The following is a 45114-nucleotide window of genomic DNA, read 5'->3' on the forward strand; positions in this document are numbered from 1 at the left end:
AGGAGTTGTGGCCTATTATTTTTTTGATCTTCATACCAAAAACGAAGAAGGAAGACGCCGTTATTTATTAAACAAGGAAGCACAAAAAAATGCTTTGCCCTTACGCTTACAAGCTTTTGAGCGCATGACGTTGTACATGGAACGCATCAATCCTACAAAATTATTGATTCGAATTACTCCTCTTTCACAGGATAAAAATGATTATGAAAATCTCATAATTGAACAAATCGAGCAGGAATTTGAACACAATTTGACACAACAAATTTATATGTCTGATGAATGTTGGACCATTATTGTGACAGCTAAAAATGCTACTATTCAAATGATTCGTAAAGCAAATAGGAACGACCGTGTCGATAGCGCAGATAAATTGCGTGAAGTGCTTTTGAATGATTTAATGGAAAAACAATCTCCAAGTAATGCTGCTTTGGCGTATATCAAAAACGAAGTAGGACAATTATGGTAAACTATTAATTTGTTTTACTCAAACAAAACTCAATAATAAAACCATTTTTTAAATGAACTTATATTCCTTATATGGTTTGTATTTATCACCATATAAGGAATATAAGTTCATTTAAGTTAAAAAATAGCGCACAAAATTCTCTGTTTAATTGCTATTCTTTCAATAACCGATTTAATTGAAATTGTTCGCTTTCATTTAAATTCGGCAGAATTCTTTCGAAAGAAACTCTCATTGTCGCATTCTTTAATAATCTTCTAATGTTATCTCTTCCAAATTTCGAAAATTGCCACATGTGATGTGTTGTTGCTTTTACTAAATTTTTCAATACTTCATCATTGATTATATTAAAAGCAAGTAGTTTCTCTAAAGCATCTTGACGAATGGTTGCTTCATAATTAGACGATGAATAATTAATTAATTCATCTATCAATTGTTCTTTATTTATTGAATAATTAGGTGTCGATAATGCTAACGACAACCATAAAGTTCGCAGATTAAAGTCACTAAAACCGATCCATTCTTTTGATTTATCCAAATATCGAGTGCGTTGTTCCGGAAAATTATTCCATAAATTATATAATACTATTTCTTGTGTTTGATCGGATTTGTCATCGAGTAAAGTTTCATATTGCAATCTAAAACTTTCCGGAATTTCATTTAGTGATGCTGCAACCGCTTGACGTACTTTTATGTTTTTAGTTTCCAAAGCCAAGCTTAAAAGTTTGGATTTATCTTCAACTTTTTCTGGTTTCAATTGATTGACAATTGCTTCTTTAACAGTAAAATAAACATCAGATTGTAGTATTTTAGCGAAAAAAACTTCTTTCTCCGACAAGGATTTATTTTTTAATTTTTCTACTTCAAACAATACCTGAATTGATTTATTTTTATTCAATAAAGCATTAGCCTGTTGTGTATTAAAACTAGTTGTCTCAAGCCATACTTCACTAAAATTATTCAAATCATAATGTGATACTTTTTTTATTTCAGCAAAAAAATTTTGTGTATTTACCGTTTGAAACGAATGTTTTTTCAAATAACATTTTACTGCTTTTTTAAATGCTTTGTCGCCTATCGCTTCGTGTAAAACATACAATGCCCAAGCGCCTTTTTGATAGAATGTCAACGAACTGGCTTTGGCGTTCAAAACTGGAATTGTATCGGTTCTGGAGGCAAACTTCAATTGTTGCGCTGATTCATATAATTTGGAATAAAAATAATCTTCCCCGTAAATTTCCTTTTCGGCTAATAACGCATAATAGGTTGCAAAACCTTCTTGAAGCCAATGGTGCTTGCTACTTTCGGCAGTGACTAAATTACCAAACCATTGGTGCGCCAATTCATGTGCATTCACATTCGTATAGCTTCGGTCTTCAAAACCTATTGAATCTACCACATATCGCGTTGAGAATAAAGTTGCCGACGTATTTTCCATTCCGGCATACAAAAAATCACGAACTGGAGCTTGTTTATAAATTTCCCAGGGATACTTCACCCCTATTTCCTTTTCCAAAAAATCAAATAATTGCTTTGAATACCGATAGGTTGATTCAAATTTAGATTTGTCTTTTTGTTCATAATACATTTCTAAAGGAATTCCTGAATTTGATTTCTGTTTCTGTTTTTCAAATTTCCCTATAGTAAGCATTAATAAATAAGAACTCATTGGTTTTTGCATTTGGTATTGCCAAACCGAGAGCCCATTGAGTTCCGACTTAAATTTCAAAACTCCATTTGAAAGTACTTGATAGTCTTTATTACATACAATATTCAAATTGAAAACCACTTTTTCATTCACATCATCAAAACTTGGAAACCAATGACTGGTATATTTTCCTTGTCCTTGCGTCCAAATTTGTAAATTATCATTTGTCTCAGATCCTATGAAATACATGGTTTGTTTTGGCTTAGCCAAATAATGAAAGGTCAGGCTATTTTTTCCTTTTTTAAATGGAAAAATAATTTGCAATTGTTTTTGTGTGTTGCGAAAATTGATAGGTTTCCCGTTCAGTTTCAAATCAGAAAATTCCATGTTTTGCGCATCAATTTTAATGGCATCAATGGATTTCAAAATTTCAAAATCATAATCAACATCCCCTGAAACTGTTTTTTCAATTGGATTAACAGCAATTTTTCCTGAAACCGATTTAAAATCAACAAATTGCGTTTGTTGGGCGAATGTTATTGTTGATAGTAAGAGGAAAAGGTATTTCATTGATTGCAAAGATTAAAACTTAGATTTTCAAAGTTACAAAGGTTTACCAAACTAATAGTACAAATTTTGTAAGTTTACCCACAGAAAACCTCAAGAAAACCCATTGAAAAAGAAAGCCCTATTTAATTGGAGCAGCGGAAAAGATTCTGCGCTTGCCTTATACAAAACATTCCAAAATTCAGAATTCGAAATTACCTGTTTGCTTACTAGCGTAAACCAACAATTCCAACGTATTTCCATGCATGGCGTTCGGGTAGAATTATTGGAACAACAAGCCCAAAGTATTGGATTTCCACTTGAAATCATGCAAATTCCAGAAATGCCCACGATGGAAGTCTATGAAAAAGTTATGCAGGAAACATTGGAAAAACTAAAAGACCAAGGCGTTACACATTCTATTTTTGGAGATATATTTCTGGAAGATTTACGTAAATACCGGGAAGACAAATTAGCCGAAATAGGTTTCGAAGGCATTTTCCCGCTTTGGAAAATTCCAACACAAGATTTGATTCAAGAATTTATAAGTCTGGGTTTCAAAACGATTGTTGTTTGTGTAAACGAACGCTTTTTGGATAAAAGCTTTGTAGGTCGCGTTATCGATCAGGATTTCATCAACGATTTACCAGAAAACGTAGATGTTTGTGGTGAAAATGGTGAGTTTCATACGTTCACTTTTGACGGCCCGATTTTCTCTAAACCCATAGATTTCGAAATTGGCGAAGTAGTTTATAGAAAATACGAAAAGCCAAAAGAACAAGATTCCTCAAATACCGCTTGTGACACGAGTGCTTCCGATGCATTTGATTTCGGGTTTTGGTATTGTGATTTAATCCCTAAATAATTTTCAATAAAAAACTCCGAAGTCATGAGACAACGGAGTTTTTATTGAAAATTATAAAGAAGTTTTTAATCCAATTTTGGTAAAGAAAAGCTATCAAAAATACTTTTTTCTTTCATAAGCGCTTCAATTTCATTTGATTTCCTAGGTGCTTCTGAAGATAAATTAACAGGACCATTAGCTGTAATTAAAATATCATCTTCGATTCGTACGGCAATTCCCCACCATTTTTTATCACAATCGCTTCCGTTAGGGATATAAATTCCCGGTTCTACCGTGAGTACCATATTTTCTTCAAAATTATTATACAAACCTGGATCATGCACATCTAATCCAATGTGATGGGAAGTCCCATGCGGGAAATACTTTCTAGATTCATCTGCTGTTTTAATAATTCCTAATTTAACTAAACCATCACTGATTATTTTACGTGCCGCCACATCTGGAGCACTAAAGCTATTTCCTGTTTTTGCGGTAGCAATACCTGCTTCTTGGGCATCATAGACTAAATCATAAATTAGCTTTTGCTCAGTAGAAAATTTTCCGTTGGCAGGAATAGTTCGGGTAACATCGGCGGTGTAACCATGATATTCAGCACCTAAATCCATTAGAACCAAATCATTTTCTACTTTCATTTTACTGTTTTCAATATAATGCAATACACAACCATTATTGCCGGCTCCCACGATTGACGGATAGCCTTCAAACTCACTACCATACTTTTTATACACAAACTCATGGACACCTTGTATTTCGGTTTCAGACATTCCGGGATGCATAGCTTTCATGATTTCACGTTGTCCCATTGCCGAAATCCGAACCGCTTTGGTAAGCAAAACCATTTCTTCTTTGGATTTTTTCTCCCGCAAACTCGCCATGTAAGTTGTAATCGATTTGGTATCTGTATTTGCTTTTTGTGCAGTAATACTTTTTTTAGCATTAATTTCCTTTTGCAAATTAGAATCTATTTGCTTTTCTGCTTTTACATCATATCCAATTTGGGTTTTAAAAGCTTCAATTAATTTGTATAAATCGGCTTTGTCACGTTTTGAATTTCTGGTGTCATTTTCAAATTCCTTAAACAGCACATTGTTAAAACTCATGTAATCAATTCCGGAATTCAGAAACTCTTTTCCATTTAAGGCTATCTCAAAACCTAAATCCTTTTTTGCTCCTTCTGTTCCCAGACGTATTCCAGTCCACTGCTCTGCTTTTGGATTTTTTTCCTGCACATAAAGTATTTCGTTATAGGTTTTTCCGTCTTTATCCGTTTGATTATTCGAAAAAATAACCAAAACAGAATTGGGTTCTTTATATCCTGTTAAGTAATAAAAATCAGGATCTTGATGGTACACATAATCAACATCATTAGCTCGGTTGCGAACAGGATTTCCAAAAAATACTGCCACGCTATTATTAGGCATTTTTTTACGCAAAGCCTCTCTTCGTTCTTTGTGAAATTGAGCTGACAAGTAATCGTTTGGGGCTCCATTTTGCGCTATCGAAGTACAAACAAATAGTACAGTGAGGATAAAAGAAAGGCTAAAAGTCATCTATTTAAAGGTTAGGGTTTTAAATGCTACAGAAAACATTTATACATTGTTAATTAAGAGTAAATATAAATAATTTCATGTTTAATATATAACTTTTCTACTCAGAATTGTTTGAAATTTTAGTCTAAACATTGAAAAAGAGCAAACAAAAGTTAAAAAATTTCAAGTACTCTTTTCAGAAGTGCCACATAATTCTAGAATTAACCCTAACCAAATGGTATGAAAAATGTTGTAAAATGTACTTAATAATTTATTTTTTGTATTCTAATCCAGGACCATCACAGCTATTCCAGGTATTTGACAAGTTGTTGTTATCCCTAAAATAAAGTATCTCTTTTTGATTTCCATAACAGCTGCCTATAAGCTCACTGTCATTGGGATATGTCAATTCTAAATATAATCCGTCTGAATGAGTTGTAGTAACGTAAGTTCCAGAAATGGTTGTTTTAATCATATTTCTTTCTCGGGATTTTGTAAATGTTCCATTAGAGTTGAACAAATAAAATTCTTGCCATTCCATTGCCGAACCTGTAGTTTCTGAATTAACAATAGAACCCGACATTTTAACCAAAGTCCATTTCCCGTAATAACCAGTATTATCAGTTACAACAGCATCTTTTGAACAGGAATTAAAAACAGAAAGAAAAGCAACAAGAATAGTAAAATGTTTCATATATCAGTTTTTACAGCTACTACATAGATGATGCCAATTATAAAAGGTTGCGTCAAATTATAATTATTTATTTTTTTTAAAGCTAAATAAATCAGTCCTAATTAGTGTCATTCCGGCTAACTTTTTTTAATGTCCTTTGATTTTTCTTCATACATTTTTAGCAACTGCGTCACCGTATTCCAATTTCGGATTGTGGCAATAACATTCAGTTTTTTCTCGATGTATTTTTGATCAAAACGTGTTTTTCCAGCACCAACGGCGTATTTTATAAAAATTCTACTGTCATCAATACTAGCTTCATCGGGTTTAAACTGACTAATTTTCAAATCATTGATGCTTGTACTTTGTAATGCTGTAGAAATAAAAGCCACGTATAATTTTTTAATATCGATATCTTTTTCTTTCAAAAATGGATTGTTCTTGAAACACGCTTCTAAATCTGCAGAACCAATCACTACAACAGGCACTTCATGACCAAAAGCCTTGAAAATTTCCTGCTTTATTTTGAAACCAACGGCAGCAGCATTTTGTTCTTCTGTATCGACAAAAACATTTCCTGATTGAATATACGTTTGCACATTTTGAAAACCAATGCCTTCCAAAGTGGTTTTCAGTGCCTCCATTTTTATCATACTGTGACCAGAAACATTGATACCACGAAGTAATGCGAGATGAGTTGTCATTTTTAATACTTTTTAAGTGTTCAAAGATATTGCGTTTGAAATGGAATTCACAATTTAATTAATTTGAATCATTGCATAAAAATTCTGAAATGGGAAATAAGAAGAAATATTTTGATTGATTAGAAAACTTCTATTAATGACCATTTTATAAAAAAACAACCCCGCTAAAGAAGACTCAAACGAGGCATTTTATAATTCTTTTTTTAATCTTTAGAAAGGTAACACTATGTTCCAATCGATAGTATTATCAAATTCGCACCTTTACAACAACTTTTTTTACTTTAGAAATTTGTTCCGCTTTTACACAAGGTCGATGAAGATCATCCGGGAAAAATAGGGTAAACATTCCTTCTTCTACTCTAATTAAAGAGGTTTCTCCTTCAAAAAAAGAATAATCTTTTTCTTCATCGGTAAATATCATTTTTTGATTGTTTTTAGTTGTAATCCCCATTAATTCAATACCTTTTATGATATATTGAATATCGATATGCTGAATATGTCCTTCTAATTTACAATCTCCTACTTCCTTTGTATCATATTCCTGCACTATTGCAAAAACATCGTCATTCTCAATTTGATATTTCCCAGACTCTATTTGAGCTAAATCAGTGTTTCTAATAAATTCAAATCCTTTAGCGATTCTTTCGCTCAGGTTCAAATAAAGTTTATAATTTTCAATTTTATCTAATATCATTTTATATTTTTAATTGATAAGTAAGTCGTCGTCATGATAGACTTTTTTATTTTGCGAAGATATTGTGTTTGAAGGGAGTTTTTGAATTTTAATTTATGAGCTTAAATAGTAAAACTAAAATCAAAATGAAAAAAATCAATAAAATTGCAGGTAAAAGCAAGTTTAAAATAGATTTACCTATAGATAATTTCTGTACTTCTGAAATTCCAATTACACACAATACAAATGACCAAATCCCTAATATAAGTTCGATAATAAAAAAGCCATAATAAATAACACTCTCCACTAATCCTGAGCTATAAAAATCATTTTCCGATTTAAACATTGTGTCGCCATAAATCGCAATTTGAGGAATCAGTATAATTAAACTAAGCACAGAAGGAAACAAAGCATAAGCAAGAATTCTTAATATGGATTCTGTATTTCCCTGTCCATTCAACCAACTGCCGGACCAACTTATCAATGCTGAATAAACATAATAAGTAATCCATCCAAATAGACCTCCAAAAATAATACTAATTAAGATTATTGCCCAAATGGAATAATTATCTCCCATGTTTTTAGTTGATGCTCTATCAAAAGATCGAAGCATACCAGCTAGAAATAATAATATATATAAATGTTTTTCGTAATTGTAATTATTTATAAACTTGAAAGCTTCTCTTGGAGATGTCAATATTTTTATAAAAATATCACTTTCAGAGATTTTAGCTTTTTCAGGTAAATCTTCTAAATCATTCATTTTTTAGTTTTTCTTTTGATTTGATTTATGATTTTAATTTTTGAGGTAAATCAATTGTAACAAAGACTTTGAGTACGGATTCAACAGCTGTAATTAGTCTTTTTCCACAAACCCTTTTTCCTTTAGATTATTATAAACTTTTTCTCCAATCTCTTTTCCCCAGGTTTGTCCAGCTTGCATTGATTCTTGCAAAACTAAGGGCATTGTCGATATTACTTTCTTCCCTAAAGAGGACTGATAAAATTCGGTTAGTTGCATTATTTCCGATTCAGTATAATATTTATCATAAATTGGAATAATCAAATTTATTAGAGTATCAGAATTCATCTCTTTTAAAAAATTATCCCAAAATTCTACTGGCACATTCGGATAATTTTTTTTAAAACTATTAATCATACTTTCTCCAACTTGAACACCTAATTTTCCCGAACCTGTTAACTCAAGAAGGTTTTTAATATTATCAGTTTTTGATATAGTTTGTGAAAATCCGCTTGTTAGAAGCCCACATAAAAAGAATGTAATTGAAAATCGTTTCATTTAATTATTATAGTTAATGGATAAATACTATGTTTAAATAAAAAACATGTTCAAATGAATAACATTATTCATTTTCCAAATATACCAATTTTCTTACACCAATTTCAATTTTTCCTATTTCCAAATTTCCAAACAAAAAACTATCTTCGCTTTTTAAAAGAGAAAAAAACATAGTCCTGTTAAAAAATCTATTTCTGCATTCTGTATTCCATTTTCTAAACGATCTAAAAGCCCAGCTATATAAATGTACAATAATCTCCTACTAACTCCCATAGAATACCTCAAAGGCGTTGGTCCCAATCGGGGCGAATTACTTCGTAAGGAATTGGGCATTTATAAGTATGTGGATTTGGTTAATTTTTTTCCAAATAGATACATTGACAGAACACGGTATTACAAGATTAACGAACTGCAAAACAATGTAGCCGAAGTTCAGATTATTGGTAAAATAATAAACATCAAAACCGTTGAATTTGGCAGAAACCAAAAACGTCTGGTAGCGACTTTTGTGGATGATACGGGACAAATGGAACTTGTTTGGTTTCAAGGTCACAAATGGATTCGGGAGAGTTTAAAGCTCAATGAAATATGCGTAATTTTCGGGAAATGCACGTCTTTTGGGAATGCGTTCAATATGGCGCATCCGGAAATCGAGTTGATGAGCGAACACGAACAAAGTCTGCGTTCGGCGATGCAACCCGTGTATCCTTCGACAGAAACCTTGACGAATCGCGGGATTTCAAACCGGGTGATTAATAAATTGATGCAACAATTGTTTTTGGAAACACAAGCGTTGTTCACGGAAACCTTGCCGGATTATTTAATCAACGAACTGAAACTGATTCCTAAAAAAGCAGCTTTATTCAACATTCATTTTCCAAAAAGCACCGAAGTTTTGGCGAAAGCTAAATTCCGATTAATATTCGAAGAATTGTTCTTTATTCAGTTGCAATTAATCACGAAAAATCTCATTCGGAAACATAAAATAAAAGGGCATCCGTTTAACACTGTGGGCGACTATTTCAATGATTTTTATCAAAATTATTTGCCTTTTCAATTGACCAATGCCCAAAAAAGAGTAATCAAAGAAATACGAACTGACATGGGCAGCAACGCCCAAATGAACCGATTGCTGCAAGGCGATGTGGGTTCCGGTAAAACAATTGTGGCTTTTATGAGCATGCTTTTGGCACTTGATAATGGCTTTCAAGCGTGTTTGATGGCACCCACGGAAATCCTCGCCAATCAGCATTTTATTGGTTTATCCGAATTAGCCGAAACTTTAAATATCAATATCAGAATATTGACGGGTTCCACTAAAATAGCGCAACGTAGAATTATACATGAAGAACTGGAAAACGGTACGTTACACATTCTTATCGGAACACACGCTTTACTGGAAGACAAAGTGGAATTTAAGAATTTAGGACTTGCCGTGATTGATGAACAACACCGTTTTGGCGTAGAACAACGTTCTAAATTGTGGAAGAAAAATGTGATTCCACCACACGTTTTGGTGATGACCGCTACGCCTATTCCCAGAACTTTGGCGATGAGCTTGTATGGCGATTTAGATATTTCAGTAATTGATGAATTGCCACCGGGAAGAAAACCAATTCAAACGGTACACCGGTTTGACAGCAACCGATTAAAAGTTTGGAAATTCCTGCGGGACGAAATCGCTTTGGGCCGACAAATATATATTGTATATCCGTTAATCCAAGAATCGGAGAAAATGGATTTTAAGGATTTAATGGACGGTTACGAAAGTATTTCGAGAGATTTTCCGTTGCCACACTATTCGATTTCAATCCTGCATGGAAAAATGAAACCTGCCGATAAAGATGCCGAAATGAAACGCTTTTCGGAAGGAAAAACCAATATTATGGTAGCAACGACGGTAATTGAAGTCGGCGTGAATGTTCCTAACGCCAGTGTAATGATTATCGAAAGTGCGGAACGTTTTGGATTATCGCAACTGCATCAGCTAAGAGGTAGAGTTGGTCGTGGCGCCGAGCAAAGTTATTGTATCCTGATGACGAGCCATAAATTGAGTTCCGACAGTAAAACCCGAATGGAAACGATGGTGCAAACCAATGATGGTTTCGAAATTGCTGAAGTAGATTTGAAACTACGTGGTCCGGGCGATTTAATGGGAACCCAACAAAGTGGTGTCCTCAACCTTCAAATTGCCGATTTAGTTAGAGACAGGGATACTTTGGCATTGGCCAGAAACTATGCATTGAAATTGCTAAAGGAAGATGCTGGAATGCAAAAACCGGAACATACCGCTTTAAGAGCTGTTTTCATAGAAATGACAAAAAAGAAAAACATTTGGAATTATATTAGTTAAATAAAATATGTGACATTCATTTTTTAAACCATTTAAGAAATGTAAGTTCATTTAAGAAATTTGTTAGTTATAATTTTAACACCTATTTATCACTTTAAATTCACATTAAGACTTTATTAATCAATACTTTGTTTCTGTTTAACTATAAAAATATAATTCTCTTTTAATAGTAGTAAAAACTTAGATGAACTTATTTTTTTTATGGTTAAAACCATTAATTAATTCTACTTTATTGAATTAATTCTTCGAAAATGTTTCTTTTTTCAATTACTGATTAAACCATTTCATCTTTTAAACGTCCTATAATTTATAACAAAAAGGATTTGTTGTTTTAAAATTTGTAAATTCCAGATTTCTTGGCTATTAATATTTGTATGTACAAACGTTAAATAAAAATTAACAAATCCACTAATCCCAATTCTATATCCTAAATTTGTATTTTAACAATAATTATTAAGACTTAATCCTACTTTATACCCAGAAATATGAAAATAAAATACCTTGTTTATACCTTATTACTTGTCGGAATTGGTGGTTTTATTGCCTATCGAATTTCAACAAACATGTCCAAAAATGGTGATTCAAAAGATAAAAATGGGAAAGACAAACCCATGAACGTAAGTGGGATTGTTGTTAAGACTCAAACTTTCGATAATAATTTATCGCTTTCAGGATCTATTGAAGCGAATGAACAAGTGGAGATTCGAAGCGAAGTTTCTGGTATTGTTGAAGGTATTTATTTTCAGGAAGGCAGTAATGTCAGCAAAGGACAAGTACTTTTTAAAGTAAATGATATTGAGCTTAGAGCGCAATTGAGACAAATGACTACCAAAGAAGGTTTAGCATCCGAAAACGAAAGAAGAGCCAAATTATTATTGCAAAAAGAGGCCATCAGCCAAGAAGAATATGATGTTGCCAGAGCAGATTTAAAATCGGCACAATCTCAAAGCCAACTGATAAAAGCTCAAATATCAAAAACATCCGTAAGGGCACCATTTTCAGGAAAAATAGGACTGCGTTCTATTTCGCCTGGAACGTATATCACACCAACTATTCTAGTAGCAAAATTGGTAAATATTGGTAAACTAAAAATTACTTTTTCGATTCCTGAAAAATATGCAACTCAAGTAAAAACAAATACGCAATTAACTTTTACTGTTTCAGGTTCACCTGAAAAATATACTGCTAAAGTTTATGCCATCGAGCCAGGAGTTGAAGTAACAACAAGAACATTACAAGTTCGAGCAATTGCAGAAAACAGAAACGGCAAATTATTACCAGGAACATTTGCGAATGTTGAATTGCCTTTGGATATCATTAAAGACGCTATTGTAGTTCCTTCAGAAGCCATTATTCCGGTACAAAATGGGAAAAAAGTTTTCATCTCAAGTAATGGAAAAGCTAAAGAAGTAATGATCGAAACCGCAACAAGAACCGATGCTTCTATTCTAGTTCTTTCAGGCTTGAAAGCTGGAGATACTGTTTTGACAAGTGCTGTAATGTCATTAAAAGATGAAATTCCTGTTAAGGTGAAAGTTAAGTTATGAGTTAATAAATTATGATTTATAATTTTTGTTACTAAAATATAAATCATAATTAAGAAGCAACAATTCCTAATTCATAATTACTAATATATAATTCAAAAAATGAGTTTATCTACTACAAGTATAAGAAGGCCCGTATTTACCATTGTCATTAATTTAGCAATTGTATTATTTGGTCTTATTGGATATAGTTTTCTGGGAGTTCGTGAATTTCCTTCGATTGATCCGGCCCAAATTTCGATTCGGACAAACTATGCCGGAGCTAATTCAGATATCATTGAATCCCAAATTACTGAACCACTCGAGAAAGCCATTAACTCAATTGACGGAATCCGAAACGTTACTTCTTCGAGTGCTCAGGGAAGCAGTAATATCACAATCGAATTTAATTTAGATAAAAATCTGGAAGAAGCTGCCAATGATGTGCGTGATAAAGTGTCACAAGCCGTGAGAAGCTTACCACAAGATATTGACGCTCCTCCAGTTGTTTCTAAGGCTGATGCCAATGGAGATGCCATTATTTCGATGACGGTACAAAGTGATACCCGAAATGCATTGGAACTTAGTGATTATGCCGAAAATGTAATTTCCCAACGATTAGAAACAATTCCCGGCGTAAGTGGTGTTCAAATTTGGGGACAAAAACGATACGCGATGCGTTTGTGGATTGACCCTGTGAAATTAGCGTCTTATGGCTGTACGATTTCGGATGTTCGAGATGCGTTGAATAAACAAAATGTGGAACTCCCTTCAGGAAAACTGACAGGAAAAAACACGGAACTTACCGTTAAAACTGTTGGAAATCTATCCAAGCCTGAAGAATTCAACAACATCATTATACGTTCAGTTGGTGAAAAAGTAATTCGCTTAAGCGATATAGGAACAGCAAGTTTAGGTCCTGAAAATACCGAAACTCAAATGACACAATCAGGCACGCCTTTAGTTGGTGTGGCTATTGTGCCACTTCCCGGAGCTAATTATTTAGATATTTCAGCCGCTTTTTATAAAGAATTCGAAAAATTAAAAAAAGACTTACCTAAAGATATTAAGTTAAATATCGCCATCGACAATACCATATTTGTAAAAAAATCAGTTATTGAAGTTGCTGAAACCTTAGGGATTTCTATCATTTTGGTAATTTTAATTATCTATTTATTCTTTAGAGATTGGGCTATTGCTTTCAGGCCTTTAATTGATATTCCCGTTTCGTTGATTGCAACATTCTTTATTATGTGGCTTTTTGGATTTTCGATAAATGTATTGACTTTATTGGCGATTGTTCTTGCTACTGGTCTTGTGGTCGATGATGGAATTGTAGTAACCGAAAATATTTTCAAGAAAGTAGAAGAAGGCATGACGCCTATTGAAGCAGCAATAAAAGGATCCAATGAAATATTTTTTGCAGTAATTTCGATTTCGATAACCTTAGCCGCTGTATTTTTACCTGTAATTTTCCTCGAAGGATTTGTTGGGCGGTTGTTTAGGGAATTCGGTGTGGTTATTGGTGCTGCAGTACTAATTTCAGCATTTGTCTCATTGACCTTAACCCCTATGTTGAATGCTTATTTGATGAAAGGTGGCGAACAAAAAAAATCAAAATTCTATATTCGTACAGAACCATATTTTGAAAAACTAAACAGTAGTTACGCTAGCGCTTTACAGCGTTTCATGAAAAGGAAATGGTTGAGTTTTCCTATTTTGATTGCTTGTTTTGGACTGATTTATTTGTTTTTTAATATTTTGCAAAAAGAAACTGCCCCATATGATGACCGTAGTGGATTTGTAATGCGAATGTCAACTCCTGAAGGATCTACTTATGAATATACCGATCGTTTCATGCAGGAAATGTCAAAATTAGTAGATGATTCCATTCCTGGAAAAAAAGTGAGTTTAGTGATTACTTCTCCTGGATTTGGATCTTCATCTGTGAATAGTGGATTTATTCGGGTTTCTTTGGTAGAACCTAACGGAAGAAAGGATTCTCAGAAAGAGATAGCAGAAAAATTGACTAAATGGTCCAAACGATATCCTGATGCAAAAACCTCGGTAATTGAGCAACCTACAATCGCTGTAAACAGACGTGGAGGTTTACCGATTCAATACATTATACAAGCTCCCAACTTTGAGAAATTAAGAGAAAAAATTCCAGTATTTATGGATGAAGTGGGTAAGAATCCAACTTTTGCAGTAAGTGATGTAAATTTAAAATTCAACAAACCAGAAGTCAATGTAAGCATTGACAGAGAAAAAGCAGAGAGTTTAGGAATATCTGTGATTGATATTGCACAAACCCTGCAGCTTTCCTTAAGTGGTCAACGTTTTGGTTACTTCATGAGAAATGGAAAGCAATATCAAGTCATTGGACAGTTTAATCAAGAAGACCGTTCAAAACCATTGGATTTAACCTCAATGTATGTCAAAAACAATAAAGGGGAATTGATTCAAATGGACAATGTGGTAACCATTGAAGAGAAAAGTAATCCTCCACAATTGTATCATAATAACCGATATATGTCGGCTACGGTTTCTGCTGGTCTTGCTCCAGGCAAAAGTATCAGCGATGGAATCGATGCGATGAATGAGATAAAAGCCAAAGTTTTAGACGATACTTTTACAACGGATTTGGGTGGAGAATCCAGAGATTTTGTCGAAAGTAGCTCGAATACTTCTTTCGCATTTGGATTGGCTTTGCTATTGATATTTTTAATTTTGGCGGCACAATTTGAAAGTTTCATTGATCCGTTTATTATCATTTTAACAGTACCAATGGCCGTTGCCGGAGCATTATTCTCTTTGTGGTTATTCAATCAAACCTGGAATATTTTCAGCCAAATTGGAACGGTAATGCTAATTGGTTTGGTAACCAAAAACGGAATTCTGATTGTCGAGTTTGCGAATCAGCTAAGAGAACAAGGGAAATCTAAAATTGATGCTATTTTGGAAGCTTCAGAAGCTAGGCTTCGTCCGATTTTAATGACCAGTTTAGCCATTTCATTAGGGGCTTTACCTATTGCAATGTCGCTTGGAGCTGCTTCAACAAGTAGAATCGGAATGGGAGTTGTAATCGTTGGCGGAACAATTTTCTCTTTGGTTTTAACCTTATTTGTTATTCCAGCTATGTATTTAATGTGGTCGAAAGCCAGAAAACATTACCCTGAATTTGATCACATCGAAGAATATGAAAAAGAAAGTAAGTAACATGATGAATTCAAAAAATATATTTAGAAGCCTGATTTTATTTTTCTTTTGCATCATAAAAATGAATGCTCAAGAAGTTTTAACTGTTGAAGATGCTGTGAAAATTGCATTAGAAAACAATTATGAAATCAAAATTGCGTCAAATAATTTATTAATAGACAAAACCAACGTGAGTTCTGGAAATGCCGGAATGTTGCCAAAAGCTACAGCTACAATTGTGGACAATAATAGTGTCCAGAACAGTTCGCAAACCCGCCAGGACGGAACGGTAACAGAGTTAGACAATGCCAAAAACAACAGTTTGAGTTATGGAATTGGATTGGATTGGACTATTTTTGACGGACTGCGTATGTTTGCCAGACTAGACCAGCTCAAAGAATTACAAAAATTAGGTGAAGCCCAGTTAAAACTAACCATAATCACAAAAATCAGTGATGTAAATGCGACTTATTTTGATTTGGTACAACAACAGCAGCAATTAGTTGCTTTAGACTCAACAATCGTTATTTCAAATCAGCGATTGACTTTGGCACAAAACCGATTTACTATTGGAAAAGCATCAAAACTGGAAGTTTTAAACGCACAAGTGGATTTAAATACAGATAAAGTTACACTGTTAAGACAAAAAGAATTATTTGTAAATACTAAAATTCTATTGAATCAAATACTTGCCAGAGATGCCAAAATTGATTTTAAAGTGGTTAATAAAATTGTTGTTGACAACAAATTATTGCTTCCGGAATTAAGCGCTTTAGCAGAGAAACAAAACCCGCAATTAGAAACCCAAATTATTAGCAAAAGAGTTTCTGAATTACAGTTGAAACAAATAAAAGCGGGACGCTATCCTAACATAAAAATAAATACTGGCTACAATTTTTCTGAAAGTCAATCCAGTCTTGGATTTGTATCACAATCAGCATCCAAAGGATTGAATTACGGTTTTAGTGCTTCCTTGAATTTATTTGATGGATTTGCACAAAACAGAAACGAGAAAATCGCTAAAATTCAGATTGAGAATTCTAAAATAACAATCGAACAGCAAAATTTGGCCTTGCATTCCCAATTAGCCGTTTCTTATCAAACCTATTTAACCAATTTGGAATTGATTGCTTTAGAAGAAAAAAATGAAGCAATTGCAAAACAAAATCTAAATATTACACTGGACAAATTTAGAATCGGAACCATAACTACTTTAGAATTTAGAACAGCACAATTGAATTATGTGAATGCAAAAGTACGTTACAGCAATGCTCAATTTCAAGCAAAATTATCAGAAATAGCATTAAAGGAATTAGCTGGTAATCTCAGTTTTTAATTTAAATTTGCCTAAAATTTTAGCCTAGAATGATTTCATACAATACAAAAGACTGGTTTACTTTTATCTTTCGTTTCCATAAAGCGGATACCTTTAGAACCTTATTTCCAATAATGATGGCCATTGGCGCTTATTCGGGAATTATAGGATATTTAGAAGTCGAATATTGGCAATTAGCAGACAATAGCTATGTGAAGAATATTACCATCATGCACGGAATGTTGGGTTTTGTGATTTCATTATTATTAGTTTTCAGAACCAATACTGCCTATGACCGTTGGTGGGAAGGACGTAAAATGTGGGGAAGTTTAGTCAATAATAGCCGAAATTTTGCTATCAAATTATCGGTGATCTTGCAGGATGAAAAAGACCGTAATTATTTTCGAAAAATGATTCCAAGTTATGCATCTATTTTACACAAACATTTGAATGATGCTGATACCAGTAAGCAATTATTTGATGATGTTGATTTAGAAATTGACCATCACAAACACAAACCCAATCAGGTAGCCAAAATGCTATTCCAAAAAATCAATGATTTATATACTTCAAAGAAAATAACAGGTGACCAATTGATTATTTTAAATGCCGAAGTATTATCCTTTACTGAAATTTGTGGTGCTTGCGAAAGAATTAAAAACACGCCTATTCCCTATTCTTACAGTGCTTTTATTAAAAAATTTATTTTCTTTTATGTGATGACTTTACCTTTTGGCTATTCTTTCAGCCTAGGTTATTATGTGGCGCCGGTTGTGGTTTTTATCTTTTATGTATTGGCTAGTTTAGAATTAATTGCAGAGGAAATCGAAGATCCTTTTGGAACTGATGAAAATGATTTACCAACTCATAAAATTGCCCTAAACATAAAAAAACATGTGGAGGAATTAATTTAAAATGTGTTAAACTGTGTTCCTGTTCTAATTATTTTCATTAAATTTAAACTTTGCCTTCCTTAAGTTTAAAACTATGAATAACAATCGTGCTTTTATAAATCCACCGCATTTATCGAACGAAAAATCATTAAAAACATTAGTAGAAAATAGAACAGTTTACTCGCTAAATCATTGTGAACTGAATCTTTTTGAAACCTATGAATCTTCTGCGTTAGTCCCTTTGAAATTCAATGATTTGGTCGTAACAAGCATGCTAAGAGGCAAAAAAGTAATGCATATTTTTGATGACCCAAGCTTTGATTATTTGCCAGGTGAAACAGTTGTTATTCCTTCGAATGTGGAAATGAAAATCGATTTTCCTGAGGCTACAAAAAGTAATCCTACGCAGTGTTTGGCTTTGGCGATAGACCAAACTAAAATTACCGATACCTTGCAATTCTTAAACGAACGGTATCCAAAAGAAGGCAATTCCCAATTCTGGCAATTGAATTACCAAAATTATTTCTTCTATAACAATGTAGAACTGGCGACAACCATAAACAAATTAATAAAAGAATGCATGGGCACTTCCATCACCAAGGATGCTTTGGCCGATTTGACTTTACAGGAATTATTAATCCGAATTATTCAAACGCAAACTGCAAAAGCAATTGATGACGGTTTGTTTACAGACCCAAAAAATCCTATTACCCAAGTAGTAGAATTTATTCGATTGAATTTGAAGGAAAATATCAGCATGAAACATTTGAGTGAAAAAGCATGTATGAGCACCGCTTCTTTTTACAGGCTTTTCAAAAGAGAATTAGGAATGAGTCCGATAGAATTTGTAATCAGCGAGAAAATAAGATGCGCCAAACAATTGCTCAAAAATCCAACAATACAAATCAATGAAGTTTGTTACTTATCTGGATTTGAAGATTCCAATTACTTTATTCGTTTGTTTAAAAAATACGAAGGAATTACTCCTAAACAATATCAATTGCTATATGTAATAAACTAGCTTTATTCAATATATTTCAAAGGTTCAAGTGCTAGTTCTTCGTCTGGTGTAAAAATCCGGTATTCAATTCGGAATGTTTTTTTTAACGGAGTTTCCAAAGAAAATCCGCCTACTCCAAAAGCATCAATTACATCCAAAGTAAAATGAGCATGTTTCCAATATTCGAATAAATCCTTATCCACCCAGAATTCAGTATTTTCGATTATTCCGATACAAACGTCACCCATTCTTTGGTAAAATCCACCTTTTTCAAAACATTGTGGTTGTGTTCCTTCACAACATCCTCCCGCTTGATAAAACATCAAATCTCCATGTTTTTCCTGCAATATTTGAATTAATTCTATTGTTTTTTCTGTGGCGTCAATTCTTTTTATCATCTTTTTTCTTTTAAAATAAAACCTGACAAATTATACAATCTGTCAGGTTTATCATTAACCAAAAATCTGTAATTACTAAAAGAAACCTAATTTCTTTTTATCGTAAGAAATCAACATATTTTTTGTCTGACGATAATGTCCAAGCATCATTTTATGATTTTCACGACCAATCCCAGATTGTTTATAACCTCCAAAAGGAGCTCCAGCTGGATAGGAATGGTATTGATTGATCCAAACACGACCAGATTGAATCGCTCTTGGAACCTGATAAATTTCGTGTGCATCACGCGTCCAAACTCCAGCTCCTAAACCATACATCGAATCATTTGCAATTGCAATCGCTTCTTCCGTTGTTTTGAAAGTGGTAACAGCCAAAACTGGTCCGAAGATTTCTTCCTGAAAAATACGCATTTTATTATGCCCTTTGAAAAGAGTTGGTTTGATATAATAACCTCCGGCTAAATTTCCTTCCAAATGATTCTCGTCACCGCCAATTAACAATTCGGCACCTTCTTCTTTTCCTAATTTAATATAACTAAGAATTTTTTCTTTTTGAACTAATGAAGTCTGAGCTCCCATCATAGTGGTTCTGTCCAATGGATTTCCTAATTTAATTGCTGCTGTTCTTTCAATTACTCTGGCAATAAATTTTTCGTATATATCTTCATGAACCAATAATCGTGAAGGACACGTGCAAATTTCCCCTTGATTTAAGGCAAACATTACTGCGCCTTCAACTGCTTTGTCAAAAAAATCATCGTCAGCATCTCCAACAGATTTCATGAAAATATTTGGAGATTTTCCACCTAGTTCCAGTGTTACAGGAATAATATTTTCTGTAGCATATTGCATAACTAAACGACCGGTTGGCGTAGAACCAGTAAATGCGGCTTTTGATACTTTTTTGTTAGTTACCAAAGCTCTTCCAAGCTCAGCTCCAAAACCATTAACAATATTTATAACTCCCGGAGGAAGAATATCACCTATCAATTCCATTAAAACTAGAATAGAAATTGGTGTACTTTCTGCAGGTTTTAAAACTACTGTATTTCCTGCAGCCAATGCTGGCGCTAATTTCCAAACTGCCATTAAAATTGGGAAATTCCAAGGAATAATTTGTGCAATTACACCTAAAGGTTCACTTAAAGCAATAGAAACTGTTTGTGAATCCAGCTCAGCAATAGAACTTTCCTCTGCACGAATTACACCAGCAAAATATCTGAAATGGTCTATCGCCAAAGGAATATCTGCAGCTAAAGTCTCTCGGATTGCTTTTCCATTATCTATAGTTTCAACAGTGGCAATATATTCTAGATTATCTTCAATAACTTGTGCAATTTTATTCAATAAATTACTGCGTTCTGTAACTGATGTTTTCCCCCATGTTTGAAAAGCTTCATGTGCTTTATCAACAGCCAAATCAATATCAACTTTAGTAGAATGTGCTGCCCTTGTAAATACTTTTCCATCAATTGGAGAAACAACATCAAAATATTGTCCACCTATTGGCGCGACAAATTTTCCTCCTATATAATTATCATACGTTGCCTTGAATTCAGGTCTTTTTACTATGTTGTCCATGTCGTTATATATTTTATTTTATCAAAAATAGTCTCCTATTCATCATTAGAATAGCACAATTCATTCAACTAGTAGCATTAAATTTTCAAATGTGTTTTTTTAACGTTATTTTATTATTTTATTCTTATACATTTATATCTAATATTATTAAATTACTATTTTGGATACTCCTAAAATGTGACAAATAAGTCATAAAAAACCAAAAAAATTGTTTCTTACTCCAACCTGCAATCCTTATATTTGCACCCGAGACCGTAGGTCGAACTGACGAAGTAATCTCATTAAAATTGACAGATGAAAATATCTTACAACTGGTTAAAACAATTCATTAAAATTGACTGGAAATCCGAAGAAACAGCAGCATTGCTAACAGATTTAGGTCTGGAAGTAGAAATTGTTGAAAAATACCAATCGGTAAAAGGCGGATTAGAAGGCATTGTTGTGGGACATGTTCTTACTTGCATTCCCCATCCTGATGCTGACAGACTAAAAATAACCACTGTAGATTTAGGTAACGGTATTCCTGTGCAAATTGTTTGTGGTGCCAGTAATGTCGCTGCGGGACAAAAAGTTCCAGTTGCTACAATAGGTACTACATTATACGATAAAGAAGGCGTTGCTTTTTCAATAAAAAAAGGAAAAATACGCGGACAGGAAAGTCACGGAATGATTTGCGCTGAAGATGAATTAGGACTTGGCGAAAGCCATGATGGAATCATGATATTGGACGATACTTTATTACCGGGAACTTCAGCTGCAACTGTTTTTAAAATTGAAAATGACGAAGTTTTCGAAATTGGATTGACTCCTAATCGTGCGGATGCTATGAGCCATCTTGGAACTGCCCGTGATTTGAGAGCGGGAATGTTACAAAGTGGTATTAATGTAGAATTAATTACACCTTCAGTTAGTAATTTTAGAGTAGATAAAAGAATACTAAAGATTGATATTGATGTAAAAGAAGCTAAACTTGCTCCTAGATATTGTGGAGTAACTATTTCTGGAATTACTGTAAAAGCTTCGCCAGCTTGGTTGCAAAACCGATTGAAAGCGATTGGAATAAATCCAAAAAACAATATTGTTGATGTAACCAATTATGTTTTACATGAATTAGGTCAGCCACTTCATGCTTTTGATGCTTCAAAAATCAATGGAAAAATAATTGTAAAAACACTTGCTGCGGGAACGAAATTCACAACCCTTGATGACGTTGAAAGAACGTTGCACGAGGAAGATTTAATGATTTGTGATGAAAAAGGACCATTATGTATTGCAGGAGTTTTTGGTGGAAAAAAATCGGGAGTTTCAGAAAATACAAATTCGATTTTCTTAGAAAGTGCTTACTTTAATCCTGTAAGTATTCGTAAAACTGCCAAAAGACATCAATTGAACACTGATGCTTCTTTCCGATTTGAAAGAGGAATTGATCCAACTATTACTGAATACGCATTGAAGCGAGCTGCTTTATTGATTCAAGAAGTGGCAGGTGGGGAAATAACTTCGGATGTAATTAACGTATATCCAAAGAAAATTGAAGATTTTACTGTGTTTTTAAATTTTAGTAAAGTAGCCAAAATAATTGGTCAGGAATTACCAAAAGACACCATTAAGAAAATATTAGTTTCATTAGATATAAAAGTAAACAGCGTTTCTGATGCTGGATTGGGATTAACAATTCCTGCATATAGAGTTGATGTACAAAGAGAAATTGATGTTATAGAAGAAATTCTTAGAGTTTATGGATACAACAACATTAATTTTTCGAAAAAACTAAATGCAACGGTTTCCAATTCTCCAAGAAACGAAGATTACAAAATCCAAAATATGATTGCCACACAATTAAATTCTCAAGGATTTAATGAAATGATGGCGAATTCATTGACTACGGCATCTTACGTTCAACTATCTGACATGCTAAATTCAGAGCATAATGTAACAATGCTAAATCCTTTGAGCAATGATTTGGCAACAATGCGTCAATCTTTATTGTTCTCCGGACTAGAAGCGATTTCCTACAATATTAATCGTAAAAATGCCGACTTAAAATTATTCGAATTTGGAAAAACCTACCATAATTTTCCTTCAGGTTATGAGGAACATAAACATTTGACTTTATTCCTTTCTGGAAACAGAAACCAGGAAAATTGGACTAGTACTCAAAAACCATCTGATTTCTTTTTATTCAAAGGATATGTAAACGCTATACTTTCTAGATTAGGCATCCAAAAAACGCAAAATTCACCAGTAACTTCTGATGTATTTTCTGAAGGAATTGCAATTGGATTTGGCCAAGACATTCTAGTTGAGTTAGGAGTAGTTAAAAAATCAATAGTAAAACATTTTGGAATAAAACAAGAAGTGTTTTTTGCAGATTTTAACTGGGCTTTAATTTTAAAATTGATTGCTACAAAAATAAAATATACTGAAATTCCTAAATATCCTGAAGTTCGCAGAGATTTGGCTTTACTAATTGACCAAAACGTAACCTACGATCGTATTTACAATATTGCACGTCAAACAGAGAAATCACTATTGAAAGATATTAATTTATTCGATGTTTACGAAGGAAAAAATCTTCCAGAAGGTAAAAAATCGTATGCGTTAAGTTTTACGATTCAAGATAATTCAAAAACATTGACGGATGCTCAAATTGATAAAATCATGAGTAAATTGCAAAATAATTTCGAAACTGAACTTGGAGCAAGTTTGAGATAGTACAGTTTTTATAAAATTAAAATCCCAATTCTGAATTTAGAATTGGGATTCTTTTTACAAAAAAGTCCTGTAAATTTACAGGACTTTTTCAATTAACAACTTTCAACCTCTAATCAAAAAAAATATTTTTTTGGTAGTACTACAGTATCAATCACATGGATCACACCATTTGATTGATTCACATCTGCAATTGTAACTTTAGCTTTGTTCATGTTTTCATCTGAAATGTACAACTCTTTTCCTTTCATCCACGCTGTCAAAGTTCCACCACTTACTGTTTTCAGTGTTGCTTTTCCATTTCCCATTTTAATTGCTTTAGCAATATCTGAAGCATTCATTTTTCCCGCTACTACATGATACGTAAGAATTGTTTGTAACATTTTTAAATTTTCAGGTTTTAATAATGTTTCAACAGTGCCTTTTGGTAATTTATCAAACGCAGCATTTGTTGGGGCAAAAACGGTGAATGGTCCTTTACTTTGCAAAGTTTCAACTAAACCCGCTGCTTTTACAGCGGCAACTAATGTAGTATGATCTTTAGAGTTTATTGCATTTTCAATAATATTTTTAGTTGGATACATTGCAGCGCCACCAACCATAACACTTTTTTGAGCGAATGAAGTTGCTCCAAATACTAATGCAAAAAATGCAATCGATAAAAATTTTCTAGTTTTCATAAAATCTATTTTATTAAGTTATATAAATGCATTTACGCTATTGGTTTACTTTTGGTTTTAAAAAAATGAAACTATTTTTAAAATTTAATTTTTTTGAATGAGGTGAAATAGATATTAGCTCTAATTAGCCCCGATGGCAGCAAGTATCCTTTATATTGTGTTATGAAAAGTTAATTTTTAATAGGTCTTCTGTACAATAAAAAGATACTGCAAACAGCGGGAAGATTGTGGATAGTAAATTGAAATGTTCTGCTCCTAAAAAAATAAAGCACAAAAAAAAAGCTCCGCAAATTGCGGAGCTTTCTATATTCAAAAAGTTTCAAGAAATTATTTTTTCTCTGACTTTTCCATTTTAGCTTTCAATGCTGCTAATACATCATTGTTATCACCTAAAGTTGCAGCTGGTGCATTTGTAGATGTTGAAGCTGATGAAGTATTTTCAGTAGCTGTTTTCACATTTTTCTCTTCTTCTTCACGGAAGATAGCAGTGTGAGATGCAACAACTCTTTTGAATTCTTTGTTGAATTCAATTACTTTGAAATCAGCTGATTCTCCTTTTTTCAATTTCTTACCGTCTTCTTTTTCAAGGTGACGTGTAGGAATGAAAGCAACGATATCATCTCCGAATTCTACAGTAGCTCCTTTGTCAACGATTTCAGAAATTTCACCTGTGTGGATAGTTCCAACTGCGAAAGAATCTTCATATTGATCCCAAGGATTAGCAGTAGTTTGTTTGTGACCTAAAGATAATTTACGTCCTTCAACATCTAATTCTAATACTACTACGTCTAATTTTTCACCAACATTTACAAATTCAGATGGGTGTTTGATTTTCTTAGTCCAAGATAAGTCAGAGATGTAAATTAATCCATCAATTCCTTCTTCTAATTCTACGAAAATTCCAAAGTTTGTAAAGTTTCTAACGATACCTGTATGTTTAGAACCTACTGGGTATTTAGCAGTGATATCAGTCCAAGGATCTTGAGACAATTGTTTGATACCTAATGACATTTTACGGTCATCTCTGTCTAATGTTAAGATAACAGCTTCAACAACATCACCTACTTTTACGAAATCTTGAGCAGAACGTAAATGAGTAGACCAAGACATTTCAGAAACGTGGATTAAACCTTCAACACCTTCAGCAACTTCGATGAAAGCACCGTAATCAGCGATTACAACTACTTTACCTTTTACTTTGTCTCCAATTGCTAATTTAGCATCTAGAGCATCCCAAGGGTGCGCGTTCAATTGTTTCAATCCTAATTGAATTCTTGTTTTCTCATCATCGAAATCAAGGATTACAACATTTAATTTTTGGTCTAATTCCAATACTTCAGATGGGTGGTTGATTCTTGACCAAGAAAGGTCAGTAATGTGAATCAATCCATCAACTCCACCTAAATCAATAAAGACACCATAAGAAGTAATGTTTTTAACAACACCTTCTAATACTTGTCCTTTTTGTAATTGACCGATGATTTCTTTTTTCTGGATTTCAATATCTGCTTCAATAAGCGCTTTATGAGAAACAACAACATTTTTGAATTCGTGGTTAATTTTTACCACTTTGAATTCCATCATTTTGTTTACATATACATCGTAGTCTCTAATTGGTTTAACATCAATTTGAGATCCTGGTAAAAACGCTTCAATTCCGAAAACGTCAACGATCATACCACCTTTAGTTCTGCATTTTACAAAACCATTAACGATTTCTCCTGTTTCGTTAGCCGAAATAACTCTATCCCATGATTTGATAGTACGTGCTTTTCTGTGAGATAACACTAATTGACCAGTTTTGTCCTCACGGATGTCAATTAATACTTCAACAGTATCACCTACTTTTAAGCTTGGGTTGTAACGGAATTCGTTCAATGAAATAACACCTTCCGATTTTGCGTTGATATCAACGATAACGTCTCTATCTGTAATTCTAACAACTGTACCATCAACCACTTCTTCTTGATCCGTAGCGATAAATGTTTTTGAAACTAGTTCTTCGAATTCTAATAAGTTTTTCTCGTCAACAGCATCAATACCTTCTTCGAAATTGTGCCAGTTAAAATTTGCTAAAAACTCTTCTTGTGATTTTACTTGTTCAGACATGCTGATTAAAAATTTGTATTCTGTATTCTCTCGAGTTTCTTAATGTGCTAGAAAACAACAGAAGTTGTTTGTATAATTAGTTGAACCCTAAAGGAAACTCTTATTCACCAAAAGGACTGCAAAAGTAACACATTTATCTTAAACTGCAAAATTTTACAGACAAGATAATCAATTGAGAATCAGGAGCAGAACTTTTTTGGATTTTATAGAACTTCCACTCCCGCTTTTCGTTGCAATCTCCCGAAAAAAATCGGGGGGATTTCCACTGCAGTCGGGGCTAATTATGACGTTTGGGCATTTTCAGCAATAAAAAACCCAATAACTATTAAGGCTATCGGGTAAATTTTATAAAAAAAGGATTTTAATGCTTAATTTCTCCTGAAACTTTTGGCCCAAATTTATCTTTAAAAACAAAAGGAAAAATGATGGCAAGAACCAAAGCATACGCTGCAAAAGTGATCCAGATATGAAACCAGTCTTTGCTTCCATCAGCCATAGTAAAATATTTTTGAATAATATAACCACTAGCAAAACTTCCTATTAATGCTCCAAAACCATTTACCATCATCATAAACATACCTTGCGCACTTCCTCTGATTTTTGAATCCGTTTGTGTTTCCACAAATAAAGAACCCGAAATATTAAAAAAGTCAAAAGCCATTCCGTAAACAATGCAAGACATAATAATCATCCAAAGTCCATCTGACGGATTTCCAAAAGCAAACAATCCAAACCGCAATACCCAAGCCAGCATACTAAACAACATCACATATTTAATACCAAATTTTCTAAGAAAAAATGGAATTGCCAATATGAACAGTGTTTCTGAAACTTGTGAAATCGACATGATTATAGCAGGGTATTTCACTGCAATAGTATTCTTGTAGGCATCAACAGTAGCAAAATCGTGAATGTAAGTATCTCCATATGCGTTAGTCAATTGCAAAGCAGCACCCAATAACATAGAGAATATAAAGAAAATGGCAAATTTCTGTTGTTTAAACAATTTAAAAGCATTCAATCCCAAAGCTTGCGTAAAAGAAGCCCCTTTTTCGCCCTTACACATTGGAGGACATTTAGGAAGTGTAAATGCATAAATCCCTAATAAAAACGAAACAATTCCTGCTATATAAAATTGATTTGCAGAAGTTTCATTATGAGTTAAACTAACCACCCAAAGTGCAATAATAAAACCTATTGTTCCCCAGATTCTAATAGGTGGATAATCTTTTACAACATCCATATCTTTTGCAATTAATGCATTATAAGCTACCGTTATTGACAAGGAAATTGTTGGCATGTAGAAAAACATATTCACTAACATGACCCAGAAAAAAGTAGTAGGATTATCTACTTGAGGTATGCAAAACAAAGCTATTGCACCAAAAAAATGAAGCAAACCATATAGTTTTTCAGCATTAATAAATCGATCTGAAATAATTCCTGTTAAAGCGGGCATAAAAACCGAAGAAATTCCCATTGTTGAAAATATGATTCCAAACTCGGTTCCAGACCAATGTTTGTTATTAAACCAATACGCACCAATAGTAAGTAACCAAGAACCCCAAATAAAAAACTGAAGGAAGTTCATTAATACCAACCTGTTTTTAATTCCCATACAATGAATTGTTTTTTTAATTTAAAAAAGTAACAAGACGTAAATCTAATATTAAAAAAGAGATCTACAAAAGATTAAAGTGTTTTAACAACTTCATCAACTAAATCCAAAACAACTTTAAATTGTTCTTCACGAGTAAGGTAAGAATTATCGATTTCAATAGCGTCATCAGCCATCACCAAAGGCGAATCCTTTCGGTGTGTATCAATATAATCGCGCTCTTCTACATTTTTTAATACTTCTTCATACGTAACTGAATCTCCTTTTTCCTGTAATTCATCAAAACGTCTTTGTGCTCGGGTATCGGCACCTGCCGTCATAAAAATTTTAAGTTCTGCATCCGGAAAAACTACGGTTCCAATATCTCTTCCGTCCATAACAATTGCTTTATCTTTTCCCATTTCTTTTTGTTGCTCCACTAATTTGGCACGAACTTCCGATATTTCAGCCACTTTGCTTACAAAATTAGAAACTTCGATAGTTCTTATTTCCTTTTCAACATTGACATCATTCAAATACATTTCAGCAAAACCCAAATCAGGATTGAATTTGAACTGTAATTTTATACTTGGCAAACTGTTAATTAATGTTTCTTTATCAAAAGAATCCGCATTTATGTATCCGTTTTGCATTGCAAAAAACGTAACAGCGCGATACATGGCTCCTGTATCCACATATACATATCCCAAGTGATTTGCAAGCTGTTTTGCTAATGTACTTTTTCCTGTGGATGAAAATCCGTCAATTGCTATTGTAATTTTTTTATCCAAAATAATATTATTGTAAGTTAATAGTCAATCCAAATAAGCTCGTATTACCCGCTAATGTATACTTGGAATACGAATAATTAAATTTTAATTTATTCATTTTTAATCCAAAACCCAAAGAGACTCCCGAAAAATTGCGTTGTTCCAAAAGTCGTAATTCTTCTGCTCTGCGAAAATTATATCCCACGCGAATATTAAACGCTTTTTTAGGAAAAAGCTCTACTCCCATTATTACATGGCGTAATGCATTATTTATAACGGATACTTTTTCATCTGTCGAACTTCCGTCAATTGATGTTTCGGCTCTTTCAGGATTAGAAAAAGCAATATTCCATTGTTGCAAATTCTCCAAAGTAAGATGCCAGCGAATGGGTACATTTTCTAATTCTTGTGAAACTCCCGCAATAATTTCGAGTGGCAATTTTTCGTTTGTACCATTGTAAGTAGTAATTTGAGTTCCTATATTTCGTATTGCCAGGCCCCAATTAACTTCGTTTCTTTCATCTATAAAAAGAGCCCCTATATCAATCGCTCCACCAAAAGAACTATAACTTTCTAAATTCGAAGATATCAATTTTACATTAGCTCCTAAATGAATCGTAGTGTTAGGAATGTTATACGCATAACCAAAAGAAAGAGCAATTTCACTTCCTGTAAATGAAGCTGTAGTTTGACCATTTTCATCATAGCCATCAAAATTACCATAATTAACGTAATTGACACCAGCCTGAAAAGTCTGCAAATGCCGGTCATAGGTATAAGCATATGAAGCCGTTCCGTAGGTGACTTCCTTATAGTAACTTCCATAATTTAAAGCCAGATGGTTATCCATATCAGGATTTAATGTTGCCGGATTAAAATTGACCTGATTCACATCATCGTCATAAATTGTAACTGTTTTTCCTCCTAAAGCAGCTTGTCTTGGCGAAGTAACTAAGTTTAAAAACTGATAGGTGTACTTCCCTCCTATTTGACTATAAGATACAGTGCAAATAAAAACTAAGGAGTATGATAAAAGTTTTTTTAACATGCTTTAAATCGCGATTTATGTAAGGTAAAACGCAAATGCGAAGATAAAATTATAAATACAATAAACAGCAAATTTCCAACTCGTAATTATAAATAAAAATTCCAAATCCCAAGCACTGCAGAACAGGTTTTAGAATTTGGAATTTATTTCTTATTGCTTGTTATCTGTTATTTCAGATCTTTTGCATTTTTAACATTCTGATCAGTCAAAGCATATTTAAGCACTTCGCTCATTTCTTTAACATAATGAAAAGTCAATCCTTCAAGGTATTCTGATTTTATTTCATCAATATCGCTTTTGTTTTCGTGACACAGAATAATTTCTTTGATATTAGCTCTTTTGGCCGCCAAAATCTTTTCTTTTATTCCTCCTACTGGTAAAACTTTTCCACGTAATGTGATTTCACCTGTCATTGCCAAGTTTTTCTTCACTCGTTTTTGTGTAAACAACGAAACTAGTGAAGTCAACATCGCAATTCCGGCACTAGGACCATCCTTGGGAGTAGCACCTTCCGGAACGTGCAAATGGATATTATATTTTGTAAGTATCTCCGAATCCAATCCTAAAAACTTCGCGTTTGCCTTAATGTATTCTAAAGCAATTGTTGCTGATTCTTTCATAACCGTACCTAAATTCCCGGTAATTGTCATGGTTCCTTTTCCTGGAGAAAGCAACGATTCAATAAAAAGAATATCACCGCCTACAGAAGTCCAAGCCAAACCAGTTACCACGCCGGCAACATCATTGTTCTCGTACTTGTCTCTTTCTAATCTTGGAACCCCAAGTGTTTTTATAATATCTTCGTCAGTTACTTTCTTGTTATACGGTTCTTCCATTGCAACAGATTTAGCTGCATTACGAATTACTTGAGCAATTTTTGCCTCTAAACCACGAACTCCGGATTCACGAGTATATCCTTCCACAATTTTCTCCAATTGTTTTTTTCCAATGGTTAAATCTTTGGTAGTCAAACCATGTTCTTTCAATTGTCTTGGAAACAAATGCTGACGTGCAATTTCTACTTTTTCTTCAATCGTATAACCTGACATTTTAATGATTTCCATTCTGTCTTTCAACGCAGGTTGAATCGCAGCCATATTATTTGAGGTAGCGATAAACATCACTTTCGATAAATCATATCCCATTTCCAGGAAATTATCATAAAACGAATTGTTTTGTTCCGGATCTAAAACTTCCAGTAATGCCGAAGAGGGATCACCTTGATTACTATTCGATAATTTATCGATTTCATCTAAAACAAATACAGGATTTGAGGTTCCGGCTTTTTTCAAACTTTGGATAATTCTTCCTGGCATAGCGCCAATGTAGGTTTTTCTGTGCCCGCGAATCTCTGCTTCATCCCGCAAACCACCAAGAGAAATTCTAACATATTTTCTACCTAATGCTTCTGCAATAGATCTTCCAATAGACGTTTTTCCAACACCCGGAGGTCCTGTCAAACAAATTATTGGTGATTTCATATCATTTCGCAATTTTAAAACTGCCAAATGTTCAATCATTCTTTTCTTAACATCTTCAAGACCAAAGTGATCTCTATCCAAGATTTTTTGTGCTTTCTTTAAATCGAAATCATCCTTAGAATATTCATCCCAAGGCAATTCCAAAAATAATTCTAAATAGTTTCTTTGAATACCAAAATCTGGCGCTTGAGGATTCATGCGACGCATTTTAGACAATTCTTTTTCGAAGTGTTTTTTAGTTTTTTCGTCCCATTTCTTAGTCAAAGACTTCTGCAACATTTCATCCATTTCTTCTTCCTGTGAAACACCACCCAATTCTTCTTGGATTGTTTTCATTTGTTGATGAAGGAAATATTCGCGTTGTTGTTGGTCTAAATCAAAACGAACTTTGGATTGAATATCGTTCTTCAATTCGAGTTTTTGCAATTCAATATTCATATAACGCAAAGTTTCTAAAGCCCTAACTTTTAACTCATTAATAGCTAATAAATCTTGCTTTTCTTTAACCGTTAAATTCATATTAGAAGTGACAAAATTGATCAAAAATGATTGGCTTTCAATATTTTTAATCGCAAAAGTAGCTTCACTAGGAATATTTGGACTTTCTTTTATAATTTGAATTGCTAATTCTTTAACAGAATCGAGAATCGCTATAAATTCTGTATCCTGTTTTTTTGGTCTTTTTTCAGAAACTTCTTTAACTTTTGCTGTTATATAAGGACTTTCAGCAACTATTGAATCAATTTCAAATCTTTTTTTCCCTTGAAGTATAACAGTAACATTCCCATCGGGCATTTTTAAAACCCTTAAAATTCTAGCTACAGTACCAATATTATGAATGTCTTCTGGAGTTGGATCCTCGTCTTGCTCATTTTTCTGAGCTACAACACCAATGATTTTACCAACTGCGTTGGCGTCATTGATTAATTTAATTGATTTATCACGTCCCGCAGTAATTGGAATAACAACTCCTGGAAATAAAACCATGTTACGCAATGGCAAAATAGGCAAAGAATCTGGCAATGCTTCATTATTCATTTCCTCCTCATCTTCGCGAGTCAATAAAGGAATTAAATCTGCTTCAGAATCAAATTCTTGAAGTGACAGATTGTCAATAGTAAGTATTTTATGATTTGACATATATTATTTAAGTCTTTTTGTCATTAAAAATTTTAATTTGTCAAGCAAATATAAAGTATCATAGTAGTAATTTTAAATAAAACGATATATAACATGATTAATTAGCTTGACACTAAAATAGTCAATCATTATGCCAAAGTGTAAGTAAAATCGATTACATCTTCTTACAAATAAAGAAAAAATTGAGAAATTATAATTAATAAAATAACTGTTTTTTAAAGTGTAAAAAATAAAAAAGGAAAGTAATATTTTGTATTTTATTAATCTAGAGCACTGTTTTTTGGAACTCTTTTTAATAAAACAACACCCATTATAAAAAACACTCCTAAGAAAACTATCGCAAATCTAGGACTTCCGGTAATTTGGTCAATAATTCCATAAACTAACATTCCGATAACAATTCCAATTTTTTCAGAAACATCAAAAAAACTAAAAAAGGAAGCCGTATCTTCGGTCTCTGGTAATAATTTAGAATAAGTTGAACGTGATAAAGCCTGAATTCCTCCCATTACAAGTCCTACTAAACCGGCCATGATATAAAAATGTATTGGCAAAGTTATAAAATAAGCTGCTGCACATAATAAAACCCAAAAGCAATTAATGACTATCAATGTAGAAATATTACCAAATTTCTCTGAAGCTTTTGAGGTTAAAACCGCACCAACAATGGCTACTAACTGAATTAATAAAATACAAATAATTAAACCTGTTGTACTTTCACTTTTCGATGCCCAAGTAATTTCTTGTGCCCCAAAATAAGTAGCAATAAGCATAACTGTCTGAACAGCCATACTATAAACAAAAAAACTAACAAGATATTTTTTTAAAGCACTATTTTCTTCCAATAAATGCCACACTTTTTTTAATTCTTTAAATCCATTAAAAACTAGAGCTTTACTCACTTTCCTTTCAGCACTCATGCTTCCTTTTGGTAAATAATAATATGTATATTGACTAAAGACAATCCACCAGATTCCTACCATTATAAAGGAATACCGCATGGCTTTCATTGCTGCTTCACCTTTGGTACCGCTAATCCCAAAAATATCAGGCATCATAATCATGGCTAAATTGACGATTAGTAAAATAACGCTTCCTGCATAACCATAAGAATATCCTTTGGCACTGGTTTCATCTTGTTGCTCAACAAAAGCTATATCAGGCAAATAAGAATTGTAAAACACTAAACTTCCCCAAAATCCTATTAAACCTAAAAAATAAAATAATAAACTGATATAAATATTTTCTAAACTAAACCAATACAATCCCACACAAGATAAAGCTCCTAAATAGCAAAAAAACTTCATGAACGCTTTTTTGTTTCCTACATAATCGGAGATTCCTGATAACAAAGGAGAAATTAGCGCCACTACTAAAAAGGCAAAAGCTGTAACAAAACTAATCAAAGCCGAGTTTTTAACACTAAAACCAAAAACGGATATATAATGATTACTATCTGAAAATAAAGCTTCATAAAAGATAGGAAAGACTGCAGACGAAATCACTAATGGATAAACTGAATTAGCCCAATCATAAAAAGCCCAAGCATTTAATAATTTTTTACTCCCTTTTGGTAAATCTGCCATGTTTCTTTTTTTAAAATGCGAATTTATTTATTTTTTATTTAGGATGATTCAAAAAGTAAATAATTTGACATTAATAAATCGTTATTAACTCATAATCAAATCTATAACATTGCAGTTAAAATAAAAAAATAGGCTATTCTCGTTTGATGAGAATAGCCTATTTAAATCTTCATTAAATATTGTAATAATGAATATACATTAACAATACCTTTTTATCTGTAAATAACTCCAACTTTAGCAGCTAATGCTTTCGCTTCCGGAATCAATGCTTTTAAATTTGCAATTCTGGTAGCATCAGATGGGTGTGTACTCATAAATTCTGGTGGTGATTGTCCTGCAGATTGTGCTGCCATTCTTTGCCAAAACATTACTGAATCATCTGGATTATAACCTGCAATTGCCATTAATGTAAGTCCAATTTTATCGGCTTCACTTTCATGACTTCTGCTAAATGGAAGCATTACTCCTACTTGAGATCCTAATCCATAATATTGTTGCCACATTTGTTGTTTTTCGGCACTTTGACTTCCCGTCGCTACTGCAACTCCTACAGCTCCCAATTGTTGCAATTGAGCAGCGCTCATTCTTTGTGCACCGTGATTTGCCAATGCATGAGAAACTTCATGCCCCATTACGGTAGCTAAACCCGCATCATCTTTAGTTATTGGTAATATACCTGAATAAACAACGATTTTTCCTCCTGGCATACACCAAGCATTAACTTCTTTGTTCTCTATTAATTTATATTCCCAACGATAATCATTCAAATATTGTGATTGTCCTAAGTAGGTCAAATATTTTTCTGCAGCTGCTTTAATTCGCATACCAACTGTCTCTACTCTTCTAGCATCAGCTGTTCCTGTAATAACTTTATTTTCCTTCAAAAAAGTTCCATATTGTTGAAAAGATGATGGAAACAACTCACTGTTAGAAACAAAATTCAGACTTTTTTTCCCTGTAAGAGGATTTGTAGCACAAGAATAAAGTAATCCCACTGCAAAAATTCCTAGTAATAAGTTCTTTTTCATGATTTTATGTTTTATTTTTATACAAAAATACAACTATTTATGAATTTTTTATTTACATAATTAAATCAAAATGTATCAATTTTTTGTTATTACCCAATTATATGCAACTCTGTAAAACCTTTATAAACAACCAAATAACCTTCATTTCCGAAAGTTTTTTCATCAAATAAAACTTTCTCATTGTCAATTTCAATTTCTTTAACTTTAAATGGCAATCCAACTAGATTTATTTTATACTTTGAATAATTGGTGTCATATTTTCCTTCTTTATGCAACTGAATGATGAGTTCTTTTTCCTTACCGATTGTTTGAAATGATAGAAAGCTGTATCTTCCTTTTTTATAATCATATCCATCTTGAGCATCCTCATAAACTACTGACTTTTCTTTCCCTTTTTTGTAATAGATATCTAATGTTAACTCGTCAAATTCCAGTTCTCCAACATACTGTTGAATAGGATATTTTGGAATAACAGCACCCGCTTTTACAAAAAGTGGAATTTCATCAAATTTAGTATCCACCCAAATTTCTTTTCCTCCTTTAACTTCTTCATTTGTCCAATAATTATACCACTGTCCACGAGGAATATACATTCTTCTCCCTAAAGAATTAGGTTCTAAAATAGGGCAAACTAAAATTTGATTTCCAAAAACAAATTCGTCATTTCTATAATGTGTTTGAATATCATCTTGATCATAATATACCAATGGCTTTAACATAGGAATTCCTTCTTCAATATATTGCCAAAACATGGTGTACAAATAAGGCAATAATTGATAGCGTAAGCTGACGAACTTTCTGGTGATATCAATCACTTCTTCATCAAATGCCCAAGGTTCTTGATCGCCGTGATCCCCAGAAGAGTGGGTTCTGCAAAAAGGATGAAAAACCCCTAATTGAATCCAGCGTGCGTACAATTCTCCCGAAGGCTGCTCTGCAAACCCTCCAATATCTGATCCGGTAAAACCCATTCCTGAAATAGACATGCGTTGCACTTGAATGTTTGCAATCCATAAGTGCTCCCAAGTGGCAACATTATCACCAGTCCAAGATGACGTGTATCGTTGTGCTCCTGCATATGCTGATCTTGTAATGACAAAAGGTCTTTTTGGGTACGCAAATCTTTTTACACCATGATAGGTAGCTCTTGCCATTTGTGTACCATAAATATTGTGCGCTTTTCTATGGCTGCATGGATTTCCATCATAATCATGACGCACATCCATAGGGAATGTTTTATTAGGAACCTCCATAACGGCAGGCTCGTTCATATCATTCCACACTCCTTTTACACCTATTTCTGAAATTAATTCTTTGAATAATCCTGCCCACCATTCTCTCACTGCGGGATTTGTATAATCAGGGAAATTGCATTCTCCAGGCCATACTTTTCCTTTCATATAAGGACCGTCAGCTCTTTTGCAGAAATAATCATTTTTTAAGGCCTCTTTATATATGGAGTATTCTTTGTCAATTTTTATTCCCGGATCAATGATTACAACGGTTTTAAAACCATCCTCGGCTAATTCTGCTACCATTCTTTTTGGATCAGGAAAATATTCTTTATTCCAAGTGAAACATCGAAACCCTTCCATATAATCTATATCCAAATACAGCGCATCGCATGGAATTTTCAATTCCCTAAATTTGGCAGCAACTTCTTTTAAATTACTTTCTGGATAATAACTCCATTTGCATTGGTGATATCCAAGTGCCCAAAGTGGCGGCAATTCCGGTTTACCTGTCAAATCAGTAAATGTGGTTACAACATCCTGCATTTGCGGACCATAAATAAAATAATAATTCATTTCTCCACCTTCAGCCCAATAACTGGCTACATTTCTTCTTTCATGACAAAAATCAAAATAAGTTCTGAAAGTATTATCGAAGAAAATTCCGTAAGATTTCTTGTTATGTAATCCAATGTAAAACGGAACTACTTTATATAATGGCTCTTGGTCTTTTTGAAAAGCATATTGATCTGTAGCAAAATTCTCCAGTCTTTTCCCTTTCAAATTCAATTGGGTTGCTTTATCGCCAAGTCCGTAAAAACATTCTCCATCTTTGGAAGACTTACTCATTTTTACGATATTACCGCCATATTCATAGCTTTCTTCCCAATGAAAACCCAATTCATCTTCTAAAATGAGATTGTCTTTCAAATCAAAAATAGATAATCTCATATCTGCTTTTTGAATCCGACATTGCACTTTACTAGTTTTTACCTGATAGTAATCTTCCACTTCAGAAACCTCAAGAAAATTATATCCATGAGAATGGCTTTTGTCAATAGCATACGAAAAATCGTTACTAAAATATCCTTTTGTAGTGAATCTAAAACGGATTAAACTATCTCTTAACACAGTTACTTTTAATATTACACTATTATCGGTATGAAAACATACGGAATCTACTTCATGTTCAAAAGCAACTATTTTTGTGGGATATAAATCTCCTTTATATTCTAATTCTGTATTTGTAATCATTTTTTGTGGTATTAATTTCTCTGTCACTTCGCAACTCAAACTTACAAAAATACTTTGTAAACAGCTGCATATCTTACGTTTATTAACGAAAACGTTGTAATTTTTAGGACATAGTAATACCAAATCACATTACTAATTATTTTCATTTAATATGGAAATAATTAGTAATGTGATTTGGTATTATAAGTAAAAATTTATTTATGAAATTTTAAAAACAGTTACACTTAAAGGCGGCAAAAGCAATTCTGTAGAATAATCCCTTCCGTCATAAGGCATTGCTTCAATTGTCAATTTTTTAGGGTTTGAAAGACCACTTCCTCCATAAATTGCGGCGTCACTATTAAAAATCTCGGTTAATTTACCTTTTCTCGGTAAACCAATGCGATAATTAGGACGAACTATTTGGGTATAATTGCAAACTACAATTACATCGTCTTTTTGGTTATTCCCTTTTCGAATGAAAGACATTACTGCATTTTGATGATCTGAATAATTAATCCATTCGAATCCTTCTGGACTAAATTGTTTTTCATGCAAAGCAGGTTGCGTTTTATACAATTTATTCAAATCAGTAATCAATTTCTTCACCCCTTCATGGAATGGATATTGCAATAGATGCCAATCTAAACTTCCTTCAAAATTCCATTCACTGCTTTGTCCAAATTCACTCCCCATAAACAATAATTTGGTTCCGGGATGCATGAACATATAACCATACAACAATCTTAAATTCGCAAATTTCTGCCATTCATCTCCAGGCATTCTTCCTGCAATTGATTTTTTTCCATAAACTACCTCGTCATGGGAAAGCGGCAACATGAAATTTTCAGAAAAAGTATAGGTCATCGAAAAAGTCAAATCGTTTTGATGGTATTTTCTATACACAGTATCTTTTTGGAAATATTCCAAAGTATCGTGCATCCATCCCATCATCCATTTCATTCCAAAACCTAAACCACCAACCGATGTTGGTCTTGAAACCATAGGAAAAGAAGTACTTTCCTCGGCAATGGTTTGAACTCCTTCATAATTTAGATAAACAGCTTCATTAAATTCCTTTAAGAAACTTATGGTATCAAGATTTTCTCTTCCTCCGTAAATATTGGGTTCCCATTCTCCATCATTTCTGGAATAATCCAAATATAACATGGAAGCAACAGCATCAACACGCAACGCATCGGCATGATAATGTTGTAACCAGAATAACGCATTACTGATAAGAAATGAACGAACTTCATTTCGACCATAATTAAAAACCAGACTTTTCCAATCCGGATGATACCCTTTTCTACGGTCAGGATGTTCAAAAAGATTAGATCCATCAAAAAACCCTAAACCATGTGCATCATCAGGAAAATGAGAAGGCACCCAGTCCAGAATTACTCCAATTCCTGCCTCGTGCAATTTATCAACCAAGACCATAAAATCTTGTGGTTTTCCAAAACGAGAAGTGGGAGCAAAATAACCAACTAATTGGTAGCCCCAAGAAGGATCGTAAGGATACTCCATTATAGGCATAAACTCCACATGAGTAAAGCCTGTTTCTTTTACATAATTTACTAAATCCTCTGCAAACTCGAGGTACGTCAAAAAACGGTTTTCTTCAGCATGACGCTTCCATGAACCTAAATGTACTTCATATACTGAATAGGGCTTGTCCAAACCATTATGATTTTGACGTGTTTCCATCCAGTTATTATCGTTCCATTTATAATCTAAATCCCAAACTACTGAGGCAGTATGTGGTGGTTTTTCACAGTAAAAAGCAAAAGGATCTGCTTTTTCAGTTACAATTCCTCCGTTATTGGATTCTATTTTATATTTATAGGTTGCTCCTTTTTTAATATTTGGAATAAACCCTTCCCAAATACCAGATGAATCCCAACGTACATGCAACAGATGTTCGCCTTGTGTCCAAAAATTGAAATCACCAACAACAGATACCGAATGAGCTGTAGGAGCCCAAACGGCAAAATAAACACCTTCTACTCCATCAACTGTTATTAGATGTGCGCCTAGTTTTTCGTAGAGTCGGAAATGTTTCCCTGCTTTAAATAAATCGATATCAAAATCTGTAAAAAGGGAATGCGAGATAACTTTACTCATATAACAATTGTATAATTCTATTTTTATAAAATGAACAGAATATTATTTTAAGAAAAAACAGTTTTTAAATTTACTTTATGATATAATTGTCAGGTATAACTGCACCTTTTTTAATAACAACAATTCCGTCTTTAATAGCATATAATTCATTAGAAAAATCTTCTAAATGACTGCCTCCATTGATGTAAACATCATTACCAATTCTGCAATTCTTGTCCACGAGAGCATTGTTTATAAAACATCTTTCTCCAATACCTATTAATTGTTTGTTGTTTTTGAGATCCTCATTCATATCACAAATATTCTGATAGAAATCATTACCCATTACATAACAATTTTGGATTATAGTTCCCTCACCTATTCTGGATCTAATACCAATCACGGAATGATTTATTTCTTTAGCATTCAATATACATCCTTCGGAAATTAACGATTTGTCAACTGTTGTTTTCTGGAATTTAGATGGAGGTAACAATCTGGGTCTTGTGTAAATTTTATTATCGTTATCAAATAAATTAAATTTAGGCAAGTCTTCTGTTAATCCAATATTAGCTTCAAAAAAAGAATCTATATTACCAATGTCAGTCCAATACCCTTCATATTGATAACTTAATATCTTTTTATGGCCTACTGCTTGTGGAATAATTTCTTTACCAAAATCTTTAGTTTCCTTATTGGACATTATGTCTACCAACAATTTTTTGTTGAATATATAGATTCCCATCGAAGCCAAATAATGTTTTCCTTCACTCTTCATTTGCTCGCTCACATCCGATTCCCAATCTGGCAACAATTCTTTTGCAGGTTTCTCAATGAAAGATTCAATACAACTTTCGGTGTTTGTTTTTAATATTCCAAATTCAGGAGCATCTTTTGCATTTACCGGTAAGGTAGCAATCGTAATATCAGCTTCTTTTCTAATATGCTCCTCTAACATATCATTAAAATCCATTTGATACAACTGATCTCCGGAAAGTATCAATGCATAATCAAAATCATGATTCAGGAAATGAGGCATACATTGTCTTACAGCATCTGCAGTTCCTTGAAACCAAGTAGGATTATCAGGAGTTTGTTCTGCAGCAAGAATATCAACAAAGGCATGGCTAAAAATACTAAAATTATACGTATTTTTAATGTGAGCATTTAAAGAAGCCGAGTTGAATTGCGTCAAAACAAACATCCTATAAATATCCGAATTCATACAATTTGAAATAGGAATATCGACCAATCTATATTTACCCCCTATCGGCACAGCTGGTTTAGATCTTGTTTCTGTCAATGGGTATAATCTGGATCCTTGCCCTCCACCTAAAATAATTGCAATAACATTTTTCTTTTTAGCTTTCATTTCTTCTTAATTATTAAATTGTACATTTCTATATATTCCTGACAGACTCTTTCCCAAGAATGATCCGTGCTCATTCCTATTTTTCTGATTTTATTTAAATGTTTCTTATCGTCATATAAATCGACTGCTCTTTGAATCGAATAACAAACATCTCCCACTGTTGCCTGATCATGACAAATTCCATTTCCATCATCTCCAAAATCAACAACCGTATCCTTTAACCCTCCTGTCCTTCTTACAATAGGAATTGTTCCATATCGCAAAGAATACATTTGATTTAAGCCACATGGTTCCACTCTTGAAGGCATTAATAGAAAATCAGAGCCCGCGTAAATTAAATGAGCTAATTCTTCATTATATCCTATAAAAGTATTGTAATTACCTTTATAATCCGCCAATAAACTATTCAGTTGATTTTCAATAATTGGATTTCCCGATCCTAGAATTAAAATATTAATTTGGTTATAATTTTCAGATAATGCAAGTGCTGCAACATGCGGTAATAAATCGCCTCCTTTTTCTTCTAATAATCTTCCAATAAAACTAAAAAGTGGTTTTGTAGGATCTAAATTAAAGAGCTTACATAATTTCTCTTTATTTTCTTGTTTGCCTTTTTCAAAATTTTTAATTGAATAGTTTTTTTCCAGCATCACATCTTTGGCAGGATCCCAAACTTCAATATCAATTCCGTTTAAAATCCCTCTGGATTTATAGCGTACCAAATTAAACAAGGATTCTAATCCATTAGCCGAATAATTTATTTCATTTAAATAATTTGGAGAAACCGTCGTCACCGCCCAAGCGCATTTAATTCCTACAGCGAGTGAATTGATACATTTATCCCATTCCAAAACATTCACATGAGCCAAATCAAACTCTGGTATGTAATGCAATTTGTCAAATCCAAACTGTCCTTGATACAAACCATTATGAATGGTAATCATAGAAGGTGTATTTCGCAGTTTTTCATATTTATGACAATACAACATCATAAAAGGAACCAAACCCGTGTGATGATCATGACAATTGATAACGTCCGGGACGTCATTTCTTCCAATTATCCAATCTAAAGTGGCAATTTGGAATGATAAAAATCGTTCAACATCATCTTCATAGCCATAGACATCTTTTCTGTCAAATAATTCTGCTATTTCTACTAAATACAATTCAAATCCTAGCTTATCTGTTTTTTCTTTCAGAACGCTAAAAGGGAAATTAAAACTCCCTAATTTTACATGACCCCAATGAACACATTCAAATTCATTTTCGTTTCTGAACTTTGAATCATAACAAGGGATTACAACTCTTACAAGGTGCCCGGCATTATTTTGATATTTTGGTAATGCACCAACAACATCGGCTAAACCTCCTACTTTTGCTACTGGGTAACACTCTGCACTGATATGAAATATTTCCATTTATGAAATTTTGTTGTTTTTCAGTTAATTATAATGCTATTCAGGTATTTTTTTTGACAATTCTAAAATATTTAATATTTCCGTCTTTTATGTTAATCCCAATAAAAACTTTATAAAAAATACTACTTTTATGTTTTCTAAATTTAGTAAAAAAAATTTAACATAATAACCCGCATGAAAATTTATTGAAATGACAAAAAACTCTTCTATTCATACACAATCATTGAAAATTCCTAAGATTATCTTACTAACTAGTAAATTAATCTCGTTTATTTCACCAAAATTAATAACATTATTTGCCGCTAAACTGTTTACTACCCCCATAAAACATAAAATTCCAAAAAGAGAATTGGAAATGGATCGAAATAGTACTCAAAAATTAATCAAGATTCCGGCAATTAACAAAGAAGTCATTTTATACCAATATGGAAAAAGTGAAAAGAAAATTTTATTAGTTCACGGTTGGTCTGGACGTGGAACACAATTATTCAAAATAGCTGACGAGTTACTGAAAGCTGGATATTCCACAATTAGTTTTGATGCACCCGCACATGGAAAATCACCCGGAAAAAACACCATTATGGTTGATTTTATTGCTGCAATTTTAGAGATTGACAAGCAATTTGGTCCTTTCGAAGCTGCAATTGGTCATTCATTAGGAGGAATGTCAGTTTTAAATTCTGTAAAAAAAGGATTAAAAGTTAATCATGTAGTGGTGATTGGCAGTGGTGATGTCGTACAAGATATTATGGATGATTTTATAGCAAAATTAAAATTGAAACCCAATATAAGTACGCGTTTACGTTTGCATTTCGAAAAGAAATATAAGGAAGACATGAATAGTTTTTCCGCTTATTTAGCTGCAAAAGAAACTACGATACCGGTTTTAGTCATCCATGACAATAATGATCCCGAAGTTCCGGTAACAGCAGGAATACACATTCACAAATACCTAAAAAATGGAACGTTATTTCTAACCGATGGATTAGGACATAGAAAAATTCTTGGCAATCCTAAAGTAATTGAAAAGACAGTTCAATTCATTCAAAACAAATAGCTGTCTTAAAACGTTATAAAAAAAAATTAAAATCATGAAATATCCTATCGAAAAAACTGAACAAGAATGGAAAGAAAAATTGGGAGAGGAACGCTATCGAATTCTTCGTCAAAAAGGAACTGAGTACCCACACACCGGAACATATAACCTACATTACGAAAAAGGAACGTATTGCTGTGGTGCCTGTGGAGAAGCATTATTTGAAAGTGATTCCAAATTTGATGCGCATTGCGGTTGGCCTTCATTTAACGAATCAATTCCTGGTAAAGTACAATACATTTCGGATGTCACACACGGAATGAAACGTAATGAAATTCTTTGTGCTAATTGTGGTAGCCACCTCGGACATGTATTTGATGACGGACCTACCAAAACAGGACAACGGTATTGCGTAAATTCATTATCAGTAGACTTTAAAGAATAATATCATGGATTTATTTGGAAACTCAAGTGATTGGGCTAAAAAATTAGAACCAATTCTAACAAAATACAAAGGAAGAAAACATCCGTTAGACCATCATAATTTGTACCAATTATTGGTAATGGTGGTGCTTTCGGCACAAGATTCTGATGCCCATATCAATAAAATTGCTCCTGCTTTATTTGAAGCTTATCCTAATATGGAAAGTTTGGCCGTATCAAATCTGGATGCATTAATTCCTTACATCTCTAGTGTCAGGAATTTTGGTAATAAAGCCAAATGGTTATTGGAAATTGCTCAAACCATCCAAAAAGACGAAAACATTCCGCTCACCATGGAGGATTTAGTTGCCTTAAAAGGCATTGGACGAAAATCAGCCAATGTAATTATGCGTGAGGCAAAAATTCCTGCGCAAGGAATTATAGCTGATTTACATGTTATTCGTGTTGCTCCCAGAATTGGAATAATCACAGAAACCAAGGATGGAATTAAAGCCGAAAAACGACTCATGCAAGTGCTCCCAAATGAAATCTGGGGCGAAATTGGAATGGCAATTTCATTCCTGGGGAGAGAAATTTGCCGTCCGACTCCGAAATGCCCCGAATGTCCCATTAATTTGATTTGTAAGTATTATAAAGAGCATTATCAATAGTATTTGGTTCATCCAGAAGATGTTTCAGGGCGTGACCTTCTCGAAAAAGTCAGGTCGGGCTATCCGTTTCAAGTCCTCGTCCCCTTGAGTTTGAGACTCAACGGGACTGTGGGCTTTTCACTGCTATTCCTCACGCAAAAAATATCATACTAACAAATATTTTATACGAGGAATTATTGCAATAAGCAGTCTAAATACTATTACATATCATTCTCAAAAATAAAATTCAAAAATTCTGATGCTTTGAATAACCATAATTTTCACAAAGATATCAATCCCTAATAATAATTTTCATATCCAATTATACATTCATAAAATATCACTCTATAGAGTTATAATACAAAAATCCTTGCCAAATAATGACAAGGATTCTTTAAAGGAAGTCCATAAGCATGCTCTAATTTAAATTCAGATTACTTTTATAATAAAAAGAAAGTTCTTATAGTAATCGTAAAATAAAAAAACTTCAGCCAGCGTTAGCCAACTGAAGTTTCATGTACTCAGAGCGGGACTTGAACCCGCACGAACATTGCTGTTCACTGGATTTTAAGTCCAGCGTGTCTACCAATTTCACCATCCGAGCATTATGTGGTACCTCCAGGGATCGAACCAGGGACACATGGATTTTCAGTCCATTGCTCTACCATCTGAGCTAAGGTACCAGTATACTTTCCTTATAATGAAAGTATGAATAAAAAAGCCTATCTTTTCAGATAGGCTTTTCAAAGAAAGGCGACGACATACTCTCCCACATAACTGCAGTACCATCTGCGCAGGCGGGCTTAACTACTCTGTTCGGGATGGGAAGAG

Annotated in this window: 33 protein-coding genes, 2 tRNA genes and 1 rRNA gene (1 of these 36 running past the window's edge); 12 read left to right on the plus strand and 24 right to left on the minus strand. The window is 33.3% G+C overall.

Going from position 1 to position 45114, the window contains the following annotated elements; genetic code table 11:
• Positions 1 to 466 carry the 3' portion of a DUF7935 family protein gene (locus tag ACM55K_RS14770; RefSeq protein WP_416851033.1) on the plus strand. It extends 56 nt beyond the left edge of the window, so 466 of the gene's 522 nt are visible here — the last part of the coding sequence; its start codon lies off the left edge, out of view; its stop codon occupies positions 464 to 466.
• A 151-nt stretch (positions 467 to 617) separates the two neighbouring features.
• Here ACM55K_RS14770 and ACM55K_RS14775 read toward each other — a convergent pair whose 3' ends face one another.
• Positions 618 to 2681: a M1 family metallopeptidase gene (locus tag ACM55K_RS14775; RefSeq protein WP_416851034.1), complete on the minus strand. Its 2064-nt coding sequence runs from the start codon at positions 2679 to 2681 to the stop codon at positions 618 to 620.
• 103 nt (positions 2682 to 2784) lie between these two features.
• Between ACM55K_RS14775 and ACM55K_RS14780 the strand changes: the two genes are divergently transcribed.
• The gene (locus ACM55K_RS14780; protein ID WP_416851035.1) at positions 2785 to 3522 is read left to right on the plus strand and encodes a Dph6-related ATP pyrophosphatase; all 738 of its coding nucleotides are present in this window, start codon (positions 2785 to 2787) and stop codon (positions 3520 to 3522) included.
• A 65-nt stretch (positions 3523 to 3587) separates the two neighbouring features.
• On the opposite strand, the gene ACM55K_RS14785 is transcribed toward ACM55K_RS14780, so the two are convergent.
• The 6 genes from ACM55K_RS14785 to ACM55K_RS14810 form a co-directional block, all read right to left on the minus strand.
• On the minus strand, positions 3588 to 5072 hold the full coding sequence (locus ACM55K_RS14785) for an aminopeptidase P N-terminal domain-containing protein (RefSeq protein WP_416851036.1): 1485 nt from the start codon (positions 5070 to 5072) through the stop codon (positions 3588 to 3590).
• A 250-nt stretch (positions 5073 to 5322) separates the two neighbouring features.
• Entirely contained in the window at positions 5323 to 5745 is a 423-nt protein-coding gene (locus ACM55K_RS14790) for a hypothetical protein (protein ID WP_416851037.1), read from the minus strand.
• A gap of 116 nt (positions 5746 to 5861) precedes the next feature.
• Entirely contained in the window at positions 5862 to 6428 is a 567-nt protein-coding gene (locus tag ACM55K_RS14795) for a DUF1697 domain-containing protein (RefSeq protein WP_416851038.1), read from the minus strand.
• A gap of 247 nt (positions 6429 to 6675) precedes the next feature.
• Positions 6676 to 7122 carry a NanQ anomerase/TabA/YiaL family protein gene (locus tag ACM55K_RS14800; protein WP_416851039.1) on the minus strand — a complete coding sequence of 149 codons (447 nt, stop codon included), beginning with the start codon at positions 7120 to 7122 and terminating at the stop codon, positions 6676 to 6678.
• Positions 7123 to 7210: 88 nt separating this feature from the next.
• A complete protein-coding gene (locus ACM55K_RS14805; RefSeq protein ID WP_416851040.1) occupies positions 7211 to 7864 on the minus strand; it encodes a Yip1 family protein in 654 nt (217 codons plus the stop codon).
• Between the two features lie 93 nt (positions 7865 to 7957).
• Entirely contained in the window at positions 7958 to 8401 is a 444-nt protein-coding gene (locus ACM55K_RS14810; RefSeq protein ID WP_416851041.1) for a DUF2059 domain-containing protein, read from the minus strand.
• A 244-nt stretch (positions 8402 to 8645) separates the two neighbouring features.
• On the opposite strand from ACM55K_RS14810, the gene recG reads away from it, so the two are divergent.
• From recG to ACM55K_RS14840, 6 genes are all read left to right on the plus strand, one after another.
• Positions 8646 to 10754 carry an ATP-dependent DNA helicase RecG gene (gene recG / locus ACM55K_RS14815; protein WP_416851042.1) on the plus strand — a complete coding sequence of 703 codons (2109 nt, stop codon included), beginning with the start codon at positions 8646 to 8648 and terminating at the stop codon, positions 10752 to 10754.
• Between the two features lie 485 nt (positions 10755 to 11239).
• Positions 11240 to 12301 (plus strand): efflux RND transporter periplasmic adaptor subunit, encoded by a 1062-nt coding sequence (locus ACM55K_RS14820; RefSeq protein ID WP_416851043.1) that lies wholly within the window; start codon positions 11240 to 11242, stop codon positions 12299 to 12301.
• Positions 12302 to 12400: 99 nt separating this feature from the next.
• Positions 12401 to 15496: an efflux RND transporter permease subunit gene (locus tag ACM55K_RS14825; RefSeq protein ID WP_416851044.1), complete on the plus strand. Its 3096-nt coding sequence runs from the start codon at positions 12401 to 12403 to the stop codon at positions 15494 to 15496.
• A 4-nt stretch (positions 15497 to 15500) separates the two neighbouring features.
• Positions 15501 to 16811 (plus strand): TolC family protein, encoded by a 1311-nt coding sequence (locus ACM55K_RS14830; protein WP_416851070.1) that lies wholly within the window; start codon positions 15501 to 15503, stop codon positions 16809 to 16811.
• 29 nt (positions 16812 to 16840) lie between these two features.
• Entirely contained in the window at positions 16841 to 17704 is an 864-nt protein-coding gene (locus ACM55K_RS14835) for a bestrophin family protein (protein WP_416851045.1), read from the plus strand.
• 73 nt (positions 17705 to 17777) lie between these two features.
• Complete coding sequence (locus ACM55K_RS14840) at positions 17778 to 18704, plus strand: AraC family transcriptional regulator (protein WP_416851046.1); 927 nt, start codon at positions 17778 to 17780, stop codon at positions 18702 to 18704.
• Between the two features lie 2 nt (positions 18705 to 18706).
• On the opposite strand, the gene ACM55K_RS14845 is transcribed toward ACM55K_RS14840, so the two are convergent.
• Together ACM55K_RS14845 and ACM55K_RS14850 are read right to left on the minus strand one after the other, a co-directional pair.
• Complete coding sequence (locus ACM55K_RS14845; RefSeq protein WP_416851047.1) at positions 18707 to 19081, minus strand: DUF779 domain-containing protein; 375 nt, start codon at positions 19079 to 19081, stop codon at positions 18707 to 18709.
• Positions 19082 to 19156: 75 nt separating this feature from the next.
• Positions 19157 to 20662: an aldehyde dehydrogenase family protein gene (locus ACM55K_RS14850; RefSeq protein WP_416851048.1), complete on the minus strand. Its 1506-nt coding sequence runs from the start codon at positions 20660 to 20662 to the stop codon at positions 19157 to 19159.
• A gap of 294 nt (positions 20663 to 20956) precedes the next feature.
• Between ACM55K_RS14850 and pheT the strand changes: the two genes are divergently transcribed.
• Positions 20957 to 23377, plus strand: a complete 2421-nt coding sequence (pheT, locus tag ACM55K_RS14855) for a phenylalanine--tRNA ligase subunit beta (RefSeq protein WP_416851049.1) — start codon at positions 20957 to 20959, stop codon at positions 23375 to 23377.
• 113 nt (positions 23378 to 23490) lie between these two features.
• On the opposite strand, the gene ACM55K_RS14860 is transcribed toward pheT, so the two are convergent.
• From ACM55K_RS14860 to ACM55K_RS14915, 12 genes are all read right to left on the minus strand, one after another.
• A complete protein-coding gene (locus ACM55K_RS14860; RefSeq protein WP_416851050.1) occupies positions 23491 to 24054 on the minus strand; it encodes a fasciclin domain-containing protein in 564 nt (187 codons plus the stop codon).
• A gap of 327 nt (positions 24055 to 24381) precedes the next feature.
• Complete coding sequence (rpsA, locus tag ACM55K_RS14865) at positions 24382 to 26163, minus strand: 30S ribosomal protein S1 (RefSeq protein ID WP_416851051.1); 1782 nt, start codon at positions 26161 to 26163, stop codon at positions 24382 to 24384.
• A 361-nt stretch (positions 26164 to 26524) separates the two neighbouring features.
• On the minus strand, positions 26525 to 27781 hold the full coding sequence (locus ACM55K_RS14870; protein ID WP_416851052.1) for a nucleoside permease: 1257 nt from the start codon (positions 27779 to 27781) through the stop codon (positions 26525 to 26527).
• 74 nt (positions 27782 to 27855) lie between these two features.
• Positions 27856 to 28551, minus strand: coding sequence for a (d)CMP kinase (cmk, locus tag ACM55K_RS14875; protein ID WP_416851053.1), 696 nt, complete (start codon positions 28549 to 28551; stop codon positions 27856 to 27858).
• A 7-nt stretch (positions 28552 to 28558) separates the two neighbouring features.
• Positions 28559 to 29578 (minus strand): type IX secretion system protein PorQ, encoded by a 1020-nt coding sequence (gene porQ / locus ACM55K_RS14880; protein ID WP_416851054.1) that lies wholly within the window; start codon positions 29576 to 29578, stop codon positions 28559 to 28561.
• Positions 29579 to 29745: 167 nt separating this feature from the next.
• Positions 29746 to 32199: an endopeptidase La gene (lon, locus tag ACM55K_RS14885; RefSeq protein ID WP_416851055.1), complete on the minus strand. Its 2454-nt coding sequence runs from the start codon at positions 32197 to 32199 to the stop codon at positions 29746 to 29748.
• Between the two features lie 260 nt (positions 32200 to 32459).
• On the minus strand, positions 32460 to 33785 hold the full coding sequence (locus ACM55K_RS14890; RefSeq protein WP_416851056.1) for an MFS transporter: 1326 nt from the start codon (positions 33783 to 33785) through the stop codon (positions 32460 to 32462).
• Positions 33786 to 33997: 212 nt separating this feature from the next.
• The gene (locus ACM55K_RS14895; RefSeq protein ID WP_416851057.1) at positions 33998 to 34813 is read right to left on the minus strand and encodes a M48 family metallopeptidase; all 816 of its coding nucleotides are present in this window, start codon (positions 34811 to 34813) and stop codon (positions 33998 to 34000) included.
• An 89-nt stretch (positions 34814 to 34902) separates the two neighbouring features.
• Complete coding sequence (locus tag ACM55K_RS14900) at positions 34903 to 37299, minus strand: glycoside hydrolase family 31 protein (RefSeq protein ID WP_416851058.1); 2397 nt, start codon at positions 37297 to 37299, stop codon at positions 34903 to 34905.
• Between the two features lie 198 nt (positions 37300 to 37497).
• Positions 37498 to 39405: a 1,4-alpha-glucan branching protein GlgB gene (glgB, locus tag ACM55K_RS14905; RefSeq protein WP_416851059.1), complete on the minus strand. Its 1908-nt coding sequence runs from the start codon at positions 39403 to 39405 to the stop codon at positions 37498 to 37500.
• Positions 39406 to 39475: 70 nt separating this feature from the next.
• Positions 39476 to 40756 (minus strand): glucose-1-phosphate adenylyltransferase, encoded by a 1281-nt coding sequence (locus ACM55K_RS14910; RefSeq protein WP_416851060.1) that lies wholly within the window; start codon positions 40754 to 40756, stop codon positions 39476 to 39478.
• On the minus strand, positions 40753 to 42174 hold the full coding sequence (locus tag ACM55K_RS14915) for a glycogen synthase (RefSeq protein ID WP_416851061.1): 1422 nt from the start codon (positions 42172 to 42174) through the stop codon (positions 40753 to 40755). The genes ACM55K_RS14910 and ACM55K_RS14915 overlap by 4 nt, the downstream gene beginning before the upstream one ends.
• A 190-nt stretch (positions 42175 to 42364) precedes the next feature.
• Here ACM55K_RS14915 and ACM55K_RS14920 point away from each other — a divergent pair, with 190 nt between their 5' ends.
• From ACM55K_RS14920 to ACM55K_RS14930, 3 genes are read left to right on the plus strand one after another with little or no spacing between them, the layout of a single operon-like run.
• On the plus strand, positions 42365 to 43231 hold the full coding sequence (locus tag ACM55K_RS14920) for an alpha/beta fold hydrolase (protein ID WP_416851062.1): 867 nt from the start codon (positions 42365 to 42367) through the stop codon (positions 43229 to 43231).
• Positions 43232 to 43265: 34 nt separating this feature from the next.
• The gene (gene msrB, locus ACM55K_RS14925; protein ID WP_416851063.1) at positions 43266 to 43655 is read left to right on the plus strand and encodes a peptide-methionine (R)-S-oxide reductase MsrB; all 390 of its coding nucleotides are present in this window, start codon (positions 43266 to 43268) and stop codon (positions 43653 to 43655) included.
• A gap of 4 nt (positions 43656 to 43659) precedes the next feature.
• Positions 43660 to 44304: an endonuclease III domain-containing protein gene (locus tag ACM55K_RS14930; RefSeq protein WP_416851064.1), complete on the plus strand. Its 645-nt coding sequence runs from the start codon at positions 43660 to 43662 to the stop codon at positions 44302 to 44304.
• A gap of 497 nt (positions 44305 to 44801) precedes the next feature.
• Here the strand turns inward: ACM55K_RS14930 and ACM55K_RS14935 are convergent.
• From ACM55K_RS14935 to rrf, 3 genes are all read right to left on the minus strand, one after another.
• Positions 44802 to 44887: transfer RNA gene (locus ACM55K_RS14935), tRNA-Leu, on the minus strand.
• 6 nt (positions 44888 to 44893) lie between these two features.
• Positions 44894 to 44966 (minus strand) — tRNA-Phe (locus tag ACM55K_RS14940).
• 65 nt (positions 44967 to 45031) lie between these two features.
• Positions 45032 to 45114: ribosomal RNA gene (gene rrf / locus ACM55K_RS14945) — 5S ribosomal RNA — on the minus strand; the annotation flags it as partial.

Origin of the sequence: Flavobacterium arabinosi, from assembly GCF_048158725.1 — a bacterium.
Lineage (GTDB): Bacteria > Bacteroidota > Bacteroidia > Flavobacteriales > Flavobacteriaceae > Flavobacterium > Flavobacterium arabinosi.

Excerpts from the sequence above, each read along its gene's own strand:
- ACM55K_RS14840 (WP_416851046.1), top strand. The coding sequence starts at position 17,778 with ATGAATAACAATCGTGCTTTTATAAATCCACCGCATTTATCGAACGAA.
- ACM55K_RS14785 (WP_416851036.1), bottom strand. The coding sequence starts at position 5,072 with ATGACTTTTAGCCTTTCTTTTATCCTCACTGTACTATTTGTTTGTACT.
- ACM55K_RS14795 (WP_416851038.1), bottom strand. The coding sequence starts at position 6,428 with ATGACAACTCATCTCGCATTACTTCGTGGTATCAATGTTTCTGGTCAC.
- ACM55K_RS14845 (WP_416851047.1), bottom strand. The coding sequence starts at position 19,081 with ATGATAAAAAGAATTGACGCCACAGAAAAAACAATAGAATTAATTCAA.
- ACM55K_RS14835 (WP_416851045.1), top strand. The coding sequence starts at position 16,841 with ATGATTTCATACAATACAAAAGACTGGTTTACTTTTATCTTTCGTTTC.
- recG (WP_416851042.1), top strand. The coding sequence starts at position 8,646 with ATGTACAATAATCTCCTACTAACTCCCATAGAATACCTCAAAGGCGTT.
- ACM55K_RS14825 (WP_416851044.1), top strand. The coding sequence starts at position 12,401 with ATGAGTTTATCTACTACAAGTATAAGAAGGCCCGTATTTACCATTGTC.
- ACM55K_RS14915 (WP_416851061.1), bottom strand. The coding sequence starts at position 42,174 with ATGGAAATATTTCATATCAGTGCAGAGTGTTACCCAGTAGCAAAAGTA.
- msrB (WP_416851063.1), top strand. The coding sequence starts at position 43,266 with ATGAAATATCCTATCGAAAAAACTGAACAAGAATGGAAAGAAAAATTG.
- ACM55K_RS14820 (WP_416851043.1), top strand. The coding sequence starts at position 11,240 with ATGAAAATAAAATACCTTGTTTATACCTTATTACTTGTCGGAATTGGT.
- ACM55K_RS14810 (WP_416851041.1), bottom strand. The coding sequence starts at position 8,401 with ATGAAACGATTTTCAATTACATTCTTTTTATGTGGGCTTCTAACAAGC.
- ACM55K_RS14860 (WP_416851050.1), bottom strand. The coding sequence starts at position 24,054 with ATGAAAACTAGAAAATTTTTATCGATTGCATTTTTTGCATTAGTATTT.
- ACM55K_RS14870 (WP_416851052.1), bottom strand. The coding sequence starts at position 27,781 with ATGGGAATTAAAAACAGGTTGGTATTAATGAACTTCCTTCAGTTTTTT.
- glgB (WP_416851059.1), bottom strand. The coding sequence starts at position 39,405 with ATGAGTAAAGTTATCTCGCATTCCCTTTTTACAGATTTTGATATCGAT.
- ACM55K_RS14895 (WP_416851057.1), bottom strand. The coding sequence starts at position 34,813 with ATGAAAAAGAACTTATTACTAGGAATTTTTGCAGTGGGATTACTTTAT.
- ACM55K_RS14890 (WP_416851056.1), bottom strand. The coding sequence starts at position 33,785 with ATGGCAGATTTACCAAAAGGGAGTAAAAAATTATTAAATGCTTGGGCT.
- ACM55K_RS14900 (WP_416851058.1), bottom strand. The coding sequence starts at position 37,299 with ATGATTACAAATACAGAATTAGAATATAAAGGAGATTTATATCCCACA.
- ACM55K_RS14830 (WP_416851070.1), top strand. The coding sequence starts at position 15,501 with ATGAATTCAAAAAATATATTTAGAAGCCTGATTTTATTTTTCTTTTGC.
- lon (WP_416851055.1), bottom strand. The coding sequence starts at position 32,199 with ATGTCAAATCATAAAATACTTACTATTGACAATCTGTCACTTCAAGAA.
- ACM55K_RS14920 (WP_416851062.1), top strand. The coding sequence starts at position 42,365 with ATGACAAAAAACTCTTCTATTCATACACAATCATTGAAAATTCCTAAG.
- ACM55K_RS14800 (WP_416851039.1), bottom strand. The coding sequence starts at position 7,122 with ATGATATTAGATAAAATTGAAAATTATAAACTTTATTTGAACCTGAGC.
- ACM55K_RS14775 (WP_416851034.1), bottom strand. The coding sequence starts at position 2,681 with ATGAAATACCTTTTCCTCTTACTATCAACAATAACATTCGCCCAACAA.
- ACM55K_RS14790 (WP_416851037.1), bottom strand. The coding sequence starts at position 5,745 with ATGAAACATTTTACTATTCTTGTTGCTTTTCTTTCTGTTTTTAATTCC.
- ACM55K_RS14805 (WP_416851040.1), bottom strand. The coding sequence starts at position 7,864 with ATGAATGATTTAGAAGATTTACCTGAAAAAGCTAAAATCTCTGAAAGT.
- pheT (WP_416851049.1), top strand. The coding sequence starts at position 20,957 with ATGAAAATATCTTACAACTGGTTAAAACAATTCATTAAAATTGACTGG.
- ACM55K_RS14930 (WP_416851064.1), top strand. The coding sequence starts at position 43,660 with ATGGATTTATTTGGAAACTCAAGTGATTGGGCTAAAAAATTAGAACCA.
- rpsA (WP_416851051.1), bottom strand. The coding sequence starts at position 26,163 with ATGTCTGAACAAGTAAAATCACAAGAAGAGTTTTTAGCAAATTTTAAC.
- ACM55K_RS14910 (WP_416851060.1), bottom strand. The coding sequence starts at position 40,756 with ATGAAAGCTAAAAAGAAAAATGTTATTGCAATTATTTTAGGTGGAGGG.
- ACM55K_RS14850 (WP_416851048.1), bottom strand. The coding sequence starts at position 20,662 with ATGGACAACATAGTAAAAAGACCTGAATTCAAGGCAACGTATGATAAT.
- porQ (WP_416851054.1), bottom strand. The coding sequence starts at position 29,578 with ATGTTAAAAAAACTTTTATCATACTCCTTAGTTTTTATTTGCACTGTA.